Raw genomic sequence first — 57,671 nt, 5'->3', positions numbered from 1 at the left:
GCTTAATGGATTTTTACGAAAATGATAATGAGCAGTTGGCAGTTCACAATTGGCAGTTGGCAGTTTGCAATGAACAGTTAACCACCATGCCACTAATGAACAAATGACAAATGAACCACTGAACGATTGAGTTTGGAATCGATTAACCACTTTAAACCATTAAACAGCTAAGCGCCACGCTACTAATGAACTAATGACAAATGAACTATTAAACTAAATTATTAAATTGCATTAAACCTAAATCGAATCATAATGAAACGTATCTTACCGGGGCTAATATTGCTTAGTGCAATTACGGCATGTAACAATCCTCAAAAAAAAGAAATGAAAGCGATTAAATGGCCGGATGCCAAAGCGCCTGTTGCCGAAATTATACCTCACAAAAGGGCCATACATGGCGATACCGTGGTAGATAACTACTACTGGATGATTGACTACTTTAAAAAAGGTCCTGACAGCACCAAAGTTGTTGATTATCTGAAAGCCGAAAACGCCTACCTGGATACGATGATGAAAAGTACTGATACTTTTCAAGCCGATTTATTTAAAGAAATGAAAGGCCGTATTAAAGAAAAAGACGAATCGGTACCGGTTTTCAAAAATGGCTATTATTATTACTCACGCACCGAAGATGGCCAGCAGTATTACAAATATTGCCGTAAAAAAGGCAGTTTAACAGCGGCTGAAGAAATATTACTGGATGTAGATCAGCTGGCCAAAGGGCACGCCTACTACAGCGCAACGGGTTTTAGCGTAAGTCCTGATAATAAATTACTGGCCTTTGGGGTAGATCAGGTTTCGCGCCGCCAGTACACGATCAATATTAAAAATTTAGAAACAGGCGAAATCTTAAAAGATGCCATTCCAAACACAGAAGGTGGCGTAGCCTGGGCTAACGACAATAAAACATTCTTTTATACGGCTAAAAACGCGGTTACTTTACTCAGCGAGAAAATTAAAAAACATACGCTCGGTACCGATGCCAAAGCCGATGCAGTAGTTTATGATGAGAAAGACAACACCAATTACATCGGGGTTGGCAAATCGAAAAACGGCAGGTACATCTTCATTGTTTCACAAGGAACATTAACTGCCGAATACAAGATGATTGATGCCGATCATCCTGAAACACCGTTTAAAGTTTTTGCTGCCCGCTCAAAAGATGTTTTGTATGATGTAATGCCAGTTGATGATAAATTTTTGATTCTAACCAACTGGAATGCCAAAAACTTCCGCTTAATGGAATGCCCTTTGGATAAGACAGCAAAAGAAAACTGGAAAGAAGTAATTCCGCACCGTGCCGATGTGCTGCTGGAAGGAGCAGATGAGTTTAAAGATTATACCGTTTTAAGCGAGCGTAAAAATGGCCTGACCGAACTGCGCGTATTAAAGAAAGATGGCAGCGATTACTACATCAAATTTGATGAGCCGGTTTATGATGCCGGAGTAGGCTCAAACCCCGAATACAACAGTACCACACTCCGTTATAACTATACTTCTTTAACCACGCCGAATTCGGTTTACGATTATAATCTGATCAAAAAAGACCAAAAACTGATGAAACAGCAGGAGGTTGTAGGTGGCTATAACCCCAAAGATTATGTAACAGAGCGTGTTTTTGCTACCGCTAAAGATGGCACAAAAGTTCCGGTGGCCCTGGTTTATAAAAAAGGCTTCGAGAAAAACGGCAAATCGCCGCTGTTACTTTATGGTTATGGATCTTATGGCTCAAATTCTGATGTTTACTTTTCATCACCACGTTTAAGTTTGCTTAACCGGGGCTTCGTATTTGCCATTGCCAATATCCGCGGTGGACAGGAAATGGGGCGCCAATGGTACGAAGACGGCAAGCTGATGAAGAAGAAAAACACCTTTACCGATTTTATTGCAGCCGGAGAATACCTGATTGAACAAAAATACACCTCAAAAGGGCATTTATATGCGCATGGCGGAAGTGCAGGCGGTCTGCTAATGGGTGCGGTGGTAAATTTAGCACCCGATTTATGGAACGGTGTAATTGCCGATGTACCTTTTGTTGATGTAATTAATACCATGCTGGATGAAAGCATCCCGCTTACCACCAACGAATTCGACGAATGGGGCAACCCTAAACAAAAGGCCGCTTACGATTACATGAAAAGCTATTCACCTTATGAGAATGTAGAGAAAAAAGCTTATCCGAACATCCTGGTTACTACCGGGCTACACGACAGTCAGGTGCAATATTTTGAACCGGCTAAATGGGTAGCCAAGTTAAGGGCAGCCAAAACCGATAAAAATGTTTTATTGCTTAAAACCAATATGGAATTTGGACATGGCGGTGCTTCCGGCCGTTTCGATTACCTTAAAGATGTTTCGTTAAGATGGGCATTTTTGTTTGCCCTGGAAGGCATAACTGAATAATTTTTCGTATTACTTTGTCATTCTGAGCCTGTCGAAGAACTTTACGAATCTGTTTCGACAGGCTCAACATGACACCCTTATTTTTACCAAAATCCACATGAACACCAAACTAAAAACACTCCAAACCATCCACCTGGCATTATGCTCGGGCGTTTTTCTTTTTGCACTGGTAACCATTTTTCTTAACCGCGAAATCATGTTTTTCGATGCCAATCCGAAAACTACTTCCCCTTTTAACCCTATATTTCCGATCATGGGGCTGACCACCATTTCGGCAAGCATTTTCTTTTTCCGGAATTTAATGGCTAAAATTGATCAGACTGAACCTGTCGACACTAAAATTAATATGTACCAAAGTGCATTTATTATCAGTTCAGCACTTTTGGAAGGTGGCGCATTATTTAACATTGTGGGCTTTTTCATGACCCACAATTCATTCTTTCTTATTTTCGGCGCGGCCAACTTTATTTTTTTAGCACTCCAAAGGCCAACCAAAGATAAATTGATTTCCGCCTTACAATTGCAATACCCGGATACAGAGGCTTTGTAAGCAATTAGCCTTATCTTTGCCGATCAATGGAATACAATGTTCATACTTTACCGAATGGCATACGCTTATTGCATGTGCCATCGGCTTCAGCCATATCACATGCCTGCATCATTATCAATACCGGTTCGCGCGATGAGCCTGATCAAAAAGCAGGTTTGGCCCATTTTATCGAGCACTTAATTTTTAAGCGTACCGAAAAACGCAGTACCAACCAAATTTTAAACCGTTTAGAAAGCATTGGCGCCGATTTAAATGCTTATACCACCAAAGAATATACCTGTGTTCATGCTTCTTTTTTGAACCCTTATTTAGATCGCACTTTAGAGCTCTTTAATGATATTATGTTCCACTCTACTTTCCCCGAAGAGGAGATGGATAAAGAAAAAAGTGTGATTCTGGATGAAATTGCCTCATATTTAGACCAGCCGGAAGAAGCTGTGAATGATGATTTTGAGGATATGCTGTTTGCCGGTCACCCGCTGGGCAATAATATTTTAGGTACAACCGAATCTGTGCAGGCTTTTACCCGCGAAGATGTAATCAATTTCAGAAAAGCCAATTACCGCACCAATGAAATTGTGGTGGCGGTTTTGGGCGACTATACCTTAAATCAGGTTGTAAATAAAGGAAGTAAACATTTTGCCGATGTTGAGCAGAATACACCCAACCAACAAAGGGTAAAGCCTTCCATTTTGCCACAAAGCAATACCACCATTTATAAACCCATTATGCAAGCGCATTGTATTTTGGGTACACAGGCTTACACTACACACCAGACAGAAAAAGTGCCTTTGATGCTATTGAACAATTACTTTGGCGGTAACGGCATGAGTTCGGTGTTAAACCTGCAAATCAGAGAGAAATACGGCATTGCCTACACTATCGAATCAAATTTTTCGCCCTTAAGCGATACTGGCATTTTTTCGATCTACTTTGGTACCGACAAAGAAAAACAGGCTAAAGCACTTTCGCTGATCTTTAAGGAGATTAAAAAATTAAATGATAATCCCTTAAATGAGCTGCAACTGCAAAAGGCCAAAAACAAATTTATTGGTCAGATCGCACTGGGAGAAGAAAACCGGATTGGTTTAATTATATCAATGGCCAAAAGCCTTATCGACCATAATAAAATTGATTCGCTGGAAACTGTTTTCGGGAAAATTAATGCCGTTACCACCAATCAGATGGCACAGGTAGTAAACGAAGTGCTCGATATCGATAAGTTGAATATCTTTACTTTCTCGCCAATAGCGGAATAATTGTTAAATTTGCATTAAATTAACCACAGGTAACAGGATGAACAAGGGTAGGAGCAAGAACCTATTCGCACCTGATCGATCCGTGGAAAAAAAATAGAATACAATGAAATTACCAATAGTAGCTTACGGCGATCCTGTTCTAAAAAAGATCGGAACCGAAATAGATAAAGATTACCCCGAATTAAAACAATTGATTAGCGACATGTTCGACACCATGTATTATGCAAACGGTGTAGGACTGGCAGCGCCACAAATTGGCTTACCAATCCGCTTATTCATTGTAGATACCGGTGATGATGAAGATGGCACCAAAGGCTATAAAAGGGTTTTTATCAACGCAGAGATTATAGAAGAAACCGGCGAACCCTGGAGCTTTAACGAAGGCTGTTTAAGCATTCCTGATATCAGAGAGAACATTTTGCGCAAACCGAACATCAAGGTTAATTATTTCGATGAAAACTGGGTAGAGCACACCGAAGATGTTGATGGGTTGGCGGCCCGCGTAATTCAACACGAATACGACCACATTGAAGGAAAATTATTTACCGACAAAGTAAGTGTATTGCGTAAAACCATGCTTAAAAGTAAACTCGATGCCATTTCAAAAGGAAATATCAAAACTGATTACAAAATGAAGTTTCCTAACAAAAGCAAAAAGAGATAATGGAATGAAAGGTAGTTGGCGGTTATTAAGCAAAGGTTGCTTCGTTAGTTTTACAATGATTAGCCTGATTAGCTGCCAACCAACTAATTCTCCCGCCACTCATTATAGTTATGATAATGGACCTGAAATCGATACATCCTATATTGCTATAATTCCCTACAGGGAAAATTCTGCTTTCAAAAAACCTGCACAGCTGACCTCAACTGATCTGAAAGAAATAGATAAAATCCTTTTAAAATTTGCCGATGATTACAATAAGCACACATTAAGCTTACTTGCACCGGGTGATGACAAGAGAAATTATCTTATAGATCTTAAAGATTACAAACGCCAATACACACCAACGATAAATAGTAAGGGAGAAAAAGAGGTCGAAATTTATTGCATGTGCAATACTTCTAATGTCAATTTTAAAAAGGAGCCTGTAATTGTTAGGGATGGAGGCAAATGTTACTTCATGGTAAAAATAAATCTAGCAACTAAAGACTTTGAAAGCTCGGTCAACGGTTCTGCTTAAATAAACGTTCTTTATACTATGGAGAAGACTACTTTACAAAGTGAGGCCAGCGCGTATAAAGTAACATTAGACTGAACTAAAGACTTCGAACTCCAAACTAATTCGTCCTGCTCTTATCTCCGTCAAAAATCTGCTGCATCAACTTACCCCATGCAAAAGGATTTAACAATGGATTGGTTTGAACCATGTTTTTGTTAATCATCCTGTCAAAGTTATATCGATAATTCTGGCTGCCAATTTCCTGACCATCACGGGGCAGGGTCTGGATTAAACCGTTAATGGATGATCGTGAAAGGTTCTTTTTAGCAATGGCCATATCATCATCGGCTAGTTTCATGGATAGGAACTCACGGGTAAACTCTTCGGTAGTTGCCCACGGAAACACCCTTACAGATGGCAAATCGACTACGTTCGATTTCAACTTAACCATAATGGTATATTTACTATCGGGCGTACCTTCGGGTATAATGGTCGAAAATTTCTTGTAACCTATGGCAGTAAATAAAATGGTATCGCCTGGGTTAACAATAAAAGTAAAGTATCCTCTGTAATCGGCAGCAACCCTTTTGCTTTTGGCCGAAAGGTTGGTTATGGTAACATAGGGGATCACATTTGAGCTATCGATATCGGTAATAATACCCGAAAACTGGATAAGTTTGTCCTGTGCCGGCTTTTGTTGTGCAAAAGCGGTAATAGAAAAAAACAGGCAGATTAGGGTAACACAATATCTCATTAACACAAATGTAATTTTATTAATAAAACTTCCTTGTTAAATAGTGTTAAAGCTATTCTTGCTCGGCCATGTTCACGGCAACTACCGAAGTGATTTGTGGAACAGCTTTCATAATAGCCTGCTCAATACCCGATTTCATGGTCATGAAACTCATTGGGCAAGAACCGCAGTTACCTAAAAGCTTAAGCTTTACTGTTCCTTCAGCTGTAATTTCTTCAACAGAAACATCACCTCCGTCGGCCTTTAAATAAGGTCTGATCGTTTCCAATGCCTGTTCTACTTGTTCTGTTAAATTCATTATATAGATTTTAATTTATAAAAATAGTAATTTTTTAGCAATTCACCATTTGTGCATTGTTGATAGAGATTTGCTGTGCAATTTTACTTGCAATATCGCCAAATATACCATCAAGCAGTGGGTTTTGGTTTAATGCTACCGGTTTACCGCTATCGCCAGCCTCAGCAATACCCTGCACAATTGGAATTTCGCCCAAAAACGGTACATCAAAACGCTCAGCCAGCTTGGTTCCACCACCTTTTCCAAAAATATAATATTTGTTTTCAGGCAGTTCTTCAGGCGTAAAATACGACATGTTTTCTATAACTCCCAAAATCGGAATATTAATTCCCGGCATTCTGAACATGGCTAATCCTTTATGTGTATCGGCCAGGGCTACCTGTTGTGGCGTAGTTACCACCACTGCACCCGAAATCGGGAAACTTTGGGTAATGGTAATATGGATATCGCCCGTGCCCGGAGGAAGATCGACAATTAGATAATCAAGCTCACCCCAATTGGTATCGTTAAACAATTGTTTTACCGCATTCGAGGCCATTGGCCCGCGCCATGGTACCGGTTGACCAGGATCTGCAAAAAAGCCAAGTGATAACAGTTTAATACCATACTTTTCGATAGGTAAAATTTTAGTCTTCCCGTCGGCAGTTTCTTCGGCACCAGGTTTAGCATCTACCAAATCGAACATCGTCGGTACTGATGGTCCATAAATATCGGCATCAATTAGCCCTACTTTAGCGCCATCTTTGGCCAAAACAACAGCCAGATTGCTCGATACTGTCGATTTTCCAACTCCACCTTTACCAGATGAAACCAAAATGATATTCTTGATGTTATCTAACGAGGTTGAATTTGTAGGTTGGGTAACTCTTGAAGTTACATTGATCGTAACTTCGGCCGAGGGCGATACTAAATGCTTAACAGCATTGGTACAGGCATTTTTCAGCATATCTTTCATCGGGCATGCCGGCGTAGTAAGCTCTAAGGTAAAACTAACCTGGTTATCGGTAATCTGTAAGTCCTTAATCATGTTTAAGGTTACCAGATCTTTTTTAAGATCGGGATCTTCTACATTTTTAAGCGCATCTAAAACTTGTTGCGGGCTAATCTGCATTGTATTAATTTAAATTCAAAATTAACAAAACATAGCTATAAATACTTTTATTTAGCCTTTTAAACTGTAATTTTAACACGAAATAAACATTTAATTGTTACGTTTAAGCAATTAACCATTTTAACGACTATATGCGCATACCAAAAATTAAGATCCCAAAAAAATATTTAAAAATCGGAGCCTGGGTTTTAGGTGTATTTTTGGTCGTTTGTATTGCATTAGGTGCTGTAGCTTACAGCAAAAGAGAAGCTTTGCTTAAAAAAATGGTAGCCAAGGCCATTGCCAAAGCCGATAAAGATTATGGCCTGGAGGTTAAAATTGGCTCTGCTGGCTTTACCGGCCTGAGTACCGTAAAAATGACTGCCATTTCTGTTGTTCCTAAAGAACGGGATACCCTCTCTAACATTGGCGAACTGAGCGTATCAGTAAAACTTTTTCCACTTATATTCGGCAATGTTAAACTTTCTGAAGTAAAATTAAACCAGGGTTTTGTAAGCGTTGTGCTAAAAGACTCGACCACCAACATCGATTTCATTTTAAAAAGAAAGAAAAAAGACAGCACAGCCACTAAAAACAAAGTAAACTTATCAGAAATAGCCAGTAATATTTTAAATCAGGTTTTATACAAAATACCTGATGATATGGATATGAAAAACATGGTGTTTAAACTAAACGACCATGATACTGCCAAATTAATCTTTGAAACTGAAGCGACAATTGACGGGGGAGACCTGAAATCGAGCATCAATGTAAACAATAACGAATCCATTTGGCATGTTAACGGCTACGTAAACCCGGGCAGTAAAGAGCTGAGTTTTATGGCTTATGCCGATGGGAAAAAGCTGGAACTGCCATACCTGAACAATAAACTGCACGCCAAACTTAGTTTCGACACCCTGCAAACCGAGCTTAAAAATGCCAAATATAGTGGCGACGATTACAAAATTTCGGGTTCATGGTCGGTTAAAAACATGCTGGTTAACCAGCCACGAATTGCCTCGAACGATATAGTAGTGCAAAGTGCCAAACTGGATGCCGATATTTTGGTTGGGCCGAACTACATTGCGCTGGACAGCACTTCGACAGCCTACTTAAAAAATGCACAGATCCATCCGTACATCAAATACACGCTGGGTAAAAACAAAATTTACGAACTAAAATTAAATGCCGAAGAACAAGATGCACAGGCCGTTTTGGATGCCTTTCCTCAAGGTTTGTTTGAATCTTTAGAAGGATTAAAAGTGCAGGGCAAGGTAAAATATAACCTCAATTTTTACCTCGACACCAAAATTCCGGATAGTGTTCGTTTTAGCTCGACACTTACCCCGGTTAATTTTAAGATTATACAATGGGGTAAAACCAACCTGCAAAAAATTAACAGCCCTTTCGTTTACACGCCTTACGAATACGGGAAACCAATGCGCGACATTACCATTGGTCCTGCAAATCCGAATTTCACACCGCTTTCGGCCATATCCAAAAACTTTATCAATGCCGTTTTAACCGCCGAAGACCCTTCATTTTATACCCACAATGGTTTTGTTGAAGAGTCGATCCGTAAATCTATTGCGGTAAATTTTAAGGAAAAGAAATTTAAACGTGGTGGGAGCACAATCAGCATGCAGCTGGTTAAAAATGTGTATTTAAGCCGTCAAAAAACATTGGCCCGTAAAGCTGAAGAAATTTTAATTGTTTGGCTAATTGAGCACAACCATTTGGTGAGTAAGCAACGCATGCTGGAAGTTTATTTCAACATTATGGAGCTTGGCCAGAATATTTATGGAATAGGCGAGGCCTCGCGCTATTATTTTGGTAAGCAACCTGCCGATTTAACCATTGGCGATGGCTTATTCCTGGCCAGTATTGTACCTAAACCCAAAGCCTCAATGTATAAATTTATGGCCGATGGAAGCCTGAAACCTTACATGTTTAACTATTTCAGGTTTATGGGTAATATTATGGCCCGAAGAGGCCTAACGCCGAGCGATACCTCTGGTTATGGTTTCTATAATGTTCGACTGAGAGAAGGTTTGCGTCAATATTTGGCACCAGATACGGCCGCAGTTGATACAACAGCTTTTGATGACGACGAGGATGGATTGCCTCCGGTAATTACTCATGATAAGAACAAGAGTCTGTTCGATCGTATTTTTGGTGGCGGTACTAAAAAAGATACAGCAAGCGTTAAACCAGCTGCTGCCCCGGATACGGCCAAATCAAAAAAACAATTAAGACAGGAGCGTAGGGAAGAACGAAGAAGACAAAAGGAACTGGAGAAAGCCCAGGGGCAGTAGTTTGGAGCTGGGAGTTTGGAAACTGGAGTTGAACTACCGGTTTACAGTTTACAATTGGCAGTTGCTCAAAACAAATAAACAGCTAGCGAATTTATACGATGAACCATTTCTGCTATCAATAAAGCAATAACATTACAACTTTCCAACATTTAAACATTTCAACCACTTAAAAGCAACATGCACAAAATAAAAGTAGAGGATAAAGAGTTCGAGATTTTTTTAGAGAATGATACCATAAGCAAAAGGATTCGCCTGCTGGGCATCCAGATGAATGTAGATTACGAAGGAAAATGCCCTTTATTTATTGGGGTACTAAACGGTAGTTTCTTGTTTATGGCCGATTTGATTAAAGAAATTACCGTTCCCTGCGAAGTTGCTTTTATGCGTGTAGCTTCGTATGAAGGCCAATCGAGTTCTGGTAAAGTAAAAGAACTGATTGGATTGCCAGAAAACATTGAGGGCCGCGATGTGATTATTGTTGAGGATATTGTAGATACTGGCCTGACTTTAACGCACATTTTAAAAACGATTAAAGAAAAGAAACCGGCATCAGTAAGCGTAAGTACGCTTTTACTTAAACCAAGTGCTTTAAAACATAAAATAGAAGACCTTGAATATGTGGGCTTTGAAATACCCAACGAGTTTGTGGTGGGTTATGGATTAGATTACAACGGCCTTGGCAGAAACCTGAACGATATTTACCGGGCCACCGAGATATAATTTTATATTGTATTAATTTATTTTTCGCACCTTTGCGCAATAATTCTCACTACAATGACCATACATAAAGAAGGCTACACAACCATCGCCTTAAGCATATTGTTTATTTTCGTTATCAACGCAATTGTTGATTATAAATACCATGATATAACCTGGTTACGCTGGTTTATTTACATTTTTTCGGCGGCCCTGTTTATCATTGTACTACAGTTTTTCCGCAACCCAAGCCGTAGGTTCTCTTCAGGCGAAAACCTGGTTATCTGCCCTGCAGATGGCAAAGTTGTGGTAATCGAAGAAACAGAAGAAGGCGAATATTTTAAAGATAAACGTTTACAGGTGTCTATTTTTATGTCGCCGATTAATGTACACATTAACCGCAACCCGATTTCGGGTGTGGTAAAGTTCTTTAAATACCACCCGGGTAAATATCTTGCAGCCTGGAATCCAAAATCTTCTACCGAGAACGAACGCACCACTACTGTTGTAGAACATAAAAACGGTACGCCCGTATTGTTCCGTCAAATTGCCGGAGCTTTGGCCCGCCGGATTGTATGGTACGTTAAAGAGGGCGACCAGGTAGTACAAACAGAACAGTTTGGTTTTATCAAATTTGGCTCAAGGGTTGATGTATTTCTTCCGGTTGGCACCAAAGTTAATGTTGAGCTTAACCAGGTGGTTAAAGGTGGAATAACAACCCTGGCTACTTTAAGCTAAGCCAGCACTTATATCGCATTAAAAAGCCGGTTCAGTGAATCCTGAACCGGCTTTTTTGTATCTTCTGCATTTTGTTTATTGACCGTTTGAAATGCTGTCCTTGCCTTTTAAACCTGATAGGAGCAGAAAGCCCGCAGCCCGATTTTTCATCGGGAGAGGACTTGGAGCGGATAGCAGGAAGAAACGCTAATAGCTCACATTGTCCTTGCTTTTCGAAAAAAATTAGTCCTAAATATGGCCCTTGAAGGCACGATCCATGGCAAAGGGTTGCGTTGGTCGCGATTTGCAATCGCGACTCGCTGGCCCGAGGATTTTTAATCCTCATTAGCCTATATTAATCCGTTGTATCATTACCTACTTCTGTATTATCGCCCTGAGCAACTATCCGGTCGCTAATTAAACGCTGGGTAGGGTAGGCGAAATCAGATTTATTGCGCATTACAATATCCATAATCTCGAGGTTAATTTCCTGCCTGATTTGAAGAAATTGGGTGTAATTGAGCTCGGTTACGAAGTAATTTACCTCCACGTTTAAACCCGAATCGCCAAAGCTTTTAAAAGAGGCATTTCCATCGTTACTGGTGCCTTTATGGTTGTTAATGTAACTTTCTATTTCGGTAATAATTTTGCGCAGCGAGGTAGAATTGGTTTCGTAAGTAAGGCCAATAATAAAAGATACCTTACGCGAATTACGCAGAGATAAGTTTTCAAGTACGCCATCAATCATCCCGCGATTGGGAATAGTTGCCATCGTTTTTTCTGAAGTTCTGATCCTGGTACTTCTAAAACCTACTTTTTCTACCGTTCCTTCTACGCCATCAACTTTTACCAGATCGCCAACGGTAAAAGGTTTATCTAAAAAGATGGTAAACGAGCCAATGAGGTTCTCTAAACTCTCTTTTGCAGCCAGGGCAATGGCAATACCACCAATACCTAAACCGGTAATCAGCGTAAGCACATTTACCTCGAAAACGAAGCCCAAAAGCGTAAAAAAACCGATAAAAATAACAATGGTTTTAAAAAGCTCTTTCAGGAAAGGCACCAGCTGATCGTCGGCTTTATCATCGGTTAGCGATGCTTTATAGAGCAATACGTGACTGATAAAGTCGATGATCCTTAAAATGATCCAAAAAATGGAGAGGATAATCATAAAAAGGAATATCCTGTCGATACAATCGCCAATAGTTACCGGAATCTGTTCTTTAACCTTGCCAACAAGTTTACTGTAATGGAATACAGCCACCTCTAAAGGATGTTTTAGCTGATTTATAGAAAGGTAAAGTGTGGTTAAGAGGATAAAAACCTCGATAGGCCTGATGAGCAGGGCTACGAAAGCATCGTTATGCGATTGGCTGGAAAAGCTGCTAAAAAGCTTAAACAGTAAGCGGCTTAACAGCCTGGAAACAATCCGTTTGAAAATTAAACCTAAAAAAAGTATACCACCAAAAAGGAAGTAGGCCTTAACAGTGTTGCCCCAAAAAATCTGGTCGAAAAAAGCTGAATCTAACATTTAACAAAGGTATAAACAAAAAAACCTCCACGAAATTAATCGTGAAGGCTATATCTTATAATAAAGAATATTATTTTCTCAAAGATTTGATACGAGCAGCTTTACCAGTTAAAGCACGTAAATAGAACAATTTAGCTCTACGCACTTTACCATAGCTATTCACTTCTACTTTCTCGATGTTTGGAGAATTAAAAGGGAAAATACGCTCAACGCCAACGCCGTTGCTCATTTTACGCACGGTGAAGGTTTCGTTAGCACCTGCACTGTTACGTTGTATTACAACACCTTGGTAAATTTGAACACGTTCTTTATTACCTTCGCGAATTTTATAGTGTACGCTCACTGTATCGCCAGACTTGAACGCAGGAAAATCTTTTTTCGCGATGGCCTGCTCTTCAACAAATTTTACTAAATCCATGATTTTAAGCTATTAAACCAAATTCTTTGTGTTAAATTTGGGATTGCAATATTAGGGATTTTTTTTGATATAAAAAAACCTATTTTAATTTTTTCCACAATCTTTATGAAATCCACATTCGATTGTGTTAAATGCTTCTATTCCAAAAGGTCTGATAAGCACTTATTAGCATGCTTTTTACAAAATCAGCCTACAAAATATTCTGAAGAAATTGATATTTTCCGGGCTGTTTACAAACCGTAAAATTACGATCTTTCTCCGTTAAGCAGGAATATTAATCTGAATAATGGTACCCTCGTTTTTAACGCTATTGATTTCGAAGTCGCCACCATAGTAGTTAATCCGTTTTTCGATATTCTCCAGCCCGAAACCTTTGCTGATTCGCTGCATATCAAAACCAATCCCATCATCTACAAACTGAAAATGATAGTGTTTGCTGTACAGATAAAACTCGAGGGTAATTAAGCCCGATTGACCATGTTTTATGGCATTATTGATAATTTCGAGCGAGATGAGGTATAAATCGTAAACCCAGGGTTCATTTATTTTCTCGGGAAAATCATAACAAAAAAGTTCAATCCGGGTATCGGTTAAGCCTGCATTTAAGGTTTTAAGCTGACTTTGCAAACTGGCTACCAACGCACCATCATCAAGTGCTTTCGGCAAGATTTTATGCGAAATATCCCTGATCTCTTCTGCCAGCTCACCCATGGATTGTTTGGCCAGATTAGCATGCTCCATATCAAAAAGATGCATGATGTAAGCAATTTTACTGCCCACTCTATCGTGAATAACATTGGCAATATTTCTTCTTTCGCGCAACTGAACTTCACTGATTGTTTTCAAAGAACTTTCCTTTTCGAAAATGATTTCCTGCATCAACTCGTTGTTTTTCAAAAAGATATCGATGTAATTCCGGGATAAAACATAACCAAACCAAAAAACCTCATACATGCTAATGAACAGCATCCAGTTACTGCCAAGTGCAAATGGTATAATTTCGAAAGTTTTTAAAATTAGGCAGGCGCCCCAAACCAATTGTGGCAAAAAGGCAAATAAAGCATAAATACCCTGCGTTTTTTCGATTTTTACATGTGATAATGCCGAAATAAAGAGCAAAACAATTGAAGCCAGAAAGATGATATAACCCAGGATAAAAAAGTAGCGAAACTCAACATCCGGGTAAAACACCAACAGAAACATGGAAATCACAACCAGCGAAAAATTAATGCAGTTGAAAACAAGCACAATCTTATGCTTGATAGGTTGATTTTCCTTCAGCTTTAAAAAATGATCGAGAAAAAAGCTGAGCGCGATGTACCAGATTGCGCCAACATAAACCCTGCCTTCGCTAAAAAACCTGAACTCCGGAAACAAAATGTGTTTGGCAAAATTGGTGGTAATGGCCACATAACAGGCCGTAAGTATAGAATAGGCAATGTAATAAAGGTAAGATCGGTTTTTGGTCATGAAAAACAATATGCCGTTAATCATAAGCAGCAAAAAAACAACCCCCAGGAAAAAAGAGGTCAGGCTTATTTTTTGCGACGATCGGGCTTCCAGTTCACCCTGGTTCTCTAAACTATAATTGAAATCCAAATATGAAGTCAGTTTTTTTACCCTAACCCAAATTATTTTTTCCTGGCCTGGCTGCAAATTAAGCTCAAATGCCAGGGTTTCGATAAATGGACTCCGATTGGCCGTTCTGTCTCCAATGGTTTTAGTTAACCCGGCATCGTAAAGCGTAAGGCTATCGATATGGTTATTATTAAAACACAACCAGGTTTTAATCGGCTGCAATGGATTGTTGTTTTTAAGGATAAACCTGCACCACACAGCTGCATTTTTATTGTAGCCAATATTAACGGTATTTTGCGGGTTAAATGCAGCTAGCAGGCTCGTTGGAAGATCTTCCTGCCTCCAGGTTGAGTTGGTATCTACGGCATAGCCGGATGAAATAGAAAGTTGTTTATTGATGTTTTGTGCAAATGAGCAATAGGAGCATAACAGCAGGCTAAAGAAGTAGATTATTCTCATGAGCAAATTTGATGAGCGAACTGCTGTTGCTGATTTCCAGTTTCCGGTGGATATTTTTCCTGTGGGTGGTAACCGTTGTTATACTGATAAACAGCACATCAGCAATTTCTTTACTGGTAAGTCCTTTAATAATTAATTTTATAATTTCCTTTTCCTGTTTGGAGATCCTGAATTTATTAATAATCGGATTATCCATCGTGCTATACACACTATTACCCTGTTTATAATTTTTGTTGGTATAAAATTCCTTGCTTTTACCCGACTCTATTACCTCAATCAGCTCTTCGGCGGGCGTTTCCTTTTTCAGGAAAGCATCAACGCCGAGTTTTTTTGCCTTTTGAATCAGAAAATCTTCATAATAAGCGGTCAGGATAATCGTTTTTGTATTTTTTAATTGAAACTTTAGTTCTTCCAGCAGCAAAAAACCATCGTTATGGTTAATGTTTAAATCGCAAATAAAAACATCGGCAGCGTTTTGCATTAAATGTTGCCTGCAAGCATGCACATCGCTAAATTTATGAATGCAATAGTTGTTTCCGGTATTTTTAAGCAATTCTGAAATGCCATTTAAAAAAAGTAAATGGTCATCACAAATAACGATCTGTTTTGGCATAAAAGGAGATTGAACGCAAGTCTCCTAAAATAGCACATCGCCCGATTATTTACAACAAATTCTCTATTTTCCTGCCTGCTAAAATATTAGTGTACAAGGGAGTACGCAATACCCACTAAAGGGTATTTTTACGGGTATAAAATCCGGGAAAGCTTATTCTAGCAAATCGGGACGGCGCGTTTTGGTACGCTCAAGCGCCTGTTCGTGCCTCCACTCGTTTACTTTGGCTTCGTGGCCACTTAATAAAACATCGGGTACTTTATGCCCACGCCAATCGGCCGGACGGGTGTATACAGGAGCATCGAGTAACTCTCCCTGAAAACTATCGGAAAGTGCCGAAGTTTCATCGTTTAATACACCAGGAATCAAGCGTACTACGGCATCTACAACAATGGCCGCAGGGAGCTCGCCACCGCTTAAAACATAGTCGCCAACAGAGATTTCTCTGGTTACAAATATATCTCTGATGCGTTGATCGATGCCTTTATAATGACCGCAAAGGATAATGATATTCTTTTTAATAGAAAGCTCGTTGGCCGTGCTCTGATTTAGCGTAACACCATCAGGACTCATAAAAATAATTTCGTCGTACTCCCTTTCAGACTGAAGTTTTTCAATACAGGCAGCAAAGGGTTCGATACTCATCACCATACCACTGCCGCCACCATACTGATAGTCATCTACACTTTTTTGCTTGTTGGTAGCATAATCACGCAAATTATGCACTACAATTTCGGCAAGCCCTTTTTTCTGCGCACGGTGCAGAATAGAGTGGGCAAAAGGACTTTCCAGCAAGGCAGGTAAAACAGTTATAATATCGAAACGCATAGCGCAAAGGTAAGTCTTTAGTCTGATTCTTTAAACCAAAGTAGGTTTTTACCTTATCACTTTAGTCCTGGCCCTTTATCGTTGATAATAATCTCCGTTTTAGGAAAAAGCCTGGAAATCCGTTTTTCTTCTTCTTCGGTTATCCTCCCGTATAATTTCAAGGTTAAAATGCTGATACCGGCCAGTTTATCGGGTATTTTAATCTGATTTTTAAAGCCAAGTTCGAGCACACGCAGATTTTTAGCGTTGTACACCTCGCTGGGTATCTCTGTAATGTTGTAAACACTCAATGCATCAGATTTACTCATCGAACCGCCACCCGCTACAGGAGCACTAATGGCCCATCCAATTTCGGGTTTTAATGAAAAATCATTTTTATTTTGCTTTAAGCCAACAAAACCAGCCCAAAACTCCATTTTGTAGGTCTTTCCATCTTCTTTATTCTCCAGCACAAACGGAACCTTTACCAGCTCAGAAGCCAGTCCGCCAATATTAGAAATAGGCTTAAAGTTGGTTTTGAACCCTTTTTTATTATATGGAAAAAGCTTGGTAATCCAGCCATCTATTGTATTAATTGTTCCATAGGCTTTGGTAGTGTGTACCTTAATCATATTCATCCAAAACCCGTTATTCGCTTTGCCTTTTTTAGCCTGAATAATTTCTTTTACAATAGGCTCAAGTTCTGTGGTCCACAAGCTTAAATCGTATTGTTTAATGAATTGTATTTTTTGGAGCACCTTTTCCCAGTCATCCACAGTTCCTTCTAATGTTACCCTGGGAATACCACAACCAACTATGATAACCTGGTATACGAAGTATGACTTCATGCCATCCATCAGTGTAATTTCTGAAGCGATTTTGGTAGTAGGGGTGGTTGTGCTGAAATCGGCTGTTAAATTTTTAACAAACTTCTTTCCGGTAAATGTGCTTATCTGTTGATTAAACTGAGGAAAAAGCGCTTCCCAGTTGCTATTGGGATCACCAAGTTTAATATTGTTAGCGATCACGGTCAGCACTTTTTTACCTTCAAAATCAACCAGCTTAGACCTTAAAGCCTCCCTGTTCTGATCAATATGCCGCGCAAACCCCTGACTAATGAGCAACCAAATCATATCAGGCGATAAAACCACCGGCCGGTGATCTTTGTAGGCATTAAACAAGCCGGTTAAAAAAGGATGATCCTGATAAAACACCAGGCTATCGGGCAGGGGAGACGTTTTTTCGAAAGTACTGCGGTAAAAATCAGGGAAATCTTTACTTGCTGTTTCGGGAAGTAATTTTTCGGGAAGGGATAGTTTTTCAATTTCTACAACGGTGGCTTCCTGAGCGTTTACAGCTGCACCAAATGCAGTAAAAAATACAATTGAGAGGTATAATTTTCTGATCATAACATCGGGGTTTAAGTTATGATGCAGATTAATACAATTTCCATAATGAGAACTGCTATTTAATGCTTTTTAAACTGTCCACTGGTCGTGAATAACGGCAACGAGGTAATAAGCATTGTTGTATTTTTTAAAAACAAACCGCAGACTGGTCCAATCCAGGCCACGGTACTTTTCGTCAAAACCTTTAAAATGATATTCGGTAAAATGAAGTTGCGGATAAGTATCTTTCAGATTATCGATCGAGTTGCCTTTACCGATAATGCTATCATAGCTCTTTTGCGGGGCATGCATATAATCGGCGTTGTAAACAAACTTTTCAATGTAAGCTTTTACCCTGATCTTGATGGCTTCACCGCTACCATCTACATTGCCCCAGGTTAAAATCCAGTTTCGGTTTATGGCTTCGAGAAAGTCTTTGGCTAATACTTGTTTATGCGTAGGATCGATAAATCCATAGGGCGAAAACCGCACACCCTCAGTGGGATGAAATAGTGCGGCAAAAGCTTCGTAATCTTTAGTTTGCAATGCCGTTAATGCTTTTAAACCGATGGCCTCAATTGAATCCTGCTGAGTTACCCGCTGTATTTTTTCAGCCCGTACAGTTTTATTTTCTTTACGGTTGCAGCCTGTGATAAGCAATACCGCAATTATTAAAATAGATAAGCACCTCATAAGAGGTAAAACGGAAATCAGGCTTAAAAAGTTTCAGGCTTGATTATTTCTCTAAATAAACATCGAGCAGGCCTTCCGGCAAATCAAGCGTTAAAATCTTTTCTTCATCATCGATTTCGACAATAAAATCTTCATTTAAGGGGAAAAGAATTTCAGTTTCCTGATAAAACACAGTAGCCACAAACTGTTGGGGATATTCGTTAACTTCTAAAATTTCGCCCAGTTCACCAAGTGATTCATCAACGGCCATAAAGCCTTTCAAATCGGTATAGAAGAATTCGTTTTCATCGCGCTCAGGCATTTGCGCTATGGGCAGATACAGTTTCTTTTTTAACAAAGGCTGGACTTTGTCAATATGATCTACATCATCGAAGTTAAAATAACCCGTTTTATTGGCCTGGAGCTTGGCCGACGCCACGAAGTAAGGTACCAGTTTACCGTTCATATCTGCAAAAACCACATCAAAATTGAGTTGTTCATAATCGTCGTATTCAAAAAATACCTGAACTTCTCCTTTTAAACCTCTTGTTTTTGTAACGTAACCAACGTAAAATGCTTCTTCGTGTTTCATGCCTTTATTATTGTCATCCCCGGGATTAATCAATCGCATATTCAAAAAAAGAAGATCGTCATTCCCACGAAAGTGGGAATCTTATTCCTTATTGCTTTACGATTCCCATCCGATAGCTATCGGATCAAGTTGGGAATGACGAAACGCTTTAAAAATCTTAATTTATTCTTTCTGCCGAAGAAATTATGCCAAGGATGGTAATTTTTAATTAAAAAAATAGCGTTCCGAAATCCGGAACGCTATTTTTTTGAAACGGAATAATTTAATTATTCTGCTCCTTCTTCTTTAGTAGCTTCTGCTGCAGGAGCTTCTTCAGTTGCTTCAGCCTCAACAGCTGGGGCTTCTTCTTCAACAACCTCTTCTACAACCGGCGCATTTTTAGCTGCGATTGCTGCTGCTTTTTCTTCTTTTTTCTTAGCCTCTGCTGCTAATGCTGCTTTACGCGCATCTGCTTTAGAAGTAGCTAAACCTGCTGTTTTACCAGAGATTTTGTCTGCTTTAGCCTCTAACCATGCTGCAAATTTAGCGTCAGCTTGTTCTTGAGTTAAAGCACCTTTTTTAACACCACCTTCTAAGTGTTTTTTGTATAAAACACCTTTGTAAGAAAGAATTGCACGGGCAGTATCAGTTGGTTCAGCACCATTGTTTACCCAGGCAAGTGTTTTTTCGAAGTTAATTTCGATAGTAGCAGGATTGGTGTTTGGGTTGTAAGAACCTAAACGCTCAATAAATTTACCATCACGTGGAGCGCGAGAATCTGCTACCACTACGTGGAAAAAAGGTTTTCCTTTTTTACCGAATCTTTGCAATCTGATTTTAGTTGCCATTTCTTTTTGTATTTATGTATTCAACATAGTTCCCGGAGCTACATGCTGCGGGGCTGCAAAGATAAGTAAAATACTGTAAATTAAAAACATACTTTAATTTCTTTGTTTTCTGGATATTTACGGCCAAAATATTTGCTGCTACAAAAAATGAAAAGAATTGCGATTGACATGGACGAGGTAATTGCCGACGCCCTCGGAAAATTTATTAAACTCTATAACCGCGATTATAACGTTCCGCTCGATTTAAAAATTGAAGCCGGAAACGAAATTTACCACCACGTTCCGCAAGAAGTTAACCAAAAATGGTTCGAATACATTAACGAACCTGGCTTTTTCCGCGATATGGAAGTAATTCCTGATAGCCAGCGCGTAATTAAAGCTCTTCAGGAAAAATACGATGTGTATATTGTTTCGGCAGCGATGGAATTCCGCAATTCGCTGGTTGATAAATATGATTGGATGGCCGAACATTTCCCTTTTATTGATTGGCAGCACATTATGTTTTGTGGCAATAAAATTGTTGAGGTAGATATTCTGATCGACGACCGCATTAAAAACTTTGCCGGATTTAAAGGTCGGCCACTACTGTTTACCTCGCCCCACAACTTACTCATTACCCAATACGAACGCGTAAACACCTGGGAAGAGGTAGCAGGCTTGCTGCTTTAATTTAATAAAGCAACAAGCTAGTCTTATCTGTGTAATCTCATTAATCGGTGCAATTTCAGTTAAAAATTAAATTCTCCAACAAAATTCCCTTTTCCTCCATTCGCAATTAGTGGCATTACAATTACCTTGCGCTGCTGTTTGCCTGTTGCATATTGGGTATAAATTTCTGCGGTTACAGTTGTTGGGCCGCTTATGTTAATCTGTCTGTCGCCGTAATAATTTACCTCGATTTTATATTTTCCCTTAGGTGCTTTTTTAAGCATAAACTGCTCGGGCCCATAACCGGCAGTAAAATCGTTACTTATTCTACCCCCGATTTTTGTCCGCGAATTGCCATAATAGCCTTTTTCGCCCATTGGGTCGGTAAGCCATAAATCAATATCGGTGTCGTTTTTATTCCAGTTCAATACTACGCGTACATCAACAGGTAAAGGCTGAATCAATCTTTTATCGATATCTTTTGTGCTTAATTTATTTCCATGGCGGGCAATTAAATTGTTTATTTCGGCAATTACAATTTCTTCAATCCCCTGATCCCTTCTGGCAATCTGGCTGTTATAACTTTGCGTAATCACTTTGTATAAGTTATCCAAAGCTTTTTGATACTGGCCAATATCGGCGAGGGCCAGCGCATAATCGCGATAACTTTGGGCATCCATGGGGCGCCATTGTAAAACTTTTTGGGTAACAAATACTTCATCGTTATAATTACCGGTTTGCTTGAGTTTATAAGCCAGTGTTTTATAGAGATCTGCATTTTCAAGATCTAAATCGGCAATGTTGCTTAAAATAGTTAAAGCCCTAACACTATCTTTTTGCTGGTAAAACCAGTTGGCTACATCAAAATAAAACATGGGTGTGCTGATATAATCGGCACGCATTTTTAAATAAGCCTGATAAGCACTATCTGGTTTGCCTGTCAGGTTTTTCATGTAAGCTTTATCGCTTTTAAATTCACGCGTAATAATATCGGGCTGCCTATTTATCGGAAGAGCCTTTGTTTCTTGTACATTTGACCCTGTAACCCTATTTCGTTGCACACTTAAACCTGCAACTCTACCCTGGAGCGGGGCTAAAACTTCTTCCGCTTTTAACCGTGTTAAAGCAGCACCGGTTACGGCTTGTTTTGCCTGCGATCCATATCCAACTACTACAACTTCATTTAACTGACTCTTGTCCTCAGCTATTCTTGTTGCAGCAGAAGCGACAGCACGTGCCTGTTGCGATCTGGCCACTTCATTTTGCCTTTCTGCTGCATTAACCTGTTCATTATTTACCACAGCATTTGCAGTACCGTCTCCTTGTAAAACTACCAGCCCCGGATCGGGATAACCTTCGTTTTTCTTCTCAAGATCCTGTTTAAATTCCGTGTTCCACCAGGTTTTTAGTTCTTTGGTCATGGCTACAGCAGCGTTAAGCAAATCGGTTTTACGCTCCGCAATTGCTGTGCTGCGTTGCTTTAAAATCCTTTCATATTCTTGCCGCAGTTCAAGTGGCGGCACAATTTCGTAACGCAGGTAATCGTCGAGGTTTTCGAGTACAATTAAGCTGGTATTCCGGGTAACAATGCCAAACTGTTTACTTAAAACGCTGATATCATCTTTGTTGGCCTCATATTGAATATCCATTTCAGAGATTTTCTTTTGCGCCCAAACCCGGCTAACGTTAATGCTGCTAAACGTATGTTCAGTTCCGTTTAAGTGAATTTCCTGCTCAAACATCACGGTATTTCCGTAACCAAATTGCAGTATAAATGTGGTATTGATGCCATTTAATATTCCCGCCAAAGAAAAATTTCCGTTTACATTAACTTGCCCTAATGGATAGGTTTGGCGTACGTCGGATCCGTTTTTAATCCCTAAAAACTTCAAGTTCTGCTCGCTTAGCTGCTTAAAGGCATCGTTAACAGCCAATGTATTTAGGTTGATAAATTCACCACCTGTTTTCTGACTGATGTATTTTAAGGCACTATAATCAGCTTTCAATGCTGTGTTTATCGTGTGTACAGGTTTGTTTATGGCAATCACATTAGGTCCGAAGGTTGACAGGCCATCGCTAAACAACAGGTATTCATCAGCCTGAAAAGCCTGTGTGTTTACGGCACTAAAGTTGGTACCGCCATCATATACCAGGTTTTCGAGTTTATTTTTAAGCATCGACCAGTTTCCATTCGAAATGGTAAAGCTACCAGCCTGTTTAAAACCATTGTTTAAAAGGCCAAGCTGTATAGTTAGATTTTGTTTTTGTTTGATAATCTGTCCTAAAAGCTCGAGCTCCTTTTTTGTATCGCGCTGTAAACCACTTAAAGAGGTATCCCAGATTAAACCAATTTGATTAGACCATTGGCGGGGCCTGTTTTGCGTTTTAGGGAACACATTAACCAAAAAGTAGTAGCCTGTAGAAGCTTTTTGCATCTGAACTTCGGGTAAATCGCTGCGTTTGGGCAGATTTATAGTTAAGCCATGTTTAGGCTTGAAATTATTTTTATTGATTTCGCCAACATAGGTGTTTCCGTTAGCTTTTAAATTAAAACTGCCATCAGGCTGCTCGTTAAGCTCTGGTTTTAAAACACTTTCAAAAACGGTAGTTTTTAAGGTAAAGTTTTCTACTGCCTGGTCGTAATCCAAAGGCAAATGGTAGCGTAATGCATCTCCCTTATTAAAGCCGAGTTCTTCTTCATAACCAACAATAATGGTTCTGCTGCCATTGGCAGGAAGCGGATAAATTCTCGTCCTGAAATTATTGCCTTCTACTTTCTCCAAAAGCCCCGGATCTACCCTCCGGCGCTCAATACTTTCGAAAACCTCGGTAGCTTTGGCTTTTTCAACCGGTACTGCTTCGCGCATTTTACCGTTAATATCTAAAGCGTACCGGCTAATGCTAACACCCTCAGGCATAGGAAAAGTTAACTCGCCTTCCAATATGCGGTTGCTATTGTTATAAAAGGTCATGGTCATAACCGTGGTGGCAATATTTCCGGTAATTTGCACATCGATATTTAGTTTTTTAAGCTTAACGGCCTGTTTTTGTGCTTCATTTTCCGTTTGCTGAATTTTAAGTACGGGCATCTGGGCCTGCGCAAAAAATACAATCAAAAGGAAAAAGGAGAGGAGAAGGGTTTTAGCAGGTTTCATAATTATCAGTTTTTTATACTGATGCGAAACCGGATAAGATTACATAAATTTATTTTTCGAAATGCGGAAATGTCTTAAAGAAGGTCTTTAAAATTTTTGTAACATTTGAGCAGGATTATATTCTAATTATAAAAAACTGAAACTATGTTAGTAACCACAACGCCTACTGTTGAGGGCAGAAAAATTGTAAAATATATTGGTTTAGTTACCGGAGAAACTATTATTGGCGCAAATATTTTTAAAGATTTATTTGCAGGGATAACCGATATTGTAGGAGGCAGATCGAGCTCTTACGAACGTGTTTTAAGAGAAGGAAAAGATACGGCTGTTAACGAAATGCAACAATATGCAGCGGCACTTGGTGCGAATGCCATTGTTGGCGTAGATTTAGATTATGAAACAGTTGGTAGCGGTGGCAGCATGCTAATGGTAAGTGCCAACGGTACGGCAGTAATTTTAGAAGATTAAGATATTTGCTTATAGCGAAACTAAGCAAAAACAAGAAAGTCTTTCCGGTGCGGGAAAGACTTTTCTTTTTATGTCTTATTTGATTAAAATGAAAGGATATCAATCATTTTTAACCATTTGGTACTTACTTTTTCGGCATCGATGTGCTTAATGGCATGTTCGAAAGGTGTAAAAACAATCTCGCGGTTTACCTGACCGATCATCACCCCATTTTCGCCTTTAATTAGCGCTTCTACAGCCGCAACACCTAGCTGACTTGCTAAAACGCGATCCATACAGGTTGGCTTTCCGCCGCGCTGGATATGGCCTAAAATAGAAACTTTAGTATCGTAATGTGGATATTTGGCCTGCAGAATTTCGCCTACCCTAAAAGCGCCTCCGGTATCATCACCTTCGGCAACAATAATAATTTTAGATGCTTTATCTCTGCGGCTATGCTCCAGTTTGTGCAAAATATCATCGGCATTCATATTCGCTTCCGGAATCATGATGGCTTCGGCACCAACGCCAATACCACTTCTTAAGGCAATTAAGCCCGAGTCGCGTCCCATCACCTCAACAATAAAAAGGCGATCGTGCGATTCAGCAGTATCCCTGATCCGGTCAACTGCATCGATAACGGTATTAATTGCCGAATCGTAACCGATCGTAAAATCGGTACCCGCAAGGTCGTTATCAATGGTACCCGGTAAGCCTACCACCGGAAAATCGAATTCTTTCGAGAAAATATTCGCTCCGGTAAAAGTACCATCACCACCAATTACAATCAGCGCATCAATTCCTTTAGCCTTTAGGTTTTCGTAAGCCGTTTTACGACCTTCAACTGTCCTGAAAGCTTCACTACGTGCGGTTTTGAGTATGGTACCACCGCGTTGGATAATGTTGGCCACAGATTTCCGGTCCATGGGGATAAAATCATTGTTGATCAATCCTTCGTAACCACGGATAAATCCGGTTACTTCAATATCATAATAAATAGAAGCCCTTACTACGGCCCTGATTGCGGCGTTCATACCCGGCGAATCACCGCCTGAGGTTAAAACACCAATATTTTTAATTTTGCTCATTTGTTTATTTCTTAGCAAACTCTGATAATCCTTTATCCAGATATTGCAAATATTTGTCGATATCAAATTCAACACCAATTGGTGGAGAAACTAATTCCTTTTCATCGGTACCCAAAAGTACATAATATGGCTGCGAAATGGTATTAAATCTTTCAGCTTGCAGGTGTTTAAATTTCTTTCCAACCGTATTTACTTTGGTACCCAGTATTTTAGAATCAAATTGTTCTGCTACCGGCAAATCGGTTTTATCATCGGTATAAAGCGATACGACCACATAATCTTCTTTTAACCTTTTAAGCACCCTTGGATCAGACCAAACCCTGGCTTCCATTTCGCGGCAATTTACACAACCATGTCCGGTAAAATCTAGAAATAACGGTTTTTTTACTTCCCTCGCATAAGCAAGCGCTTCTTCATAATCAAAGAAACCATCAATGTTGTGCGGGATGTGTAAAAATTCGGCGTATTTTCTTTTGGGGTGACTTGAAGTAGCCTGACCAGCTCCCGATCCACTATCCTGACCAATAATAAAATCCTGTGTTGAGAGTGGTGGAACCAAAGCACTAACAGCTTTTAAAGGTGCTCCCCATAAGCCTGGAATAAGGTAAATAGCAAATACAAAAGTAGCTGTAGCAATAAATAACCTTGGAACAGAAACGTAAGCAAGATCGCTATCGTGCGAGAATTTGATTTTGCCCAACAGATATACACCTAAGATTAAGGCTAGAACAATCCAGATGGCTAAGAAAATTTCACGGTCTAAAATACCCCAGTGATAAGCCAAATCGGCTGTTGAAAGAAACTTTAAAGATAAGCCCAGCTCAAGGAAACCTAGAAATACTTTAATCGAGTTTAACCAGCCACCTGATTTTGGTAATCCCGTCATTAAGCTTGGGAAGATGGCAAACAATGTAAAAATTACGGCTAATGATAGCGAGAAGCCAAACATCACCACTACCGGTGTCAATAAATCGGTATTAATGGCTACTAAAGATGTTCCAATTAGCGGACCGGTACAAGAGAAAGAAACAACAGCCAGGGTAGCGGCCATAAAAAAGATTCCACTTAAACCTTTCGAATCTGATTTGGCATCGAGCTTATTTACAAATGAGCTTGGCAGGGTAATTTCAAAAGCACCTAAAAAAGAAACACCAAAAACGATCAGTATTAAAAAGATGAAAATATTAAAAAATCCATCAGTAGAAATCTCGTTTAATGCACTGGCGCCCCAAATCAGCGTAATTATTACGCCTAAACCAACGTAAATTACAATAATCGATAAGCCGTAAATAATAGCACTCCTGATTCCTTTTGCTCTGCTTTCAGCACGCTTGGTAAAAAAACCAACCGTAAGCGGAACCATCGGAAATATACATGGGAGGAAAAAGGCTGCAATACCGGCCAAAAGACCTAAGCCAAAAGTTACCCATAAAGATTGTTTGGGCGCTGCATCTTTTGTTACAACAGGAGCTTTATCAGCTTTAACCGTATCCTTTTTTACCGAATCTTTTACCAGATTATTCGCTGCACTATCCTGTGCAGATCCAACTTCGGTAAAAACAATATCATCGGGTGGAGCTGTAGCTGTGGTATCTTGCGTTACAAGTGCGTAACTTTTAACAGCTGGTAATGCAATAAACATTGCCGCCATCAATAACAATAATAGAACCTTTTTCATTTGTGCGCTTTGTGTGTGTTTTTTATGAAGGCGTGAAATTAAGCATAATTTTATTAACCCCTTTTTACCACACTGAGATTTTACTTTAAAAAGAAACAGTCCCGAGTTCGTCGGGACTGTTTATAATTATTTTGTTGTCAACTATTTAACCGGAATGCTAAATTCAACCTCTTCTGGTGGAAGACACTGTTTATCGTTACAAACCATAAATTCTACTTTACCTTTTGCAACTGTTGTTCCTTTATTTAGCTTAATTTTTTGCTGAAAAATAACAGATCTTTCAAAATAGCTTACATTCATTTTAAAAGTACTCTCATATTTCACAACCGCTTTAGGTTCGATGGTTTTACCAACCAAACTAAAATCTTTAGAAGGAGCAAAGGTAAAAGTGGTTTTTACCGGACCTCCGTCTTTAACATTCTGAGAATAAATATGCCATCTGTCTTCGATAGTAGCCTTTAGGTATATTGTAGCTTCGTTATTTCCTGTTTTCTTTGCAGAATATGCCCAGGTAACCGGCTTTTCAATTTGCGCAAATGCACCAGCAATGGTAAAAAGTACCATCGAAAGCACCAGTGAGATTTTTTTCATTGTGTGTTTATTTTGTGTGTGTAAATTCTATTTCTTTAAAGTTAAAGCTTTTTAAGCCTTCAATGGTATCAACCTTTAACCTGCCATTTTCTTCAATTCCACTTATCGTACCTTCAAAAATAGCTCCATTATTTTGATATAACGCCTTAACTCCGAAGTTATACAGTTTGCCAAGGTAATCATTTTGTAAAATACTGTACTTCCCGACTCTCAAAATTAAGTAGTATTTTTCCATAAATATGAATATTTTCTCCATAATATCCATTAAAAACGTTTCAGTTTGTAAAATTTGAATGACCGAAGTGGCTCTTTGACTGATATTTTCGGCAAATTCGAGCTGGTTTACATTTAAACCAATGCCAATTACAGCCGCCTTTATGGTATTACCTGTCAGTGTGTTTTCAATCAGGATTCCACCCAGTTTTTTGTCACGATAATAAACATCGTTAGGCCATTTAATACTCAATCCCTCTGGAATAAAATGGCTTAAAGCCTCGTTAACGGCTAAACTAACGGCCATATTTAAATAAAACTGTTTATCAAGCGGTAAAAACGTAGGCTTTAGTAAAATACTGGTGCTGATATTTTTCCCGGCCTGGGTTTGCCAAACACTTTGTTGCTGGCCACGTCCGGCAAACTGATTATCTGCCATAATTACAGTACCTTCGGCTAATGGCTCGGATTTTGACACCAATTCTTTTAAAAAGTTATTGGTAGAATCAACTTCTTTTAATTTGATTAAATTTTGACCAACAAATAGTGTCGAAAAAGTGTTATTTTGCAAGTGTTGAATTTATAATATTGTAATTCCAAAATTAAAGCATTTTAATGGTAAAAAAGAAAATAGTAGCCCTTTCTACATACCTTTCTGAGTTGGCTGTTCACGGCATACAAGAGAAAAAGGGGGAAGATATAGTGCGGTTAGATCTTAGAAATATCCATACATCGGTAGCTGATTATTTCATTATTGCCAGTGCCAACTCCGGCACGCAGGTAAAAGCTATTGCCGATAGTGTAGAAAAAGAAATATATAAAGCCACTCAGGTAGATCCAAGACACAAAGAAGGTTTCGAATCTGCCGATTGGATAATTCTGGATTATTTTGATGTGGTTGTGCACATTTTTAAGACGGAAAAACGCCATTTTTATGGCATTGAAGAACTTTGGGGGGATGCAGAAAGCACAAATTATCAAAGCGCATAACCTTATAGAACCATTTTGACAAAGACAAATGAACGATAATCAAAATACCAACGAAAACAACAAACAGGGAAAAAGATTACCTAATATCCCGAAGAAACCACAAAAAGGATCAAAATTTAATATTTTTTGGGTGTATGCAGCAATTATAATTGCCATTATTGCCGCTCAGTTCTTATTTACTACCGATAGTGGTAAAGAAGTAAAATACGATACTTTTGAAAGCCAGATGCTCTTAACCGGCGACGTTGACCGGATTGTGGCTTACCAAACAGAAGACCTGGTTAAGGCTGAAGTTTACATTAAAAAAGACAGTTTAGATAAAAAACCTCAATATAAAGCTTACAGAAGCACAAGCTCTTTGGGTATGTCGAGCGGGCCAACCGTTTACTTTACTTACGGCGGAAAGTTTGCTGATTTAAGAGCTGCTTTGGCCGAATCGCAAAAAGCATTACCTGCAGGCAGAAAAGCGATTACTTTCAGTTCTGAGAACAGAAGCAATCCTTTAGCGAGCTGGTTTTTAAGCATTATTTTACCTGTATTGCTTTTAATCGGTTTCTGGATTTTCATGATGCGCAGAATGGGTGGCGGTGCCGGCGGTGGCGGCCAGATTTTCAGCATCGGAAAATCAAAAGCTACACTTTTTGATAAAGAAAGCCAGGTAAACATCACCTTTAACGATGTTGCAGGTTTAGAAGAAGCTAAAACCGAGGTGATGGAGATTGTAGATTTCCTTAAAAACCCTAAAAAATATACCGATCTGGGTGGAAAAATCCCGAAAGGAGCATTATTGGTAGGCTCACCAGGTACAGGTAAAACCTTACTGGCTAAAGCTGTTGCTGGCGAGGCACAGGTACCATTCTTCTCTTTATCGGGATCTGATTTTGTTGAAATGTTTGTAGGGGTAGGTGCATCACGTGTGCGCGACCTGTTTAAACAAGCTAAAGATAAATCACCATGTATCATTTTTATTGATGAGATTGATGCAATTGGCCGTGCACGTGGTAAAAACGGTGTAATGGGCGGTAATGACGAGCGCGAAAACACGTTAAACCAGCTTTTGGTTGAAATGGATGGTTTCGGCACCAATACCCATGTTATTATTTTAGCTGCTACCAACCGCGCTGATGTTTTAGATAAAGCCTTATTAAGAGCTGGTCGTTTCGACAGACAGATTTATGTTGATTTACCAGATGTTATTGAGCGTAAACAGATTTTCGAGGTACACATTACACCTTTGAAAAAATCGGAAGAGTTAGATACCGAATTTTTAGCTAAACAAACACCTGGTTTCTCGGGTGCCGATATTGCCAATGTTTGTAACGAGGCCGCATTAATCGCAGCGCGTAAAAATAAATCGGCAGTTGATAAACAGGATTTCTTAGATGCGGTTGACCGTATCGTGGGTGGTTTAGAAAAGAAAAACAAAATTATTACCCCAAGTGAAAAACGCGCTATTGCCATCCACGAAGCAGGTCATGCAACTGTGAGCTGGTTATTGGAGCACGCTGCGCCTTTGGTTAAAGTTACCATTGTTCCACGTGGACAGAGTTTAGGTGCTGCCTGGTACCTGCCAGAAGAACGCTTAATTGTTCGTCCGCACCAAATGTTGGATGAAATGTGTGCCACAATGGGCGGTAGAGCAGCCGAAAAGGTAATGTTCGATACCATTTCTACAGGTGCTTTGAGCGATTTAGAGAAGGTAAATAAACAAGCCAGGGCCATGGTTACCATTTACGGTTTGAATGAGAAATTAGGAAACATTACCTATTACGATTCGTCAGGCCAGAACGAGTATAACTTCTCTAAACCATACTCAGAAGATACCGCTTTAACTATCGATAAAGAAATTTCAGTACTGATTGAAGGCCAATACCAAAGAGCAATCAACTTACTTGAAGAAAATAAAGACAAGCTAATCCAGCTGGCTGATATCTTAATCGAAAAAGAAGTTTTATTTAAAGACGATTTAGAAGAGATTTTCGGAAAACGGTTATTCGAAAATCAAAGCGAAGGCGGAAACCCAGGACATATTACTCCGGTAGAAGCATAAATAAATAATTGCAATGATTACATTTGCTATCCTGGTTTGCACCAGGGTAGCATTTTTTTTACAATGAAGGATAATAATACAACGGCCAAAGAACAAATACTAAAAAAGATAAGGAAAGCATTATTAGAAAAGCGCGAAAATCCTTACCCAAATTTAGAAGAAAGTCAACTGTATAAAAAAAACACAGAGGAGCTGGAAGTATTATTTGCCGAACAACTCACAGCCATTTCGGGTAATTTTATCTTCTGCGAAGACGGAATTGATTTTTTTGAGAATATGCTGCAGCTGGCGGATAAATTTAAATGGCGCAAAATTTATTGCTGGGAGCCCGAATTACAACAGTTTTTAAGCAAATACGAATTCCCCTTTTACCAAACCGATAAAGATTTTGAGCAGGCAGAAGTGGGGATTACCCTTTGCGAAGCGCTGATTGCGCGCAACGGAAGCGTAATGGTAACCAATCAAGGCGCGGCCGGCAGAAGGCTGAGTATTTTTCCGCACCACCACATTGTAATTGCCAAAACCAGTCAATTGGTTTTAGATTTGAAAGATGCTTTTCAGCTACTGAAAAATAAATATGGGAACCAGATTCCTTCCATGATAAGCAACATCACTGGCCCAAGCCGCACAGCCGACATTGAGAAAACGCTGGTTTTGGGCGCACATGGCCCTAAAGAACTCTTTGTATTTTTAATTGATGACTTTACCTAAGTCACAGATATAATACCGGTTACGCTCAACAAAACAACTCGCAAATGATGGGAATAGTCGAACAGCCATTCCCACCAAAAACATTCTTGTTTACCCATTTGTTTGCACGAATAAGTCTACTGCTTAATTATCTGCCACTGGCAAATTTCTTTACAATCATTTCTCCTGCATCGTTTAAGCAATACACGTCTTCATCATAATTTGAATACCTACGCATAAGCATCGGCTTTAATCCCTGATCCTCTAATTTGCGATGATCAAAGGCTACATAAATTTCAACATTTCTCCGGTCCTTATCCAGCGTGATGGTTTTCTTTGTTTTAGTATTGTAAATGTCAACTTCCTGGATTCTTCTGTAGTTATAGCCCCAACTAGAGTCCTCACCAAAATCTTTACTTCTACCGATTACGAAATAATCATCTTTTAGGTGAAAAATTGTACTGATGCTATTATCATTAAAAAGCCGTTTTCCTTTTAGGTCAACTATATCTGCAATCTTTCTTGTTTTTCCATTGGTTAAAGTGTTTTCCTCATTGAAAACCACGATGCCCATATTTTTTGGGAAATTATTTTTATTATCACTAAAGGCCCCGAATGTGCTGTAATAATCCTTGCTTTTCAAAACCGTGTCACCGTTTTCGTTCAGAAAGTAATTTAAACGATTACCGCTCATCGACATTGAACCTGGATAATCAGCAAAAAACAATACGTCTTTTGTTGGCTTAGCTGGTGCTTTCTTAACAGGTGTTTCTGCTTTTTTTTCAGGTGCTACTCCTTTGGTTTTTCCCATGGTAACATACACTTCTGTTACTTTGTTCCTTTCTGCGGTTTCTTTATTCAGTTTTTTTAAGTTCGCTATGCTTTCAGCCCTTAATTGAGCATTTCTGATCTTGCCTGCTTCATAGGCGGCTTTATCATCAGCGATTTTCTTCTTTCTGGCGTCTTCCCTTTCTTTTGCACAAGCAGGGCACATTAATTTTCCTTCAGCATTGTTTGAGCCTTTAGGCGCAAACTTGCAGTTATATCTGGCATACTCGCTTTTAGAAATATGCGATTGGGCATTGGCTGTATAGACACAAAACAGCAATACCAGTAGGGACAATAATTTTTTCATTTTAGTTTCGTTTATCACCGTAAAAATACAGCGGGAATCACCTAAAGCTAAATACCCATTATGTGGTATATTAGCTCATGTGCAGAAGCGATTTGGTTAACCATCCTTTAATCTGGTTTGACAAAAGTCTGCCCGAGAAAATAAAGCAGCTAAAAAATTAATTTATTTTAGATTACCGAATTTAATTGATAGTTTTATACTACATACCGTTTTAGTATGCGGTATTATAATTATGAGCAAAGTAATAAATACGGTAATTGCCGGCACTGGAAGTTATATTCCACAGAATATCATTTCCGGTAATGAATTCTTAAATTGTACGTTCTTTGAGAACGGGAACCGGTTAGAGAAGGAAACCTCAGAGATCATCGATAAATTCTCGGAGATTACGGAAATTGTAGAAAGACGCTATGCCTGTCCGGAACAATTGAGCAATCACATCGGCGCAAAAGCTGCAGAAAAAGCTATTGAAAATGCCGGGATTGATAAAGAAACCTTAGACTATATTATTTTTTGCCATAATTTCGGCGATATTCCTTTGGGCAGCAACCGTAGCGATATTTTACCCTCACTGGCTTCGAAAGTTAAGCAGCAGCTGGGCATACATAACCCCGATTGTGTGGCTTACGATATTATTTTTGGCTGCCCTGGCTGGGTTCAGGGTTCTATTCAGGCCGATTATTACATTAAAAGTGGTGATGCCAAACGTGTATTAGTTATTGGAGCGGAAACACTGAGCCGTATTATCGATCCACATGATCGTGACAGCATGATCTTTTCTGATGGTGCAGGAGCCGTAATCTTTGAAGCAGAAGAAGGAGAGGAGAAGAAAGGAATATTAGCCCACAAAACCGAAACCCATGCCGTAAATTATGCCAATCTCTTAACCATGGGCAAGGGCTCGCACCCCGATGAAACCAGCGGTAATTACTACCTTAAAATGAACGGCAGGAAGCTTTATGAGTTCGCCGTGGTTCAGGTACCCCAGGTAATTAAAAAAGCGATAGATAAAGCCGGATTGAGCGTAGAAGACATTAATATCGTATTTGTACACCAGGCCAATGGTAAAATGGATACCGCCATCATGAAACGCCTGTTTAAATTATACGGCAAAGATACTGTACCCGAAAATCTGGTGCCTATGACCATTTCCTGGCTAGGAAATAGCTCGGTAGCTACCGTACCTACCTTGTTAGACCTCGTTTTGAAAGGACAGGTTGAAGGTTATAAAGTAAAAGCAGGCGATGTTGCGGTTTTTGCTTCTGTTGGAGCAGGTATGCACATCAACGCATTTATACACCGTTTTTAATTCGATAAGCGTTTTAATCCGGCTTTTGCCTGGCTTTCAATACTGTTTTCAAATTCGTGGTTTTTCATGGAAATGGCTGTATTGAAAGCCTCTTTTGCTTTTGCAGTATTCTTTTTCTTCTCGTAAACTTTTCCCATTTGCAGGGCAGCATTTGCAGCAAAATAGTATTTTAAGTTTTTACCCTGATTAATGGTAGCCTGGTAAGCTGTTAATGCCTGATCGTCGCGACCTAAATCATCATAAATCCGGCCCAAACGGTAGTTAAATTCTGTCTTGTCCCTGTCACTGGTATAATCGGCTGTTTTTTTATCGTCCAATACCTGCAGCGCCTTATTTAAGTAACCACCATCATATAATAATCGGGCTTTAAGCAAATCAATAGCAGGTGCTACACCAGCCGCCTCATTTTTGGCCTGCTTATCTTTATCATGATACAAATAACCCGAATTAAGTGCTTTGTTTGCATAAGCGGTATAGCCTGCTTTATCGCCTTTTAAGAGCGCAATCCAGCCTAAATGCATGTTTGCATCACGAATATAATTTACGCCCTTATTCGTTTGCAAAAAGCGATTAAAATAAGTTGCAGCATTAAGATCCAGTTTATTCAGGTGCGCAACACCTTCGAGGTAATCGAGATAAGGAAAAGGCTGGTAAACGCCTCCCTCAGGTTTTTTAGCTAAAATCTGAATGGCTTCTTCATTATGCCCCGTTTTTATACTTACGTAACTTTGTAAATAGCTCTTTAATAAGCTGGTATCTGCAATCCGCTCGGTGTATTTCATCATTTTGGCATAAGCCGAGGGGCTATGCGCCACATCAGTGAGCACATAAGTGTAATAAAAAACCACTTCTTCGTAAAAAGGCTCGTATGATGAGCTTGCTAAACTTTCGGCCAGCTTATCAAACATATTTAAACCATTCTGAAGGTTTCCTTTTATTCCAAATGTGGCCAATGTGCTTTTCAACGCACCATCAGGCAAATTACCCAACACAGCATTAACCAAACCTAAACCTTTTGCGTTTAAAGGAAAATTTGGAAACTTTTTGCTGTTCTCCTGTAAAAGGCTGTTGGCCCTTTTAATTTCCATGGCAGCATTAAAGAACTCGCCAAAACGGCCATGAATTAAAGCCCATTGCAAATTAATTTCGGCCTGGGCATAAAGATAGTAAGGCGAACTCTTGTCATCATCAGAAATCTGGTCTAAACGACTTGATTTATTGCCTTTTAAACGGTCGAAATCTGCTTTACTCTCTGAGGTAATGATGGTAAAATAATCAATATAGTTTTCCAGCAATGGAATGATGGCATTATTGGGTCTTTGCTTCTTTTCTGTAGCAATATAAGCCCGCGCATTGCCAAGTTTTAGCTCGAAAATACTTTTGTAGGCCTTTAAACAATTGGCGTTATAATCAAAGTTTGCAAATAATACAGATGGAAATATCAGAAGAGAGGTAAGGAAGGCAAAACGTAAGCTTTTAATCATGCTGAAAAAGGGATTTTCTTTTAAGTTAAGCTCGCCAGGGCAACAGCTTTCACATTAAACAAATATCTACAATTAACGTTAAAATGATCAGGTTGTTTTGCCTGTAAACAAAAAACGTCCCGGTTTATTTACCGGAACGTTTTTAAATATGCTGTCAAGCTGATTAAGCTTCTGCTACTTCGTGGGTTAATGCTTCGTCAACCAAAATACGACCGCAGTGCTCGCAAACGATGATTTTTTTACGTTGACGGATATCCAACTGACGTTGAGGCGGAATCTGGTTGAAACAACCTGAACATGAATCGCGATCGATAGTTACTACAGCTAAACCGTTAACCGCATTTTTGCGTAAACGTTTGTAAGCAACCAATAAACGATCTTCAATTTGAGTTTCAGCCTTATCTGCTTTTTTCTGTAAATCCTGCTCTTCTTTTTCAGTTTCTGCAGTAATTACATCAAGTTCAGTTTTCTTTGCTTCTAAATCTTTCTTTCTGCCATCTAAATCAGCTTTAGCCGAATCGTAGATTTCAGTTTTTGAATTGATTTCGAAACCGTGTTCTTTAATTTTCTTTTCAGATACCTGAATATCTAAACCCTGAATCTCAATTTCTTTGGTTAAAGCATCGTATTCACGGTTGTTTTTAACTTCTTTTAATTGAGAATCGTATCTTTTGATTGCAGCTTGTGCATCTTTGATGGTATTTTTACGGGTTACGATCGAATCCTCCAAATCATCAAGTTCGCCTTTGATTTTTGAAATTCTGGTTTCTAATCCTAAAACGTCATCCTCAAGATCTGCAACTTCCATTGGTAATTCGCCACGTACCTGACGGATCTTATCAATTTTTGTGTGGATATTTTGTAATTCGTATAAAGCCTTTAGCTTTTGTTCTACGGTTTGTTCCATTAAAACAAGTAATTTATGGGGTTTGTATTTTGCTCCGTTAAACGGATTGCAAAGTTAGTAAATTTTTTTTGAATAATTTCAAGCAATAAATTTGAGGTAAATTGTTCAGTTTCAAAGTGTCCGATGTCGGCAATGATCAGTTTTTCCTCTGCGTCAAAAAACTCATGATATTTGAAATCTGCAGTAATAAAAGCATCGGCGCCAGCTGCAATCGCTTCCCTTAAAAGGAAGCTCCCGGAACCACCGCAAACCGCTACTTTTTTAATCCTTTTGTTCATAACTTCGGTATGCCTAACCACCCGCGCCTGCATCCTGTCTTTAACCAGGTGTAGAAAATCGTAGCCATCCATATCATACTCCAGCCAGCCCACCATACCCGATCCTACCAGCTGGTGTTTGTTCTCCAGTTTGTAAATATCGTAAGCCACTTCCTCATAAGGATGGTTTTCGAACAAGGCAACCAATATTTTGCGCTCTGCCTGAGTTGGGTAAACCATTTCAATGCGCACTTCAGCTTCTCGGTGGCGAATACCTCTTTCGCCAACAAAAGGATCGCTTTCTTCGTTGCCTTTAAAAGTGCCAAAACCATCTGCATTAAAACTGCATTCACTGTAATTGCCAATATTTCCCGCCCCCGCATAAAACAAAGCCGAACGCAATTGTTCTGCCTGCGCCTGTGGGCAATAGGTAACCAACTTTTTTAACAAGCCGGCTTTTGGCGAAAGCACCTTGGTACCTGTTAAACCCAAGCGCTCGCAAATACGGGCATTTACCCCGGTATGGATACTATCCAAGTTGGTATGAATAGCATAAAGTGCGATGTTATTTTTTATCGCTTTGAGTACAACACGCTCTACATAATTTTTGCCATTCAGCTTTTTTAAGCCTTTAAAAACGATGGGATGATGCGTAATAATCAGGTTGCAACCAGTAGAAATGGCCTCATCTACAATCTTTTCCACGCAATCTAGCGCTACTAAAGCAGCCCTGATTTCCATATTCGGATCACCTACAATTAAGCCCGAATTATCGTAATCTTCCTGATAATTAAGGGGTGCAATACTTTCGAGATAATTGGTTATTTCGCCTAATTTCATGTGTTAAAGATATAAAAAAATTATAGCCCGGAATTCAAATCCCGGGCTATAATGTAGAAACGAATATCAGTTTTCTATTAAACCTTTGGCGCAAATCCGCCACCCATCCTTACCATTTGTAAGCTTTCGAAAACCATTTTCTGGTTGTGCTCAAAGGCAAGGGTTTTGTGGTTTACCACATCGATGATTGATCCGATGAAACAAAGACCGGCAGTTAAAAGATACAAAATACCCATACCAATCTGACCGATGATGAATCTTTGCAATCCCGGAACAGCGAACAATCCGATCAAACAGAAGATCAACATATCCGAAGGATTTTTTCTTTTGCTGCTGTAAATCATTAAGAAATTGCGCAACTGCTGCTCATCTAAACCTGTAGTTGCCTGTTGTAAGTATGAGTATTCATCTGGTGTTATACCTGGTAACGACATCAGAGGTGATTGAAATATATCCATGGTGTTTATCTGTTTGAGGTTAAAATTTTAAATGTTTTTATCTTTTTTGTTAGTGTATAAATTCTGTAAAGTATAATCAAAAGTGCCGGAAACCCGAACCAATGTTCGGCAAAGCTCTCGGTAAATTCGCCATGGAAAATATGACTGATCGACCTGCCAATCCCGCATCCCGGACACCAGCCCTCATAACCTAAATTAGCCAGCGGACAAAGTGTAAAGTGATGCTCATGGCTATTTGCTGTTGCCAATAACACTAATGCTGTTACCCAGAAAACAAGTTCTAACGGAAAGCGCTTAATGTTGCTCATTGTTTCACTTTTTATATAAATTAGAGGCTATACCACTGCCTTTGTTACATCAATTTGCCCTTAATCGACGAATGGGGGATATATTTCGACCAAACTTGCGATACAATCTAAGAATGAGTGGTTATTTATTTCCCAGAATTGTTTTTTGCAGGCAAAGCCACCAAAAATAGTTAAAAAAACCTTTACACAAATTGCGGGTTAATATTAAAAGATAAGCTTATTTTTGTGACTTGAACATTCGCGATTTAATAAACAGATACAAAAACGACGATAGGGTAACACATTTTACCAAAGCGTTGAACAGCACCAAAAACCCGAAGGTACAACTAAAGGGACTGGTGGGTTCGGCCGATGCTATTGTTGCCCTTTCTTCTTATTTTTTATTACACAAACCGCTGCTTTTCGTTTTACCCGATAGGGAAGAAGCTGCCTATTTTCAGTCTGATCTGGAAAGCGCGCTCGAAAAGCAGGTTTTGTTGTTCCCTTCGTCGTACCGCAAATCTTTCGATTTTACCCAGGTTGATACAGCAAATGTATTGGCCCGTGCAGAAGTTTTAAACGAACTGAACCACGATTCGGAATATGGGAAAATCGTGGTTTCGTATCCCGAAGCCATTGCCGAAAAGGTTATAGACCGCTCTGCACTCGAAAAAAACACACTCGAAATCAGCATTGGAGCTAAACTGGGGATTGATTTTATCAACGAGTTTTTAATTGACTACGATTTCGACAGAGCAGATTTTGTGTATGAACCCGGTCAGTTTTCAATCCGCGGTGGTATTGTCGATATTTTTTCTTTCTCATCTGACCTGCCTTACCGGATCGAGTTTTTTGGCGATGAGGTTGAAAGTATCCGCAGTTTTGAAATAGAAAGCCAGCTTTCGGTTGCCGATGTTAAATCGCTTACGATTGTACCTAATGTTCAGGCTAAATTTCTAACCGAAAGCAACATCAGTATTCTAGATTATATTGATCATGATACCCAGCTTTGGTTTAAAGATGTAGAGTTTACGCTCGATATTGTAAAAGCCGGTTTTAAAAAAGCTGTTGAGCTTTGGAAAGCCCTGCCAGCAGCGGATAAAAGCCAAAACCCCGAGTGGATTGATCCCAAATTTGCCTTTACCGACGAAAAGCTACTCGGCGATCATTTGCACGATTTTCCACTTGTTGAATTCGGCAAGCAGTTTTTCTATAAAACAGACGAAAGATTTGAGTTTGAAACCAAACCTCAGCCCTCGTTCAATAAAGACTTCAATCTGCTAATTCACAACCTTAAAGAAAACGAAAAAGCGGGTATTGTTAACTTTATTTTTACCGATTCGCCCAAACAGGTAGAGCGTTTGTATGCCATTTTAGAAGATATTGATAAAACGGCCAAATTTACCCCAATCAACAGCATGCTTCGCGAGGGTTTTGTCGATCCTCAAATTCAGACGGCATTTTATACTGATCACCAGATTTTTGATCGTTACTATAAATACAAGCTTAAAAAAGGCTATCAAAAAAGCCAGGCCATTACCCTGAAAGATTTGAGGGAGCTTAAATCAGGAGATTATGTTACCCACATCGACCACGGGATAGGAAAATATGCCGGATTGGAAAAAGTAGAGGTTAACGGCAAAACCCAGGAGATGATCCGTTTAATTTATGCCGATAACGACCTGCTTTATGTAAACATCAACTCCCTGAACCGCATTGCCAAGTATAGCGGTAAAGATAGTGGCGTACCCAAAATGAATAAACTGGGTACCGATGCCTGGGATAAGCTTAAAAAAACTACTAAAAAAAAAGTTAAAGATATTGCCCGCGACCTGATTAAGCTTTATGCAATGCGTAAAACACAGGCCGGAACAGCATTTTCTCCCGATAGTTACCTGCAAACCGAACTCGAGGCTTCCTTTATTTATGAGGACACCCCCGATCAGTTAAAGGCTACACAGGATGTGAAAAAAGATATGGAGGCCCCGCACCCGATGGACCGCTTGGTTTGTGGCGACGTGGGCTTTGGCAAAACCGAAATCGCTGTGCGTGCGGCATTCAAAGCTGTTGCTGAAGGCAAGCAGGCCGCAATCCTGGTACCTACCACCATTTTGGCCTTACAGCATTACAAAACCTTTTCATCACGTTTAAAAGATTTTCCGGTTACGGTTGATTACATTAACCGTTTTAAAACCAATAAACAGATTAAAGATACACTGGCAGAAGCTGCAGCTGGCAAGGTTGATATTCTAATCGGCACACACCGTTTGCTTTCGAAGGATGTCAAATTTAAAGATCTGGGCATCATGATTATTGATGAGGAGCAAAAATTTGGAGTGAGTGCAAAAGAACGTTTAAAAGCAGTACGAGTAAATGTTGATACGCTAACTTTAACGGCAACACCTATCCCCCGAACGCTACATTTTTCATTAATGGGAGCGAGGGATTTATCGATTATCAGCACACCCCCACCTAACCGCCAGCCGGTTAGTACCGAATTGCATGTTTTTAACGATAAGCTGATCCAGGAAGCAGTTCAATTTGAATTAGACAGAGGGGGCCAGGTTTTCTTTATCCATAACCGGGTAAACGATTTGATGCAATTGGGTGGACTAATTCAAAAACTGGTGCCAAAAGCACGCATTGGTGTTGCGCACGGACAGCTGGATGGCGACGCACTGGAAGATGTGATGCTCGATTTCATTAACGGCGAGAAAGATGTTTTAGTGGCTACGACTATTATCGAAGCTGGTTTGGACATCCCCAATGCCAATACCATTATCATTAACCATGCCCACATGTTTGGGTTGAGCGATCTGCACCAGATGCGCGGCAGGGTAGGCCGGAGCAATAAAAAAGCATTTTGTTATTTATTGTCGCCGCCATTATCTACCCTCACCTCAGAGGCCCGGAAGCGTTTAAGCGCCATTGAAGAGTTTTCTGATCTAGGCAGTGGCTTTAACGTGGCCATGCGCGATCTGGATATCAGGGGTAGCGGAAACTTACTGGGTGCTGAACAAAGCGGTTTCATTGCCGAAATTGGTTTTGAAATGTACCATAAAATTTTAGATGAAGCCATTCAGGAATTAAAAGAAGCCGAGTTTAAGGGTTTATTTGAGAACGAACCAGAGCGGCCTTTTGTTGGTTTTACACAGGTTGACACTGATTTAGAGCTTTACATACCAGACGCTTACATTACCAATATTACCGAGCGCTACAATTTATACACTGAGCTTTCGAAGCTTGATAATGAAAATGATCTGGCTACTTTTGAAAAACACCTGGCCGATCGTTTTGGTCCGGTTCCCCATCAGGTAAAAACCATGCTCAGCGTGGTCCGTTTGCAGTGGTTTGGCAAAAAACTGGGTTTCGAAAAAATCAGTTTCAAGAAAAATAGTTTAAGGGGCTATTTCTTAAGTGATAAACAATCGAAATATTTTGATTCGAATACTTTCACCAAAATTTTAACCTTTGCCCAAAACCACCCCCGTATGTGCAATTTAAAAGAGGTTAAAAATACCTTGCGCATTGCTTTTGATAACATCAGCAACGTGGAAGAAGCCATACAGGTTTTAGAACTAATCGATTAAAATTTTATATTTAAATGTTAGATCCAACCCTTTTACTCGATTTAGTGAAAATGCAGATGCCTTATGGAAAATATAAGGGATCCCTGATCTGTAGCCTGCCAGAAAGTTATTTACTTTGGTATAAAGATAAAGGCTTTCCGAAAGGAAAACTGGGCAATTTAATGGCTACGATGTTCGAAATACGGGTTAACGGACTGGAATTTCTGTTAACTCCGTTGAAAAATCAACGGTAGATATCTTGAGCGATTGTCATCCTGAGCGGAGTCGAAGGATCCTTAGCAATCCGTCCTCCTGAACTTGTTTCAGGATCTAACACCACTAAGTTACCGTCATTTCGAGCAGCCCCGATAGCTATCGGGTGCAACGAAGTCGAGAAATCTATGAAAGATTAGGTTCATAGATCTCTCCGTTCCGCTGCGCTTCATCCGATAGCTTTCGGATCGAGATGACGAAAATGATCAAAGGGAAATAAATCTATAGCTCACAACCATTCTCATCACAAACCGCATCATCATTTTTATTCAACGAGGTAAGGGTTGTTTTGGGTTGAGCTTCTTTCCACTCCTTAAAGCTTTGTGTCAGCGCATCGGTAAATGCCTGTACCGGCTGTGCTCCAGAAACCCCATATTTTCTATCCATTACAAAATATGGCACACCACGTATACCGAGGTTTTGGCTTTCATAAATATCATAACGTACCGCTTCAGCAAACTCATCGCTGGCCAAGACAGTTTCGGCTTCTGTCTTATTTAAACCGATTTCTACAGCAACATCAACTAAAACACTGGTTTCGCCAATATTTATAGCTTTTACAAAATGAGCTTCGAATAGCTTTTCTTCTGCTAAATCCTGCAGGCCATGCTTGGCCGCCAAATGAATTAAACGGTGTGCATTAAAGGTATTTGCAGGGATATTGGTATCAAAATTAATATTTAAGCCTGCGTTTGCAGCCATATCAACCACTTGTTTGGTCATTTGTTTGGCTTGTTCAACAGGCATTCCCTTACTGCGCGAGAGGTAATCGTAAACCGTCTCATTGTTTGTGTTATGATACTCAGGATTGAGCTGATAGCTCTTCCAGTCTATTTCAATTTCGTTTTTAAAGGGCAGTTTTTCAATGGCTTGCTCAAAATGCCTTTTTCCAATATAGCAAAACGGACACATTACATCCGACCAGATTTCTACTTTCATGACACAAAATTAGGGCGATTATACCTGACCAGCGTAAGCTGAAAGTAAAAACCCACTATCTTTTAGGATAGTGGGTTTTCAAAGCGGCTCAAATAAAAGCTTATTGGTATAACTGATTAAAAATCAGTTTAAACGTACCATGTGTTTGTGCCCTGAATGCAATCTCCGGACCAAAGGCCAGTAGCTTACCTTTACCTACTTTTGCTTCGAAGGCTGTTACCCCATCCTGCAGGTAAGCTTGCCCCCAGGCCCAGCCGCTTCGTAAAGGCGTAGCATTTTCAAACCACATTAAAGGTTTAATTTTTCCGGTTGCAATAGCATCTCCTGTTAATTTAAAAACCGGACTGTTATCGAAATAGACATCAGCCTCTTTCTCCATGCCCCAGGCAGCCGGTAAACGCATATCGACCCCTACATTCAAAACACTGCCCGGAACATAATATTTTTCGGCTGGAAGCCTTTTCTCTTCGCCATTAATAATCTCTACCATCGCATTGCGTACAGGTAATTTTAAATGATAAGCCAGGTTGGTGCTGCTGCCAATGGTAACAATATTTCCACCAGCCTCTAAAAACTTTTTAAGCTCAGGAATAGATTTTTCAGTGCTAATACGCCCTAAACGGTTTCTGTATTCCTGCGGAATTTCTTCTGTTTTTGGTGCGAAAGACCGTCCACCAGCCTGTAGGGAAGGAATAGCACCGCCAACAAAAATAATCACATCATACTTTGATTTTAAATTGCCTGCATCAATATCCTGCGGATAAATAACCGTAGCATTGTAATGATACTGTTCCATCATCCACCTCACCCAGCCCGATGCCATAGAACCGCCATAGGTATCCCAAAGCGCAATGCGGGCCTCCGATACTTTAATTTTATCTTTAGGTGCTGCCGCTGTTTTTAGTTTAATATTGGCCTTTTCCAAAACAGATTTACCTGCTGATGAGACATAGAAATCGCCATTTTCGGTAGAACGATAAACTTCTACCTTACGTTTTAATAAATCGTTTACTGCAGTGTAAGAATCGTTTTGGGCAGCACTTAACACGTAGCTTGCTCCACTAGGAAGCTTATTTTCAGCCTTTAACAAAGCTCCATAAGGATTTTTCTCAAATGGCCCTGAAAAATCATCCTGAATGCGGTCAAACTTTATGTCCATCAAATAAGCCAAAGTCCATCCGGCTGCGTCGTACGGCGGAATAGGTGCGCCACCTTCATATTTAAAATCGTTGGGGTGGTCTTGTGGTTCAAACATATCCAAAACGTGCGGACGGAAAGCCTGATCGGTTTTAACCACATAACTGCCTGCAGGATAATTTTTGCCCGCTACTATAAATGCTGCTGTTGCCTTTTGCACCACAATGCCGGTTCTGATCAAAGCATTTAAAAACTTAATTGCCGAGTTAAAATCAGGCTGATCGGCAGATAGGATATATCCTCTCGGATCGCGGTTTGCAGGCGCTTTCATTACCGTATCGAAAGCTTTTATGCTGAGCTGTCTTGAGCCAAATTCGGCATCACCAGCAGCAGCACTTCCCTTATCTTTTTTAGCCGCATTATTTATCGCTTCAATTTTCTTTGGTGAAAACGACCAGGTATCTTTTTTACCCCGCTCAATGGAGTTTCTGCCCATTTGGTAAATGTTGAACAGCAACTCATCGCGATAACGTTGTGCGTAATTTAAAACAGCATAGTTTAATGATACAGAGTAATCAATCGAATTTTTAAAATACCATTTACGTGGTGTAACTGGATTTGGCGAATCGCTGTTTGGCAATAAACGCGATGGAACCAAAGGAATTTCCGAAGGGGTAGGGTTACCCACAATCTCCGTCAAAAGCCCAATCATGTTATGAAAATAAGTGGTTGTTCTTAAGCCACCATTGTACCAGGTAGAAAAAACTGAACCACCGCGCTGAGTATAGCCGGGTTTATTTTCTATGTTCATCCGGGTGTGCATGGCCGCGCCAACAGCGTCCAAACTGGTGAGTAGAGTCGGGTCGAATACGTAGTTAAAAGGATCACGGTACGGAGGTCCGGCTACAACCGTTCCCGCCGGTCCTGCCTGGTGGTGGTTATACATAATCTGTGGCAGCCATTCTACAAAAAGCTGCCGGCCAATATTTTGGGTTTCTTTTAGGTTTAACATAAAAAAATCGCGGTTATTATCATGCCCGGCATACTTTTCATATAAAACCGGCAAACCAGAAGTTGTTCTCTTGGTCTGATCTTTTTCGCGCATGTACCAGTTACTAATTAGTTCCTGCCCATCGGGATTGGCATGTGTAAACAGAATGATCACATTATCAAGAATGCGTAGGGTTTCTGGATCAGTTTTCGAGGCAAATTCGTACGCCGTTTGAATTAACTGATGTGCCCCAACCACCTCGTTGGCATGCAAGCCACCATCAATCCAAACCACAGCTTTTCCTTCAGCTGCCAATGCTTTAGCCTGTTCGGTAGTTATTTCGGCATGAGCCAGTTGTTGCGAAATTTCTTTATAGCGGTCTAATTTCTTCAGGTTCTCGGGCGACGAAACAACCAACATATATTGGCTTCTGCCTTCCTCAGTCTGGCCAATATCAACCAGTTTAACCCGCTTAGAGGTTTCGGCCAGTTTTTTAAAATAGGCTGCTGTTTGGGTATAATTGGCCAACTGATAATTATCGCCGATATCAAAACCAAAATGCGATTTCGGCGTTGGTACTTCCTGAGCCTGGGCAGCACAGTATGCAGTAATTAAAAAAGCTAAAGAAATCTTTTTCAGGTAGTTTTTTATCATAATCGGGTTAGTTTGATGGATAATCAAATATAATATAGAAAGCGGAGCGATTTTACATGCGCTAAATTTGTTACAGTGAGAAGTTTAGACAAATTTCTAATGCACTTTAAGGGTAATTGCTGTTCCTGGTGCCGAAACATTACCATTCTTCGGCAGTAATCTATACATTTGACCATCAATATACCTAAAAAATGACCTTAGCAGAAAGAATAGAAAACTCTAAAACCAGTATTTTCAAAGCCGTTTTCCCGAATACTACTAATCACTACGATACTCTGTTTGGCGGTACTGCCATGCACCTGATGGACGAGGTGGCTTTTATAACTGCAACACGCTTTAGTCGGCAGATTATGGTTACCGTGAGCAGCGATAGGATAGACTTTAAAAAGCCAATCCCTGCCGGAACCATTATAGAGCTTATTGGCAAGGTAAACCATGTGGGCAATACCAGTTTAAAAGTAAATGTTGAAATTTATATTGAACAAATGTATTCCGAAGGCCGCGAACTGGCGGTACATGGCGATTTTACTTTTGTAGCGATAGATGAAAACAAAAAACCGGTTCAGGTGATTAAATAATCTTATAAGTTTTGTCCAAAAAGATATAAAAATCATCGATCCTAAATTTTTAAATTTGAGTATGGAACATCAACATACTGAAAAAGATTTAAAAGACATTGCCAGACAATTGGCATGCCCTGAGGGCGAGCACGGCATTAAAACAGGCGAGATGATGCATGCCAGTAATATTGGCATGACCAGTGCTGCTATTGATGCGCTAAATCTCCAAAATGATGCAATTATTTTAGAAATCGGTCATGGCAATGGTGCACATATTGAATATCTGCTTAAACAGGCCAATGATATTCGTTATTTCGGCGCAGATATTTCTGAAACCATGATTGCAGCGGCAAAGAGAATCAACACAGCTTTTATTGAATCCGGACAAGTTAGTTTCCAGCTTACCGATGGCCAGACTTTACCTTACGCCGATGCATCTTTTGATGGCACATTTACAGTAAATACGATTTATTTCTGGCAAAATCCGAATGCCTATCTTTTAGAAATTAAGCGTGTATTGAAACCAGGAGGTAAACTGGTGTTGTGCTTCGCAGATAAAACCTTTATGGAAAAGCTGCCTTTTACCCCTTACGGATTTACGCTTTATGAGGTAGAAAAAGTACAACAGCTACTGGTCGATAGTGGCTTTACGCTAAAAAACACGACTAAAAATTTAGAACAGGTACAAAGTAAAACCGGTGAAAAGGTAGAAAGAGAATACTATGTGGTAGTTGCTTCTGTTTAATAAATTTATTAGGATTTTAATCCTCGTTTGTAACGAGGATTAGCGAGAATAGCGATTGCATTGCTAATAATACAAATCAGGATGATAGATCAGTTTAAACACAGTGATCAAATCCGTGTTTATCTGTGTAAATCTGCAGCTAAATTTTTCTTTGGTCTTAATACAAAATCAGATACAGATACGCATAAACCACTGGTGCGGCCAATAATAATCCATCAAAACGGTCTAACAAGCCTCCGTGACCCGGCAATAAGCCTCCACTGTCTTTCGTATCCAAACTCCGTTTAAGCATCGATTCTACCAGATCACCCAATGTTCCGAAATTTGCAATCAATAAAGCCATACCTGCCCAAACCCATGCCGGACTTTCGGTAAACCAAAACGACAAACCAAAGGCAACCAAAACACTGGTAAACATGCCGCCAAAAAAGCCTTCCCAGCTCTTTTTAGGTGAGTGGCGTTCAAATAATTTACGTTTACCGAATTTTACACCAAAAAGGTAGGCACCAGTATCATTTGCCCACAACATCAGTAAAAATGCCAGCGGGAAATGAAAATTATATTCATTCCAGTTCTTTAAAAAGCCGAGGGCATGAAAAAAACAAAAGGGAATGGTTACATAAACAAAGCCAACAAAAGTGTAGGAAATATTGGCAAATGGAATTTTATTTTTCTTGTACAGCTCAGTAATAAAAACCGAAAAAATCAGCGGAATACAAAGCAACAGATATTTAACATCATATTTAAGGTAATGTAAACCTGCAGCCATTAAAAAGATCAGTGCACCTGCAGCTAAACCAATATTCCGGTGCGGCCTGATGCCTGAATTTTTAATCAATTTATAAAACTCAAAAAGCGATAAAACACTTAAAACAAGATAGAATGCGGTAAATGTATAAGTACCCAGCAAAATGGAGCCAAGCATTACAATGGTAAAAAAGAAAGCGGTTATTGCCCTGGTTTTCATTTAAGGTAGGAGGTAAAGGGTTTAAGGTTTAAGGTCATCATCATTACTCTATTTCGTTTTCGACAATATATTCGATGGCCTTATCGAAATCTACTTTATTAACCAGCACATTTATTTCGCCGATATAATAGGCGGAGAGCTGTTTATTCATCGTTACGGCCGGAATTCCAGCTTCTGTTAAGCCCTGTTTTAATACCTCGGCGGCAAAAGCATCGCCGGTAGTATATACTTTAACCCAATTTTCGCTCACGTGTTGCGCTATCTTTAAAAAATTTAAACAAAGCTATGGTAATTATTGCACTAATTAAATAGCCATACCATGGAAATCCGATTGGCTCATCGGCTTTATTGAGCGGCATGTGGTGTTTTTGCATGTAAAAAGCTGCACAAACGGCATAAGCATTATTTAAAAAGTGTGCAAACATGGCGTACCAGATACTGCCGCTAAAATAATACAGATAGCCAAAGCCGGCTCCCAGCAGCATTCTTGGCACAAAACCATAAAACTGCACATGTATGGCACTAAAAATAATGGCCGAAAGCCAGATTGCCAGGTGTGAGTTGCCAAAGGCGCGCTCCAATGAACGTTGTACCCCCCCTCTAAACATCAGCTCTTCGCCGATGGCAGGTAAAACTGCAATCATTACCAGGTTTACCAGAAAATCGAAATTACTCCGAACTGTAATCAGCTGGATGGTCATTTTAGCGGCCAGTTCCTCCTTTTCTTTCATCCAGGCCTCAATTCCTTTTAAAAAGTCTGGCAAAGCCATTTTTTGGTTCCAGATTACGGTCCACTCCATAAAAGGCATGCTTACAATCATAATAACTACAACCAATGCCAGCAGCAAAACCCTGGGCTGTTTAAAACTATAAAAGCGGGTAATTTTTGTTCTTTCGGTTAAAGCCAGGGCAAGCGGAGGTAAAATAAATGTACCTATCGAACTTAAAATCTGTATCACCTTAAAACCCGAAATATACCTGGCATCGCCCGATAAAAGCAGGTCGAAATTACTGATTAAACCCATCCCATACATGGCAATGCAGATTACAACTGCGATGATGCCAAAAACAAAAGCCCCGGCAACTGCGTAAAATAAAAGTAAAAGTAATTGCAAGAAAGGATTGATTTCCTCGTGTTTAGGTGTTACAAAATTCATTATTTGTACCTTTGTATGTTTTATTAATCGTTGAAGATAGAAAATGTCTGTAAAGATAGGAAATATAGATTTAGGAGAATTCCCGTTATTGCTTGCCCCGATGGAGGATGTAAGCGATCCGCCATTCCGTTATGTATGCAAACAAAACGGAGCCGATATGATGTATACCGAGTTTATATCTTCGGAAGGATTGATCCGCGATGCAGCAAAAAGCAGACAGAAACTGGATATTTTTGAATATGAACGACCTATCGGCATTCAGATTTTTGGTGGCGATATCGATCACATGCGCGAAGCTTCTGAAATTGCCTCGGCAGCAGGGCCAGATCTGGTTGATATTAATTATGGCTGCCCGGTAAAAAATGTGGTATGCAAAGGTGCGGGTTCCAGCCTCCTTCAGGATATTGATAAAATGGTAAAAATGACAGATGCGGTTGTTAAAGCCTCGCACCTGCCTGTTACTGTTAAAACCCGCCTCGGCTGGGATGATAACACCAAAAACGTTCGTGAAGTAGCCGAGCGCTTACAGGATGTGGGTATTCAGGCCTTAACCATCCATGGCCGTACAAGAGCACAGTTATACAAGGGAGAAGCCGATTGGACGCTGATCAGGGAAATTAAACGTAACCCGAGAATCAAAATTCCGATTTTTGGCAACGGCGATGTAGATAGTCCTGAAAAAGCAGCCAACTGGCGCATGGAATATGAGGTAGATGGCATTATGATCGGCCGTGCAGCGATTGGTTATCCCTGGATTTTTCGTGAAGTAAAACATTTCTTCAAAACAGGAGAACACCTTCCCGGACCAACTATCGAAGAACGAATTAACGTTTGCCGTACACATTTAGATAAATCGCTGGAGTGGAAAGGTCCTAAAACCGGAATTTTTGAAATGCGCCGTCATTATGCTAATTATTTTAAGGGCCTGCCAGACTTTAAACCTTACCGTATGCGGTTGGTAGCTGAGCCGGATATCAACAACATTTACAGCATTTTAGCAGAAGTGGCAGAAAAATTCGCACATTACGACGCTACGAAAGTACTGGCTTGATTTTTGAACAGTTTTTTGTACATTCACAATCATCATGGTTACAGCTATTACAGATGGAGTTAAAGTTTCAGTAGAAACAGTTTACCAGCCAGAATATTCTAATCCGGCTAACGAGCATTATATGTTCGCTTATCGGGTAGAAATATCTAATCTTTCTGATTATGCTGTTCAACTGATGCGTCGCCAGTGGTTTATTTTCGATTCGAACAGTAGCCGTCGCGAGGTAGAAGGAGAGGGCGTTGTGGGTTTACAACCCATTATCCAGCCAGGCGAAACCCATGTTTATGTATCTGGATGCAATTTAAAGACCGATATGGGCAGCATGAAAGGTACCTACCTGATGAGACGCGATATTGACGGTTCGGAATTTGATGTGGATATTCCCGAATTTCAGTTAATAGCACCTTATAAACTGAATTAATTTTTTTCTTATTATCAATTGCGAAAGCTTAGTTGAAAAGCAATTTCAGTGTTTCATTGTAAGCTTAGCCTGCTTTGTGCTGTAGTTCCTCTTTTCAATCGGGAGCTGCCGCTGCATCCGATAGCTATCGGATCAGGTTTAGAAAGCAATGCCATTCCACTTATTACCGTTTTTAATCATGTGTCGCAGATTTTATGCATCTGGCAACCAAAAATAGTACAACCAGCCCTGCCGCCTAAACCTGATCGGAACGGGCACGAGTGCAACGAGTAAAGTGAAGAGCAGGATTGTCTTAACCGATAATAAATAAGCCCTGCTTTCCTAAAAAAGAATCAATTATTTTAAAAATCATAAACAAAAATGGCCGGAAAATATCCCGGCCAGCCTCTGTTTTTAATAGGTTATTGCTTAATCCCTGCTTCTTCCAAAAAGCATAGATGCATAATACAATAAATTAGCTAAAGCACCAACCGCTGCTACCACGTAGGTCATCGCAGCCCACCACAAAGCATCTTTTGCCTGTGAATTTTCTTCCTGGGTTTGCATTACGCCATAGTTATTTTTTAACCAGGCTAAGGCCCTGTTGCTCGCGTCGAACTCAACCGGAAGTGTGATAATGCTAAATATGGTAATTAAAGCCAAACCAACCACACCAATGGCCAATACAATCGGGTTACCGGTAAAACTGATTAAAAGTACCCCAATGAGCAAAACCCATTGTAAAAGGTTAGACGAAATGCTAACTACAGGCACCATGCTGCTCCTTAGCTGCAACCAGTTATAAGATTTAGCCTGTTGCAGGGCATGCCCACATTCGTGTGCAGCAACTGCCGCTGCCGCAACACTGCGGCTATAGTAAACATCTGTACTTAAATTTACAGTCTTATCTGTAGGATTATAATGATCCGTTAATTGTCCTTCGGTACTCATCACCTTCACATCGTAAATTCCGTTATCATGCAGCATTCGCTCTGCCACCTCTTTGCCCGATAAACCTGAGCTCAATTGCATTTCGGCATATTTAGAAAACTTGTTTCTAAAACGCCATTGTACAAACATGCTCAACAATAATACCGGGATGATTAATATTAAATAAACTCCCATTTTCTCATGTATGTTTTTCATTTCCGGTATATCAAAAAGCGTTCCCATATTTATTTCGCTGTTAAAAAACAGTACATTTATACTATGCCAAATGCACTTTCATATTGGGAAAGAGAATCATTTTTTAATTACGATGTAATTATTATTGGTAGTGGTATCGTAGGTTTAAACGCGGCAATCCACCTTAAAAAAACGGTGCCCTCTTTAAAAATTGCCTTGCTAGAAAGTGGTTTTCTGCCTGCAGGTGCAAGTACTAAAAATGCGGGTTTTGCATGCTTTGGGAGCATTTCTGAACTCATTGAACAAGAAGAAAAGGCTGGAGTAAATGGTTTGGCTGCCCTTATAGAAAAACGATGGAAAGGCCTGCTTAAACTCCGAAATTTACTTGGCGATAACACTATTGATTATCAATGTTTGGGCGGCTATGAATTATTTAAAAAAGGCGAATATGCATTGGCTACAAAATGTGTAGCCAAAATTGAACATTACAACCAGCTAATACGCAATATCGTTGGTATCAATGCTTTTAGCATCAGCTCAAAAAAAGCGAGTGCTTTTGGTTTTGGCCCAATTGAAGCATTGATCGAAAATAAATACGAAGCGCAAATTGATACGGGCAAAATGATGTTAGCCTTGATTGCTTATGCACAACAGCTGGGCATTTACCTGTTTAACAGTTGCCAGGTAAAACGTATTGCCGAAGAAACAAATGGTTTACGCTTAATTACCAAAAACGGCAGCTTTTATTGCACAAAAACAATTGTAGCGACCAATGCATTTATTAAAAATTTAATTCCGGAAATCGCAATCGTTCCCGGGAGAGGGCAGGTTTTAATTACCAAACCCATTAAAGATTTAAAAATTAAAGGCACTTTTCATTACGATAAAGGCTATTATTATTTCCGGAACATCAACAACCGGCTTTTGCTGGGCGGTGGGCGAAATCTCGACTTTAAAACGGAAGAAACAACTGCTTTTGGGCAGACAGCTATTGTTCAGGATGCATTACAGGATTTATTAGATACGTTGATTTTACCCAAAACCCCTCACGAAACAGACCTGCAATGGAGTGGTATCATGGCATTTGGCCAAACGCTCGAACCACTTATTGAAGAAGTTAAGCCCCGTATATTTTGTGCTACACGCTGTAACGGTATGGGTATAGCTATTGGCTCGCAAACAGGAGCAGATGTTGCCCACCTGCTCCTGCAAAGCTTATAAGTTACAATTTAGCCGCCATCATTTCCATTTTCTCGGTATAAATATCCTCAGGTATAACCCAGCGATTAACTTCGTTTTGCCAATGCTTAAATTTAATTTTATCTTTCAGTTTGTAATACTGAAAGGCAATATTGTAAGCCATCTCAGCCTTTAACATTTCATCTGAACAACTTCTTAAAGCTTGTGTATATATACTTTCAGCTTTAATCATTTCATTGGCCTGTGTCAGAAAAAAGATCTCCTGCTTGCTTTTATTCCAATCAGTATTGTGTGGGGTAATTCGAAGCCTTCGGTAAAAATAGCGCTCAGACTCATCAAAATTTTCCAACCGGCGATAGGCTAACTCATATTCTCCATCTAATCCCGGATACCTTCGGTCTATCTTTTTTACAGCATTCAGGTAGTCCAATGCTTTTTCCTGCTCATTCCATCGGTTATAAATATAACCCATTCTATAAAGCCGGTCTATATTTCTATTAGTTGTTCTATAAAATGCCAACCATGCAGGTACCTCATGAATATGGAGCTCGGCAAACTTTTCATTAGGGATTAGTGCAGCCTTTTCTATATTGAGCAATATTCGTATTAACTTTTTTCCGGTATCAGCAGGTACATACCTATTATTTTCTGCTATGGTAAAGCTTCCGTTCAAAAGTAAGGTTAAGCCAGCTGAGTTATCCAGATAAACAAAGCCATAGGCGTAACCATTTTCGGTTGGTAAAGCAATCCAGCGATCTTCGCAATCTATTATCTTTTGATTGAATTTCAGTTCTGTTTGCGCATAAGCACTTAATGCACAAAACGTTAAAAATACAACTAAACGTATCATAAAGCATTATTATTAATAAAAGAATTACTTGCTTAACATAGTCCTCATCTTATCTAACTTATCCGCATAACCATTATCCTTAACAATCCACCTTTTCACTTCATTACACCAGATGTCAAAATTTTTCATATCCGCTTTAATATAATACTGATAAGCAATGTTATAGGCCATATCAGCTTTTGCAGACTCATCCCCGCAAATTCGTATCGCTTCGATATAAGTAAGCTGGGCAGCTCTCATTTTATCGGCTTTTGCCAGCCTAAAAATTTCCTGCTGGTAGCTATCTGTATAATTTCCGTTCAAAACCTTTATTCTTGATGCTTCTTGAGGTTTTGGGATTGTTTCACTAATAAAATTTGTACCATCAAAACTGAAATAAGTGTATGTACTTACAGCTAAAGCATTGTACCGTTCGGCCTGCTTAAACCTCCTCCATTTTTTGCATATCATAGCCAGTTTAAGGTACCGGTCTTGTTTATTGTTTTTCCCGATATAATCAAATTGGACAGGCGTTTTTTCAACCTGAAGCTCTGAAAGCCTTTTTGATGGGATTACTGCAACTTTACGCTCGCTTGGTTCAATTCTGTTTTTAACTTCTGGGGTATGCTTAGGCAGGTAAATACCATTTTCGATTGTAAAAGATCCTTTGAGATTGAAGGTAAGTCCTGCAGAATTATCCAGATAAACATAACCGAAAGCATAACTGGCACCATCATCGAGCGATAGCGCAATCCATTTGTCTTCACAATCAATTAATAACTTGTCGAATTTTAGCCCGTCTTGAGCCCTGGCGCCGAAGGCGCATAGGAATAGTAAGATGAATACGCGTTTCATTTAAAATCATTTTGTGTGTACCTAAATATAAGGATTTATTTACATCAAAAAATGACAGAAAATTACTTCTGCTTACTTAAATACAATTGTTTTATTTCCACTTACAAAAACACGATCCTCAAAAATAAGCTCAAGTGCTTCTAACAATACCTTTTTCTCTATTTCCTTTCCGGCACGTACCATTTCCTTAACGCCAAAATTGTGGTCAACGTGGTTGGTATGCTGGGTGATAATTGGTCCTTCATCCAGGTTATCGGTTACAAAATGAGCTGTTGCACCAATAATTTTTACACCCCGCTCAAAAGCCTGTCGGTAGGGGTTTGCACCAATAAAAGCGGGCAAAAACGAATGGTGGATATTGATGATTTTACCGGCATAATCCTTAACAAAATCGGCCGATAAAATGCGCATAAACTTGGCAAGCACCAGATAATCTACATCAAATTGATTTACAATTTCTTTTATCTCCGCCTCAAAAACAGCTTTATCCTTATTGTTATGATCGACATAAAAAAACGGAATGCCTAGTTTTTCGGTAAAATCACGCAAAGATTCATAGTTACCAATTACACACTTTACATTAGCCCCCAAAGTTTTAAAGTGGTTTTTTATCAATATTTCGGCCAGGCAATGGTATTCTTTGGTTACCAAAACAGCAACCTGTTTCTCCTGCTGTGTAATTAAATTAACTTCAGTATTTTCAGGAAGGTTTTCGAGCAATTTTTCTTTTAATTGTTCTGGTTCTCCCAGATCTCCTGTACAGGCTATCCGGGTAAAAAATGCCTTGTTGGCTTCGTCAACAAATTCGCGCATGGCAATAATGTTGAGCTGGTGTGCCGCCAATACACGTGTAATGTGGGTTACTAAACCAACCTGATCTGGGCAGGATATGAGTACTGTTAATTCGTTCATACGGATACGGAAAACCAATGATAAAAATTTTTCGCCTATTTTCGGGCTTTTTAATGCAATAGCTTTCTTTTAAATACACTATATGATTTAATATGCACTATTTAGCTATTTGCTCAGCAGCAAAACAGTAAGCGAATTATTTTGGTAAATACACTTATTTTTTTGAATTTTACTAAAATTTTTATCATTATGGAAACTGTTGCCGTTGCACTATTAGTTGTTGTTTTAATTGTTCTGGTCATTTTGTTGGTTAGAAAGCCTCAAACTCCAATCGCACAATTTTCAGTTGAAGATTTCGAAAGGATGAGGACTGAAAACGAATCGTTAAAAATTAACCTGGCCAAAGCCGATGAACGGGTAGCTAATCTTTCGACAGAGAAAGAACACGTTACCATTTTGCTTAAGCAGGAGCAGCAACGTTTGATAGACGAATTGCAATCGGAGCGTGATCGCCTGGCCGATGCCAACCGGGAGCTGGAAAGCACCCGTTCTTTTTACCTGGCCGAAAAAGAAAAACTCGCTGAGCAAAAAATTAGTTTTGAGCAATCGCAACAAAAACTCAATAAAGATTTCGAATTGATCGCCAATAAAATACTGGAAGAAAAATCGACCAAATTTATTGAGCAAAACCGTACCAATCTGGATATCATCTTAAATCCGCTGAAAGAGAATATCAAGGCTTTCGAGGATAAAGTTGAAAAGGTTTACAAAGCTGAATCAGACGAAAGGAATACCCTAAAAGGCGTAATTTCTTTATTAATGGATCAAAGCAAACAGATACAGGAAGATGCGAATAATTTAACTAAAGCGCTGAAAGGCGATAGCAAAAAGCAGGGAAACTGGGGCGAAGTGATCTTAGAGAAGGTTCTAGAGCGCTCAGGTCTGGTACGCGATCAGGAATACCGTATACAGGCTACGCACACTTCTGCCGATGGTAGTCGTTTTCAACCTGATGTGGTGATCGATTTGCCCGATGATAAACATCTGATTGTCGACGCTAAGGTGAGTTTGGTGGCTTATGAACGTTCAGTTTCAGCCGAAACAGATGAGGAGCGTGATGGCTACGTAAAACAGCATTTAGCCTCTATTAAAAATCATGTACAAGAGTTATCATCAAAAAATTATCAGGATTTGTATAAAATCAACTCGCCTGATTTTGTGTTACTTTTCGTTCCCATCGAATCATCTTTTAGTATTGCGGTACAAAAAGATGCGGAAATATTCAATTTTGCCTGGGACAGGCGAGTGGTAATTGTAAGTCCATCTACTTTGTTGGCAACTTTACGCACCATAGCCAGCATGTGGAAACAGGAGCGCCAAAACCGCAATGTGATGGAAATTGCCCGTTTGAGCGGTAATATGTACGATAAGTTTGTCGGTTTTATAGGTGATATGGAAAATATTGGCCGCTATGTTAAGCAGAGCCAGGATGCTTATGATAAAGCGCTGAATAAATTGTCAGAAGGATCAGGCAATCTGGTTAATGCCTCAGAAAAAATTAAAAAACTGGGCGCAAAAGCCACCAAACAAATCGACTCGAAATATTTAGATATTACCGAATAAATTAAGGCGTTTTGTAACAAAAGGGGCTTCGCCCCTCGATTTTTTTTTGGCGATTTTTCATAAAAACCAAAGCGAAAAATCTACTAAGTTAGTGATTTTTACTTAAACCCCTATAGGCGATTTTTTTTAATATTTTTTTTGTTCTTCGGTATATAGTGTAATTATTTGGCTATCAGAGTAGATCTCAAGATTTCCCAAAACAAAAAAATCGTCATTTCGAGAATTAATCTCTACTATAAAAATCAATATGAATGACAGGCAGATCCTAACGCCATTGATCTACTCGAAAAATCGTCATTGCGAGAAGGAACGACGAAGCAATCTTTCATGCAGGTAGTTCTTGCTACAAAGATTGCTTCGTCGGCTGAAAAAGCCTTCTCGCAATGACGA

54 protein-coding genes are annotated in these 57,671 nt (G+C 39.6%); 22 read left to right on the top strand and 32 right to left on the bottom strand.

The genetic code is table 11. The features are described from left to right. Positions 1 to 252: 252 nt before the first annotated feature. The 5 genes from OC25_RS08225 (at position 253) to OC25_RS08205 (ending at position 5,393) form a co-directional block, all read left to right on the top strand. Positions 253 to 2,403, top strand: a complete 2,151-nt coding sequence (locus tag OC25_RS08225; RefSeq protein WP_039474148.1) for a S9 family peptidase — start codon at positions 253 to 255, stop codon at positions 2,401 to 2,403. A 97-nt stretch (positions 2,404 to 2,500) separates the two neighbouring features. Continuing rightward, positions 2,501 to 2,953, top strand: coding sequence for a hypothetical protein (locus tag OC25_RS08220; RefSeq protein ID WP_039474144.1), 453 nt, complete (start codon positions 2,501 to 2,503; stop codon positions 2,951 to 2,953). Positions 2,954 to 2,979: 26 nt separating this feature from the next. Further along, positions 2,980 to 4,212 carry a M16 family metallopeptidase gene (locus OC25_RS08215; protein ID WP_039474141.1) on the top strand — a complete coding sequence of 411 codons (1,233 nt, stop codon included), beginning with the start codon at positions 2,980 to 2,982 and terminating at the stop codon, positions 4,210 to 4,212. A gap of 103 nt (positions 4,213 to 4,315) precedes the next feature. Continuing rightward, on the top strand, positions 4,316 to 4,876 hold the full coding sequence (gene def / locus OC25_RS08210) for a peptide deformylase (RefSeq protein WP_039474136.1): 561 nt from the start codon (positions 4,316 to 4,318) through the stop codon (positions 4,874 to 4,876). A gap of 4 nt (positions 4,877 to 4,880) precedes the next feature. Next, complete coding sequence (locus tag OC25_RS08205; protein ID WP_156131431.1) at positions 4,881 to 5,393, top strand: hypothetical protein; 513 nt, start codon at positions 4,881 to 4,883, stop codon at positions 5,391 to 5,393. Positions 5,394 to 5,490: 97 nt separating this feature from the next. Here the strand turns inward: OC25_RS08205 and OC25_RS08200 are convergent, their stop codons facing one another. The 3 genes from OC25_RS08200 to OC25_RS08190 are packed head-to-tail and all read right to left on the bottom strand — an operon-like array spanning position 5,491 to position 7,535. Further along, positions 5,491 to 6,126 carry a peptidase associated/transthyretin-like domain-containing protein gene (locus OC25_RS08200; protein ID WP_039474130.1) on the bottom strand — a complete coding sequence of 212 codons (636 nt, stop codon included), beginning with the start codon at positions 6,124 to 6,126 and terminating at the stop codon, positions 5,491 to 5,493. Positions 6,127 to 6,178: 52 nt separating this feature from the next. Beyond that, the gene (locus OC25_RS08195; RefSeq protein WP_039474126.1) at positions 6,179 to 6,424 is read right to left on the bottom strand and encodes a NifU family protein; all 246 of its coding nucleotides are present in this window, start codon (positions 6,422 to 6,424) and stop codon (positions 6,179 to 6,181) included. 34 nt (positions 6,425 to 6,458) lie between these two features. Beyond that, positions 6,459 to 7,535, bottom strand: a complete 1,077-nt coding sequence (locus OC25_RS08190; RefSeq protein WP_039474123.1) for an Mrp/NBP35 family ATP-binding protein — start codon at positions 7,533 to 7,535, stop codon at positions 6,459 to 6,461. A 131-nt stretch (positions 7,536 to 7,666) separates the two neighbouring features. Here OC25_RS08190 and OC25_RS08185 point away from each other — a divergent pair, with 131 nt between their 5' ends. From OC25_RS08185 to OC25_RS08175, 3 genes are all read left to right on the top strand, one after another. Further along, the gene (locus tag OC25_RS08185) at positions 7,667 to 9,829 is read left to right on the top strand and encodes a transglycosylase domain-containing protein (RefSeq protein ID WP_039474118.1); all 2,163 of its coding nucleotides are present in this window, start codon (positions 7,667 to 7,669) and stop codon (positions 9,827 to 9,829) included. A gap of 177 nt (positions 9,830 to 10,006) precedes the next feature. After that, positions 10,007 to 10,549, top strand: coding sequence for a hypoxanthine phosphoribosyltransferase (gene hpt / locus OC25_RS08180; protein ID WP_039474116.1), 543 nt, complete (start codon positions 10,007 to 10,009; stop codon positions 10,547 to 10,549). 54 nt (positions 10,550 to 10,603) lie between these two features. Next, a complete protein-coding gene (locus OC25_RS08175) occupies positions 10,604 to 11,263 on the top strand; it encodes a phosphatidylserine decarboxylase family protein (RefSeq protein WP_039474113.1) in 660 nt (219 codons plus the stop codon). A gap of 334 nt (positions 11,264 to 11,597) precedes the next feature. Here OC25_RS08175 and OC25_RS08170 read toward each other — a convergent pair whose 3' ends face one another. The 9 genes from OC25_RS08170 to OC25_RS08130 form a co-directional block, all read right to left on the bottom strand. After that, entirely contained in the window at positions 11,598 to 12,773 is a 1,176-nt protein-coding gene (locus tag OC25_RS08170) for a mechanosensitive ion channel family protein (protein ID WP_039474110.1), read from the bottom strand. A gap of 70 nt (positions 12,774 to 12,843) precedes the next feature. Further along, positions 12,844 to 13,191, bottom strand: a complete 348-nt coding sequence (gene rplS, locus OC25_RS08165) for a 50S ribosomal protein L19 (protein ID WP_039474107.1) — start codon at positions 13,189 to 13,191, stop codon at positions 12,844 to 12,846. Between the two features lie 261 nt (positions 13,192 to 13,452). Continuing rightward, positions 13,453 to 15,228: a sensor histidine kinase gene (locus tag OC25_RS08160; protein ID WP_039474106.1), complete on the bottom strand. Its 1,776-nt coding sequence runs from the start codon at positions 15,226 to 15,228 to the stop codon at positions 13,453 to 13,455. After that, a complete protein-coding gene (locus tag OC25_RS08155) occupies positions 15,206 to 15,841 on the bottom strand; it encodes a response regulator transcription factor (protein WP_039474104.1) in 636 nt (211 codons plus the stop codon). The genes OC25_RS08160 and OC25_RS08155 overlap by 23 nt, the downstream gene beginning before the upstream one ends. A 153-nt stretch (positions 15,842 to 15,994) precedes the next feature. Beyond that, a complete protein-coding gene (gene trmD, locus OC25_RS08150) occupies positions 15,995 to 16,669 on the bottom strand; it encodes a tRNA (guanosine(37)-N1)-methyltransferase TrmD (RefSeq protein WP_039474101.1) in 675 nt (224 codons plus the stop codon). Positions 16,670 to 16,725: 56 nt separating this feature from the next. Next, a complete protein-coding gene (locus tag OC25_RS08145; RefSeq protein WP_052266056.1) occupies positions 16,726 to 18,057 on the bottom strand; it encodes a DUF4419 domain-containing protein in 1,332 nt (443 codons plus the stop codon). 69 nt (positions 18,058 to 18,126) lie between these two features. Further along, complete coding sequence (locus OC25_RS08140) at positions 18,127 to 18,729, bottom strand: hypothetical protein (RefSeq protein ID WP_052266055.1); 603 nt, start codon at positions 18,727 to 18,729, stop codon at positions 18,127 to 18,129. A 43-nt stretch (positions 18,730 to 18,772) separates the two neighbouring features. Next, positions 18,773 to 19,300 carry a ribosome maturation factor RimM gene (gene rimM, locus OC25_RS08135; protein WP_039474316.1) on the bottom strand — a complete coding sequence of 176 codons (528 nt, stop codon included), beginning with the start codon at positions 19,298 to 19,300 and terminating at the stop codon, positions 18,773 to 18,775. Positions 19,301 to 19,566: 266 nt separating this feature from the next. Continuing rightward, on the bottom strand, positions 19,567 to 20,127 hold the full coding sequence (locus OC25_RS08130) for a 30S ribosomal protein S16 (RefSeq protein WP_039474099.1): 561 nt from the start codon (positions 20,125 to 20,127) through the stop codon (positions 19,567 to 19,569). Between the two features lie 147 nt (positions 20,128 to 20,274). Between OC25_RS08130 and OC25_RS08125 the strand changes: the two genes are divergently transcribed. Beyond that, entirely contained in the window at positions 20,275 to 20,796 is a 522-nt protein-coding gene (locus OC25_RS08125; RefSeq protein WP_039474096.1) for a 5' nucleotidase, NT5C type, read from the top strand. A gap of 59 nt (positions 20,797 to 20,855) precedes the next feature. Here the strand turns inward: OC25_RS08125 and OC25_RS08120 are convergent, their stop codons facing one another. Continuing rightward, positions 20,856 to 23,930, bottom strand: coding sequence for a VIT domain-containing protein (locus OC25_RS08120; protein ID WP_052266054.1), 3,075 nt, complete (start codon positions 23,928 to 23,930; stop codon positions 20,856 to 20,858). A gap of 144 nt (positions 23,931 to 24,074) precedes the next feature. Here OC25_RS08120 and OC25_RS08115 point away from each other — a divergent pair, with 144 nt between their 5' ends. Then, positions 24,075 to 24,398 carry a heavy metal-binding domain-containing protein gene (locus tag OC25_RS08115; RefSeq protein WP_025141635.1) on the top strand — a complete coding sequence of 108 codons (324 nt, stop codon included), beginning with the start codon at positions 24,075 to 24,077 and terminating at the stop codon, positions 24,396 to 24,398. An 83-nt stretch (positions 24,399 to 24,481) separates the two neighbouring features. Here OC25_RS08115 and pfkA read toward each other — a convergent pair whose 3' ends face one another. The 4 genes from pfkA to OC25_RS08095 all read right to left on the bottom strand — a co-directional run bounded on the left by pfkA (position 24,482) and on the right by OC25_RS08095 (position 28,518). Continuing rightward, positions 24,482 to 25,465, bottom strand: coding sequence for a 6-phosphofructokinase (gene pfkA, locus OC25_RS08110; RefSeq protein WP_039474088.1), 984 nt, complete (start codon positions 25,463 to 25,465; stop codon positions 24,482 to 24,484). A 4-nt stretch (positions 25,466 to 25,469) separates the two neighbouring features. After that, positions 25,470 to 27,143: a protein-disulfide reductase DsbD family protein gene (locus OC25_RS08105; protein ID WP_039474085.1), complete on the bottom strand. Its 1,674-nt coding sequence runs from the start codon at positions 27,141 to 27,143 to the stop codon at positions 25,470 to 25,472. Between the two features lie 141 nt (positions 27,144 to 27,284). Next, positions 27,285 to 27,734 carry a protein-disulfide reductase DsbD N-terminal domain-containing protein gene (locus OC25_RS08100; protein ID WP_039474082.1) on the bottom strand — a complete coding sequence of 150 codons (450 nt, stop codon included), beginning with the start codon at positions 27,732 to 27,734 and terminating at the stop codon, positions 27,285 to 27,287. A 7-nt stretch (positions 27,735 to 27,741) separates the two neighbouring features. After that, a complete protein-coding gene (locus OC25_RS08095; RefSeq protein WP_039474079.1) occupies positions 27,742 to 28,518 on the bottom strand; it encodes a biotin--[acetyl-CoA-carboxylase] ligase in 777 nt (258 codons plus the stop codon). A gap of 44 nt (positions 28,519 to 28,562) precedes the next feature. Between OC25_RS08095 and rsfS the strand changes: the two genes are divergently transcribed. The 3 genes from rsfS (at position 28,563) to OC25_RS08080 (ending at position 31,698) form a co-directional block, all read left to right on the top strand. Beyond that, positions 28,563 to 28,937 carry a ribosome silencing factor gene (gene rsfS, locus OC25_RS08090; protein WP_039474075.1) on the top strand — a complete coding sequence of 125 codons (375 nt, stop codon included), beginning with the start codon at positions 28,563 to 28,565 and terminating at the stop codon, positions 28,935 to 28,937. Positions 28,938 to 28,965: 28 nt separating this feature from the next. Beyond that, a complete protein-coding gene (ftsH, locus tag OC25_RS08085; RefSeq protein ID WP_052266053.1) occupies positions 28,966 to 30,987 on the top strand; it encodes an ATP-dependent zinc metalloprotease FtsH in 2,022 nt (673 codons plus the stop codon). 63 nt (positions 30,988 to 31,050) lie between these two features. Continuing rightward, positions 31,051 to 31,698 carry a LutC/YkgG family protein gene (locus OC25_RS08080; protein ID WP_039474073.1) on the top strand — a complete coding sequence of 216 codons (648 nt, stop codon included), beginning with the start codon at positions 31,051 to 31,053 and terminating at the stop codon, positions 31,696 to 31,698. Positions 31,699 to 31,825: 127 nt separating this feature from the next. On the opposite strand, the gene OC25_RS08075 is transcribed toward OC25_RS08080, so the two are convergent. Continuing rightward, a complete protein-coding gene (locus tag OC25_RS08075; protein ID WP_039474072.1) occupies positions 31,826 to 32,812 on the bottom strand; it encodes a hypothetical protein in 987 nt (328 codons plus the stop codon). A 232-nt stretch (positions 32,813 to 33,044) separates the two neighbouring features. Here OC25_RS08075 and OC25_RS08070 point away from each other — a divergent pair, with 232 nt between their 5' ends. After that, positions 33,045 to 34,121 (top strand): 3-oxoacyl-ACP synthase III family protein, encoded by a 1,077-nt coding sequence (locus OC25_RS08070; protein ID WP_039474070.1) that lies wholly within the window; start codon positions 33,045 to 33,047, stop codon positions 34,119 to 34,121. On the opposite strand, the gene OC25_RS08065 is transcribed toward OC25_RS08070, so the two are convergent. The 5 genes from OC25_RS08065 to OC25_RS08045 all read right to left on the bottom strand — a co-directional run bounded on the left by OC25_RS08065 (position 34,118) and on the right by OC25_RS08045 (position 38,375). Further along, the gene (locus OC25_RS08065; protein ID WP_039474067.1) at positions 34,118 to 35,605 is read right to left on the bottom strand and encodes a tetratricopeptide repeat protein; all 1,488 of its coding nucleotides are present in this window, start codon (positions 35,603 to 35,605) and stop codon (positions 34,118 to 34,120) included. The genes OC25_RS08070 and OC25_RS08065 overlap by 4 nt on opposite strands. Before the next feature lie 163 nt (positions 35,606 to 35,768). Then, positions 35,769 to 36,512: a zinc ribbon domain-containing protein gene (locus OC25_RS08060; RefSeq protein WP_039474065.1), complete on the bottom strand. Its 744-nt coding sequence runs from the start codon at positions 36,510 to 36,512 to the stop codon at positions 35,769 to 35,771. Next, positions 36,512 to 37,609 carry a Nif3-like dinuclear metal center hexameric protein gene (locus OC25_RS08055; protein ID WP_039474062.1) on the bottom strand — a complete coding sequence of 366 codons (1,098 nt, stop codon included), beginning with the start codon at positions 37,607 to 37,609 and terminating at the stop codon, positions 36,512 to 36,514. The genes OC25_RS08060 and OC25_RS08055 overlap by 1 nt, the downstream gene beginning before the upstream one ends. Positions 37,610 to 37,686: 77 nt before the next feature. Beyond that, entirely contained in the window at positions 37,687 to 38,067 is a 381-nt protein-coding gene (locus tag OC25_RS08050; protein ID WP_039474059.1) for a TM2 domain-containing protein, read from the bottom strand. 5 nt (positions 38,068 to 38,072) lie between these two features. After that, positions 38,073 to 38,375, bottom strand: coding sequence for a DUF2752 domain-containing protein (locus OC25_RS08045; protein ID WP_039474058.1), 303 nt, complete (start codon positions 38,373 to 38,375; stop codon positions 38,073 to 38,075). A gap of 230 nt (positions 38,376 to 38,605) precedes the next feature. Here OC25_RS08045 and mfd point away from each other — a divergent pair, with 230 nt between their 5' ends. Both mfd and OC25_RS08035 read left to right on the top strand, forming a co-directional pair. Continuing rightward, positions 38,606 to 41,944 carry a transcription-repair coupling factor gene (mfd, locus tag OC25_RS08040; protein WP_039474054.1) on the top strand — a complete coding sequence of 1,113 codons (3,339 nt, stop codon included), beginning with the start codon at positions 38,606 to 38,608 and terminating at the stop codon, positions 41,942 to 41,944. Positions 41,945 to 41,958: 14 nt separating this feature from the next. Beyond that, on the top strand, positions 41,959 to 42,177 hold the full coding sequence (locus OC25_RS08035; RefSeq protein WP_039474051.1) for a DUF3820 family protein: 219 nt from the start codon (positions 41,959 to 41,961) through the stop codon (positions 42,175 to 42,177). A 241-nt stretch (positions 42,178 to 42,418) separates the two neighbouring features. Here OC25_RS08035 and OC25_RS08030 read toward each other — a convergent pair whose 3' ends face one another. Together OC25_RS08030 and OC25_RS08025 are read right to left on the bottom strand one after the other, a co-directional pair. Then, complete coding sequence (locus tag OC25_RS08030) at positions 42,419 to 43,135, bottom strand: DsbA family oxidoreductase (protein WP_039474048.1); 717 nt, start codon at positions 43,133 to 43,135, stop codon at positions 42,419 to 42,421. 100 nt (positions 43,136 to 43,235) lie between these two features. Then, complete coding sequence (locus OC25_RS08025; RefSeq protein WP_039474045.1) at positions 43,236 to 45,917, bottom strand: M14 family metallopeptidase; 2,682 nt, start codon at positions 45,915 to 45,917, stop codon at positions 43,236 to 43,238. A 191-nt stretch (positions 45,918 to 46,108) separates the two neighbouring features. Between OC25_RS08025 and OC25_RS08020 the strand changes: the two genes are divergently transcribed. Together OC25_RS08020 and OC25_RS08015 are read left to right on the top strand one after the other, a co-directional pair. Further along, positions 46,109 to 46,495: an acyl-CoA thioesterase gene (locus tag OC25_RS08020; protein WP_039474042.1), complete on the top strand. Its 387-nt coding sequence runs from the start codon at positions 46,109 to 46,111 to the stop codon at positions 46,493 to 46,495. A 61-nt stretch (positions 46,496 to 46,556) separates the two neighbouring features. Next, positions 46,557 to 47,222 (top strand): class I SAM-dependent methyltransferase, encoded by a 666-nt coding sequence (locus tag OC25_RS08015; RefSeq protein WP_039474039.1) that lies wholly within the window; start codon positions 46,557 to 46,559, stop codon positions 47,220 to 47,222. A gap of 157 nt (positions 47,223 to 47,379) precedes the next feature. On the opposite strand, the gene OC25_RS08010 is transcribed toward OC25_RS08015, so the two are convergent. From OC25_RS08010 to OC25_RS08000, 3 genes are read right to left on the bottom strand one after another with little or no spacing between them, the layout of a single operon-like run. Then, positions 47,380 to 48,189: a phosphatidate cytidylyltransferase gene (locus OC25_RS08010; RefSeq protein ID WP_039474036.1), complete on the bottom strand. Its 810-nt coding sequence runs from the start codon at positions 48,187 to 48,189 to the stop codon at positions 47,380 to 47,382. Positions 48,190 to 48,232: 43 nt separating this feature from the next. Further along, positions 48,233 to 48,439, bottom strand: a complete 207-nt coding sequence (locus OC25_RS08005; protein WP_039474032.1) for a putative signal transducing protein — start codon at positions 48,437 to 48,439, stop codon at positions 48,233 to 48,235. Further along, positions 48,420 to 49,346: a CPBP family intramembrane glutamic endopeptidase gene (locus OC25_RS08000; protein ID WP_039474029.1), complete on the bottom strand. Its 927-nt coding sequence runs from the start codon at positions 49,344 to 49,346 to the stop codon at positions 48,420 to 48,422. The genes OC25_RS08005 and OC25_RS08000 overlap by 20 nt, the downstream gene beginning before the upstream one ends. 43 nt (positions 49,347 to 49,389) lie before the next feature. Between OC25_RS08000 and dusB the strand changes: the two genes are divergently transcribed. Both dusB and apaG read left to right on the top strand, forming a co-directional pair. Next, positions 49,390 to 50,397 carry a tRNA dihydrouridine synthase DusB gene (gene dusB, locus OC25_RS07995; RefSeq protein ID WP_039474026.1) on the top strand — a complete coding sequence of 336 codons (1,008 nt, stop codon included), beginning with the start codon at positions 49,390 to 49,392 and terminating at the stop codon, positions 50,395 to 50,397. A gap of 34 nt (positions 50,398 to 50,431) precedes the next feature. Next, positions 50,432 to 50,818: a Co2+/Mg2+ efflux protein ApaG gene (gene apaG / locus OC25_RS07990; protein WP_039474023.1), complete on the top strand. Its 387-nt coding sequence runs from the start codon at positions 50,432 to 50,434 to the stop codon at positions 50,816 to 50,818. A 408-nt stretch (positions 50,819 to 51,226) separates the two neighbouring features. On the opposite strand, the gene OC25_RS07985 is transcribed toward apaG, so the two are convergent. Next, the gene (locus tag OC25_RS07985; RefSeq protein ID WP_039474020.1) at positions 51,227 to 51,922 is read right to left on the bottom strand and encodes a zinc metallopeptidase; all 696 of its coding nucleotides are present in this window, start codon (positions 51,920 to 51,922) and stop codon (positions 51,227 to 51,229) included. Between the two features lie 84 nt (positions 51,923 to 52,006). Here OC25_RS07985 and OC25_RS07980 point away from each other — a divergent pair, with 84 nt between their 5' ends. After that, positions 52,007 to 53,143: an NAD(P)/FAD-dependent oxidoreductase gene (locus OC25_RS07980; protein WP_039474306.1), complete on the top strand. Its 1,137-nt coding sequence runs from the start codon at positions 52,007 to 52,009 to the stop codon at positions 53,141 to 53,143. 1 nt (position 53,144) lies between these two features. Here the strand turns inward: OC25_RS07980 and OC25_RS07975 are convergent, their stop codons facing one another. From OC25_RS07975 to purU, 3 genes are all read right to left on the bottom strand, one after another. Beyond that, entirely contained in the window at positions 53,145 to 53,972 is an 828-nt protein-coding gene (locus OC25_RS07975; protein ID WP_039474017.1) for a tetratricopeptide repeat protein, read from the bottom strand. Positions 53,973 to 53,996: 24 nt separating this feature from the next. Further along, the gene (locus OC25_RS07970) at positions 53,997 to 54,806 is read right to left on the bottom strand and encodes a hypothetical protein (RefSeq protein WP_039474013.1); all 810 of its coding nucleotides are present in this window, start codon (positions 54,804 to 54,806) and stop codon (positions 53,997 to 53,999) included. A 72-nt stretch (positions 54,807 to 54,878) separates the two neighbouring features. After that, positions 54,879 to 55,718, bottom strand: coding sequence for a formyltetrahydrofolate deformylase (gene purU, locus OC25_RS07965; protein WP_039474009.1), 840 nt, complete (start codon positions 55,716 to 55,718; stop codon positions 54,879 to 54,881). A 189-nt stretch (positions 55,719 to 55,907) separates the two neighbouring features. On the opposite strand from purU, the gene OC25_RS07960 reads away from it, so the two are divergent. After that, on the top strand, positions 55,908 to 57,281 hold the full coding sequence (locus OC25_RS07960) for a DNA recombination protein RmuC (RefSeq protein ID WP_039474302.1): 1,374 nt from the start codon (positions 55,908 to 55,910) through the stop codon (positions 57,279 to 57,281). Positions 57,282 to 57,671 lie beyond the last annotated feature (390 nt).

It is taken from the genome of Pedobacter kyungheensis (assembly GCF_000812965.1).
Classification (GTDB): Bacteria; Bacteroidota; Bacteroidia; order Sphingobacteriales; family Sphingobacteriaceae; genus Pedobacter; species Pedobacter kyungheensis.
Note: the sequence above shows the minus strand (reverse complement) of the source record. Positions and strands in the feature narration are given on the sequence as shown.

Excerpts from the sequence above, each read along its gene's own strand:
- OC25_RS08225 (WP_039474148.1), top strand. The coding sequence starts at position 253 with ATGAAACGTATCTTACCGGGGCTAATATTGCTTAGTGCAATTACGGCA.
- OC25_RS08220 (WP_039474144.1), top strand. The coding sequence starts at position 2,501 with ATGAACACCAAACTAAAAACACTCCAAACCATCCACCTGGCATTATGC.
- OC25_RS08215 (WP_039474141.1), top strand. The coding sequence starts at position 2,980 with ATGGAATACAATGTTCATACTTTACCGAATGGCATACGCTTATTGCAT.
- def (WP_039474136.1), top strand. The coding sequence starts at position 4,316 with ATGAAATTACCAATAGTAGCTTACGGCGATCCTGTTCTAAAAAAGATC.
- OC25_RS08205 (WP_156131431.1), top strand. The coding sequence starts at position 4,881 with ATGAAAGGTAGTTGGCGGTTATTAAGCAAAGGTTGCTTCGTTAGTTTT.
- OC25_RS08200 (WP_039474130.1), bottom strand. The coding sequence starts at position 6,126 with ATGAGATATTGTGTTACCCTAATCTGCCTGTTTTTTTCTATTACCGCT.
- OC25_RS08195 (WP_039474126.1), bottom strand. The coding sequence starts at position 6,424 with ATGAATTTAACAGAACAAGTAGAACAGGCATTGGAAACGATCAGACCT.
- OC25_RS08190 (WP_039474123.1), bottom strand. The coding sequence starts at position 7,535 with ATGCAGATTAGCCCGCAACAAGTTTTAGATGCGCTTAAAAATGTAGAA.
- OC25_RS08185 (WP_039474118.1), top strand. The coding sequence starts at position 7,667 with ATGCGCATACCAAAAATTAAGATCCCAAAAAAATATTTAAAAATCGGA.
- hpt (WP_039474116.1), top strand. The coding sequence starts at position 10,007 with ATGCACAAAATAAAAGTAGAGGATAAAGAGTTCGAGATTTTTTTAGAG.
- OC25_RS08175 (WP_039474113.1), top strand. The coding sequence starts at position 10,604 with ATGACCATACATAAAGAAGGCTACACAACCATCGCCTTAAGCATATTG.
- OC25_RS08170 (WP_039474110.1), bottom strand. The coding sequence starts at position 12,773 with ATGTTAGATTCAGCTTTTTTCGACCAGATTTTTTGGGGCAACACTGTT.
- rplS (WP_039474107.1), bottom strand. The coding sequence starts at position 13,191 with ATGGATTTAGTAAAATTTGTTGAAGAGCAGGCCATCGCGAAAAAAGAT.
- OC25_RS08160 (WP_039474106.1), bottom strand. The coding sequence starts at position 15,228 with ATGAGAATAATCTACTTCTTTAGCCTGCTGTTATGCTCCTATTGCTCA.
- OC25_RS08155 (WP_039474104.1), bottom strand. The coding sequence starts at position 15,841 with ATGCCAAAACAGATCGTTATTTGTGATGACCATTTACTTTTTTTAAAT.
- trmD (WP_039474101.1), bottom strand. The coding sequence starts at position 16,669 with ATGCGTTTCGATATTATAACTGTTTTACCTGCCTTGCTGGAAAGTCCT.
- OC25_RS08145 (WP_052266056.1), bottom strand. The coding sequence starts at position 18,057 with ATGATCAGAAAATTATACCTCTCAATTGTATTTTTTACTGCATTTGGT.
- OC25_RS08140 (WP_052266055.1), bottom strand. The coding sequence starts at position 18,729 with ATGAGGTGCTTATCTATTTTAATAATTGCGGTATTGCTTATCACAGGC.
- rimM (WP_039474316.1), bottom strand. The coding sequence starts at position 19,300 with ATGAAACACGAAGAAGCATTTTACGTTGGTTACGTTACAAAAACAAGA.
- OC25_RS08130 (WP_039474099.1), bottom strand. The coding sequence starts at position 20,127 with ATGGCAACTAAAATCAGATTGCAAAGATTCGGTAAAAAAGGAAAACCT.
- OC25_RS08125 (WP_039474096.1), top strand. The coding sequence starts at position 20,275 with ATGAAAAGAATTGCGATTGACATGGACGAGGTAATTGCCGACGCCCTC.
- OC25_RS08120 (WP_052266054.1), bottom strand. The coding sequence starts at position 23,930 with ATGAAACCTGCTAAAACCCTTCTCCTCTCCTTTTTCCTTTTGATTGTA.
- OC25_RS08115 (WP_025141635.1), top strand. The coding sequence starts at position 24,075 with ATGTTAGTAACCACAACGCCTACTGTTGAGGGCAGAAAAATTGTAAAA.
- pfkA (WP_039474088.1), bottom strand. The coding sequence starts at position 25,465 with ATGAGCAAAATTAAAAATATTGGTGTTTTAACCTCAGGCGGTGATTCG.
- OC25_RS08105 (WP_039474085.1), bottom strand. The coding sequence starts at position 27,143 with ATGAAAAAGGTTCTATTATTGTTATTGATGGCGGCAATGTTTATTGCA.
- OC25_RS08100 (WP_039474082.1), bottom strand. The coding sequence starts at position 27,734 with ATGAAAAAAATCTCACTGGTGCTTTCGATGGTACTTTTTACCATTGCT.
- rsfS (WP_039474075.1), top strand. The coding sequence starts at position 28,563 with ATGGTAAAAAAGAAAATAGTAGCCCTTTCTACATACCTTTCTGAGTTG.
- ftsH (WP_052266053.1), top strand. The coding sequence starts at position 28,966 with ATGAACGATAATCAAAATACCAACGAAAACAACAAACAGGGAAAAAGA.
- OC25_RS08080 (WP_039474073.1), top strand. The coding sequence starts at position 31,051 with ATGAAGGATAATAATACAACGGCCAAAGAACAAATACTAAAAAAGATA.
- OC25_RS08075 (WP_039474072.1), bottom strand. The coding sequence starts at position 32,812 with ATGAAAAAATTATTGTCCCTACTGGTATTGCTGTTTTGTGTCTATACA.
- OC25_RS08070 (WP_039474070.1), top strand. The coding sequence starts at position 33,045 with ATGAGCAAAGTAATAAATACGGTAATTGCCGGCACTGGAAGTTATATT.
- OC25_RS08065 (WP_039474067.1), bottom strand. The coding sequence starts at position 35,605 with ATGATTAAAAGCTTACGTTTTGCCTTCCTTACCTCTCTTCTGATATTT.
- OC25_RS08060 (WP_039474065.1), bottom strand. The coding sequence starts at position 36,512 with ATGGAACAAACCGTAGAACAAAAGCTAAAGGCTTTATACGAATTACAA.
- OC25_RS08055 (WP_039474062.1), bottom strand. The coding sequence starts at position 37,609 with ATGAAATTAGGCGAAATAACCAATTATCTCGAAAGTATTGCACCCCTT.
- OC25_RS08050 (WP_039474059.1), bottom strand. The coding sequence starts at position 38,067 with ATGGATATATTTCAATCACCTCTGATGTCGTTACCAGGTATAACACCA.
- OC25_RS08045 (WP_039474058.1), bottom strand. The coding sequence starts at position 38,375 with ATGAGCAACATTAAGCGCTTTCCGTTAGAACTTGTTTTCTGGGTAACA.
- OC25_RS08035 (WP_039474051.1), top strand. The coding sequence starts at position 41,959 with ATGTTAGATCCAACCCTTTTACTCGATTTAGTGAAAATGCAGATGCCT.
- OC25_RS08030 (WP_039474048.1), bottom strand. The coding sequence starts at position 43,135 with ATGAAAGTAGAAATCTGGTCGGATGTAATGTGTCCGTTTTGCTATATT.
- OC25_RS08025 (WP_039474045.1), bottom strand. The coding sequence starts at position 45,917 with ATGATAAAAAACTACCTGAAAAAGATTTCTTTAGCTTTTTTAATTACT.
- OC25_RS08020 (WP_039474042.1), top strand. The coding sequence starts at position 46,109 with ATGACCTTAGCAGAAAGAATAGAAAACTCTAAAACCAGTATTTTCAAA.
- OC25_RS08015 (WP_039474039.1), top strand. The coding sequence starts at position 46,557 with ATGGAACATCAACATACTGAAAAAGATTTAAAAGACATTGCCAGACAA.
- OC25_RS08010 (WP_039474036.1), bottom strand. The coding sequence starts at position 48,189 with ATGAAAACCAGGGCAATAACCGCTTTCTTTTTTACCATTGTAATGCTT.
- OC25_RS08000 (WP_039474029.1), bottom strand. The coding sequence starts at position 49,346 with ATGAATTTTGTAACACCTAAACACGAGGAAATCAATCCTTTCTTGCAA.
- dusB (WP_039474026.1), top strand. The coding sequence starts at position 49,390 with ATGTCTGTAAAGATAGGAAATATAGATTTAGGAGAATTCCCGTTATTG.
- apaG (WP_039474023.1), top strand. The coding sequence starts at position 50,432 with ATGGTTACAGCTATTACAGATGGAGTTAAAGTTTCAGTAGAAACAGTT.
- OC25_RS07985 (WP_039474020.1), bottom strand. The coding sequence starts at position 51,922 with ATGGGAGTTTATTTAATATTAATCATCCCGGTATTATTGTTGAGCATG.
- OC25_RS07980 (WP_039474306.1), top strand. The coding sequence starts at position 52,007 with ATGCCAAATGCACTTTCATATTGGGAAAGAGAATCATTTTTTAATTAC.
- OC25_RS07975 (WP_039474017.1), bottom strand. The coding sequence starts at position 53,972 with ATGATACGTTTAGTTGTATTTTTAACGTTTTGTGCATTAAGTGCTTAT.
- OC25_RS07970 (WP_039474013.1), bottom strand. The coding sequence starts at position 54,806 with ATGAAACGCGTATTCATCTTACTATTCCTATGCGCCTTCGGCGCCAGG.
- purU (WP_039474009.1), bottom strand. The coding sequence starts at position 55,718 with ATGAACGAATTAACAGTACTCATATCCTGCCCAGATCAGGTTGGTTTA.
- OC25_RS07960 (WP_039474302.1), top strand. The coding sequence starts at position 55,908 with ATGGAAACTGTTGCCGTTGCACTATTAGTTGTTGTTTTAATTGTTCTG.